45 protein-coding genes, 1 pseudogene and 1 riboswitch are annotated in these 49,848 nt (G+C 72.0%); of the genes and pseudogenes, 27 read left to right on the forward strand and 19 right to left on the reverse strand.

Features of this window, described 5'->3' with window-relative positions; all coding sequences use genetic code 11:
* Positions 1-255 precede the first annotated feature (255 nt).
* Positions 256-1,401: an ROK family transcriptional regulator gene (locus ACWC1K_RS37335; protein WP_450837339.1), complete on the reverse strand. Its 1,146-nt coding sequence runs from the start codon at positions 1,399-1,401 to the stop codon at positions 256-258.
* A gap of 218 nt (positions 1,402-1,619) precedes the next feature.
* On the opposite strand from ACWC1K_RS37335, the gene ACWC1K_RS37340 reads away from it, so the two are divergent.
* The 7 genes from ACWC1K_RS37340 (at position 1,620) to ACWC1K_RS37370 (ending at position 11,547) form a co-directional block, all read left to right on the forward strand.
* Complete coding sequence (locus ACWC1K_RS37340; RefSeq protein ID WP_450837340.1) at positions 1,620-2,519, forward strand: N-acetylglucosamine kinase; 900 nt, start codon at positions 1,620-1,622, stop codon at positions 2,517-2,519.
* Positions 2,520-2,848: 329 nt separating this feature from the next.
* Entirely contained in the window at positions 2,849-4,777 is a 1,929-nt protein-coding gene (locus ACWC1K_RS37345; protein ID WP_450837341.1) for a phosphatase PAP2 family protein, read from the forward strand.
* A 42-nt stretch (positions 4,778-4,819) separates the two neighbouring features.
* On the forward strand, positions 4,820-6,565 hold the full coding sequence (locus ACWC1K_RS37350) for an ArnT family glycosyltransferase (RefSeq protein ID WP_450837342.1): 1,746 nt from the start codon (positions 4,820-4,822) through the stop codon (positions 6,563-6,565).
* 130 nt (positions 6,566-6,695) lie between these two features.
* On the forward strand, positions 6,696-7,619 hold the full coding sequence (locus ACWC1K_RS37355) for a MurR/RpiR family transcriptional regulator (RefSeq protein WP_351482608.1): 924 nt from the start codon (positions 6,696-6,698) through the stop codon (positions 7,617-7,619).
* A gap of 427 nt (positions 7,620-8,046) precedes the next feature.
* Complete coding sequence (locus ACWC1K_RS37360) at positions 8,047-8,421, forward strand: hypothetical protein (protein ID WP_450837343.1); 375 nt, start codon at positions 8,047-8,049, stop codon at positions 8,419-8,421.
* A gap of 58 nt (positions 8,422-8,479) precedes the next feature.
* The gene (locus ACWC1K_RS37365) at positions 8,480-9,046 is read left to right on the forward strand and encodes an antibiotic biosynthesis monooxygenase (protein ID WP_450837344.1); all 567 of its coding nucleotides are present in this window, start codon (positions 8,480-8,482) and stop codon (positions 9,044-9,046) included.
* A 179-nt stretch (positions 9,047-9,225) separates the two neighbouring features.
* Positions 9,226-11,547: a SpoIIE family protein phosphatase gene (locus tag ACWC1K_RS37370; protein ID WP_450837382.1), complete on the forward strand. Its 2,322-nt coding sequence runs from the start codon at positions 9,226-9,228 to the stop codon at positions 11,545-11,547.
* 20 nt (positions 11,548-11,567) lie between these two features.
* Here the strand turns inward: ACWC1K_RS37370 and ACWC1K_RS37375 are convergent, their stop codons facing one another.
* Positions 11,568-12,251, reverse strand: coding sequence for a peptidoglycan-binding protein (locus tag ACWC1K_RS37375; protein ID WP_450837345.1), 684 nt, complete (start codon positions 12,249-12,251; stop codon positions 11,568-11,570).
* Between the two features lie 194 nt (positions 12,252-12,445).
* On the opposite strand from ACWC1K_RS37375, the gene ACWC1K_RS37380 reads away from it, so the two are divergent.
* Together ACWC1K_RS37380 and ACWC1K_RS37385 are read left to right on the forward strand one after the other, a co-directional pair.
* Positions 12,446-13,111, forward strand: a complete 666-nt coding sequence (locus ACWC1K_RS37380; RefSeq protein ID WP_450837383.1) for a TetR family transcriptional regulator — start codon at positions 12,446-12,448, stop codon at positions 13,109-13,111.
* Positions 13,112-13,266: 155 nt separating this feature from the next.
* A complete protein-coding gene (locus ACWC1K_RS37385) occupies positions 13,267-13,680 on the forward strand; it encodes a Zn-ribbon domain-containing OB-fold protein (RefSeq protein ID WP_450837346.1) in 414 nt (137 codons plus the stop codon).
* A 7-nt stretch (positions 13,681-13,687) separates the two neighbouring features.
* On the opposite strand, the gene ACWC1K_RS37390 is transcribed toward ACWC1K_RS37385, so the two are convergent.
* Positions 13,688-15,031: a Gfo/Idh/MocA family oxidoreductase gene (locus ACWC1K_RS37390; protein WP_450837347.1), complete on the reverse strand. Its 1,344-nt coding sequence runs from the start codon at positions 15,029-15,031 to the stop codon at positions 13,688-13,690.
* Between the two features lie 186 nt (positions 15,032-15,217).
* Here ACWC1K_RS37390 and ACWC1K_RS37395 point away from each other — a divergent pair, with 186 nt between their 5' ends.
* A complete protein-coding gene (locus ACWC1K_RS37395) occupies positions 15,218-17,995 on the forward strand; it encodes a hypothetical protein (RefSeq protein ID WP_450837348.1) in 2,778 nt (925 codons plus the stop codon).
* A gap of 64 nt (positions 17,996-18,059) precedes the next feature.
* On the opposite strand, the gene ACWC1K_RS37400 is transcribed toward ACWC1K_RS37395, so the two are convergent.
* Genes ACWC1K_RS37400 through ACWC1K_RS37410 form a run of 3 tightly spaced genes read right to left on the reverse strand, consistent with a single transcriptional unit; the run spans position 18,060 to position 20,470 of the window.
* Positions 18,060-18,446: a PPOX class F420-dependent oxidoreductase gene (locus ACWC1K_RS37400; protein WP_450837349.1), complete on the reverse strand. Its 387-nt coding sequence runs from the start codon at positions 18,444-18,446 to the stop codon at positions 18,060-18,062.
* A gap of 46 nt (positions 18,447-18,492) precedes the next feature.
* Positions 18,493-19,236 (reverse strand): type 1 glutamine amidotransferase domain-containing protein, encoded by a 744-nt coding sequence (locus tag ACWC1K_RS37405; protein WP_450837350.1) that lies wholly within the window; start codon positions 19,234-19,236, stop codon positions 18,493-18,495.
* Positions 19,237-19,291: 55 nt separating this feature from the next.
* Positions 19,292-20,470 (reverse strand): MalY/PatB family protein, encoded by a 1,179-nt coding sequence (locus ACWC1K_RS37410; protein WP_450837351.1) that lies wholly within the window; start codon positions 20,468-20,470, stop codon positions 19,292-19,294.
* 159 nt (positions 20,471-20,629) lie between these two features.
* Here ACWC1K_RS37410 and ACWC1K_RS37415 point away from each other — a divergent pair, with 159 nt between their 5' ends.
* Complete coding sequence (locus tag ACWC1K_RS37415; protein WP_450837352.1) at positions 20,630-21,460, forward strand: SAM-dependent methyltransferase; 831 nt, start codon at positions 20,630-20,632, stop codon at positions 21,458-21,460.
* Between the two features lie 115 nt (positions 21,461-21,575).
* On the forward strand, positions 21,576-22,958 hold the full coding sequence (locus tag ACWC1K_RS37420) for a S1 family peptidase (protein ID WP_450837353.1): 1,383 nt from the start codon (positions 21,576-21,578) through the stop codon (positions 22,956-22,958).
* Between the two features lie 4 nt (positions 22,959-22,962).
* On the opposite strand, the gene ACWC1K_RS37425 is transcribed toward ACWC1K_RS37420, so the two are convergent.
* The 3 genes from ACWC1K_RS37425 to ACWC1K_RS37435 all read right to left on the reverse strand — a co-directional run bounded on the left by ACWC1K_RS37425 (position 22,963) and on the right by ACWC1K_RS37435 (position 25,015).
* Positions 22,963-23,247: a hypothetical protein gene (locus tag ACWC1K_RS37425; protein ID WP_450837354.1), complete on the reverse strand. Its 285-nt coding sequence runs from the start codon at positions 23,245-23,247 to the stop codon at positions 22,963-22,965.
* A gap of 322 nt (positions 23,248-23,569) precedes the next feature.
* The gene (locus tag ACWC1K_RS37430; protein WP_030937893.1) at positions 23,570-23,755 is read right to left on the reverse strand and encodes a hypothetical protein; all 186 of its coding nucleotides are present in this window, start codon (positions 23,753-23,755) and stop codon (positions 23,570-23,572) included.
* 99 nt (positions 23,756-23,854) lie between these two features.
* On the reverse strand, positions 23,855-25,015 hold the full coding sequence (locus tag ACWC1K_RS37435) for an ROK family protein (protein WP_450837355.1): 1,161 nt from the start codon (positions 25,013-25,015) through the stop codon (positions 23,855-23,857).
* Positions 25,016-25,304: 289 nt separating this feature from the next.
* Here ACWC1K_RS37435 and ACWC1K_RS37440 point away from each other — a divergent pair, with 289 nt between their 5' ends.
* Positions 25,305-26,504, forward strand: coding sequence for a Gfo/Idh/MocA family protein (locus ACWC1K_RS37440; RefSeq protein WP_450837356.1), 1,200 nt, complete (start codon positions 25,305-25,307; stop codon positions 26,502-26,504).
* Positions 26,505-26,529: 25 nt separating this feature from the next.
* Here the strand turns inward: ACWC1K_RS37440 and ACWC1K_RS37445 are convergent, their stop codons facing one another.
* Complete coding sequence (locus ACWC1K_RS37445; protein WP_450837357.1) at positions 26,530-27,228, reverse strand: L,D-transpeptidase family protein; 699 nt, start codon at positions 27,226-27,228, stop codon at positions 26,530-26,532.
* Between the two features lie 200 nt (positions 27,229-27,428).
* Positions 27,429-28,226 (reverse strand): SDR family NAD(P)-dependent oxidoreductase, encoded by a 798-nt coding sequence (locus tag ACWC1K_RS37450; RefSeq protein ID WP_450837358.1) that lies wholly within the window; start codon positions 28,224-28,226, stop codon positions 27,429-27,431.
* A 49-nt stretch (positions 28,227-28,275) separates the two neighbouring features.
* On the opposite strand from ACWC1K_RS37450, the gene ACWC1K_RS37455 reads away from it, so the two are divergent.
* Positions 28,276-28,824, forward strand: a complete 549-nt coding sequence (locus ACWC1K_RS37455) for a hypothetical protein (RefSeq protein WP_450837359.1) — start codon at positions 28,276-28,278, stop codon at positions 28,822-28,824.
* On the opposite strand, the gene ACWC1K_RS37460 is transcribed toward ACWC1K_RS37455, so the two are convergent.
* The 4 genes from ACWC1K_RS37460 to ACWC1K_RS37475 all read right to left on the reverse strand — a co-directional run bounded on the left by ACWC1K_RS37460 (position 28,815) and on the right by ACWC1K_RS37475 (position 31,914).
* A complete protein-coding gene (locus ACWC1K_RS37460) occupies positions 28,815-29,729 on the reverse strand; it encodes an SDR family oxidoreductase (RefSeq protein WP_450837360.1) in 915 nt (304 codons plus the stop codon). The two genes, ACWC1K_RS37455 and ACWC1K_RS37460, sit on opposite strands and share 10 nt — an antisense overlap.
* A gap of 75 nt (positions 29,730-29,804) precedes the next feature.
* A complete protein-coding gene (locus tag ACWC1K_RS37465; RefSeq protein WP_450837361.1) occupies positions 29,805-30,179 on the reverse strand; it encodes a DUF4180 domain-containing protein in 375 nt (124 codons plus the stop codon).
* Between the two features lie 20 nt (positions 30,180-30,199).
* Entirely contained in the window at positions 30,200-30,829 is a 630-nt protein-coding gene (locus ACWC1K_RS37470; protein ID WP_450837362.1) for an MBL fold metallo-hydrolase, read from the reverse strand.
* A complete protein-coding gene (locus ACWC1K_RS37475) occupies positions 30,829-31,914 on the reverse strand; it encodes an S-(hydroxymethyl)mycothiol dehydrogenase (protein ID WP_450837363.1) in 1,086 nt (361 codons plus the stop codon). The genes ACWC1K_RS37470 and ACWC1K_RS37475 overlap by 1 nt, the downstream gene beginning before the upstream one ends.
* A gap of 141 nt (positions 31,915-32,055) precedes the next feature.
* Between ACWC1K_RS37475 and ACWC1K_RS37480 the strand changes: the two genes are divergently transcribed.
* The gene (locus ACWC1K_RS37480) at positions 32,056-33,810 is read left to right on the forward strand and encodes an ABC transporter ATP-binding protein (protein WP_450837364.1); all 1,755 of its coding nucleotides are present in this window, start codon (positions 32,056-32,058) and stop codon (positions 33,808-33,810) included.
* Here the strand turns inward: ACWC1K_RS37480 and ACWC1K_RS37485 are convergent.
* Positions 33,782-34,744 carry a (2Fe-2S)-binding protein gene (locus ACWC1K_RS37485; RefSeq protein ID WP_450837365.1) on the reverse strand — a complete coding sequence of 321 codons (963 nt, stop codon included), beginning with the start codon at positions 34,742-34,744 and terminating at the stop codon, positions 33,782-33,784. The genes ACWC1K_RS37480 and ACWC1K_RS37485 overlap by 29 nt on opposite strands.
* A 173-nt stretch (positions 34,745-34,917) precedes the next feature.
* Here ACWC1K_RS37485 and ACWC1K_RS37490 point away from each other — a divergent pair, with 173 nt between their 5' ends.
* The 9 genes from ACWC1K_RS37490 to ACWC1K_RS37530 all read left to right on the forward strand — a co-directional run bounded on the left by ACWC1K_RS37490 (position 34,918) and on the right by ACWC1K_RS37530 (position 45,944).
* Positions 34,918-35,910: a FecCD family ABC transporter permease gene (locus tag ACWC1K_RS37490; RefSeq protein ID WP_450837384.1), complete on the forward strand. Its 993-nt coding sequence runs from the start codon at positions 34,918-34,920 to the stop codon at positions 35,908-35,910.
* The gene (locus ACWC1K_RS37495; RefSeq protein ID WP_450837366.1) at positions 35,907-36,956 is read left to right on the forward strand and encodes a FecCD family ABC transporter permease; all 1,050 of its coding nucleotides are present in this window, start codon (positions 35,907-35,909) and stop codon (positions 36,954-36,956) included. Before ACWC1K_RS37490 ends, ACWC1K_RS37495 begins: the two co-directional genes overlap by 4 nt.
* Positions 36,953-37,762: an ABC transporter ATP-binding protein gene (locus tag ACWC1K_RS37500; RefSeq protein ID WP_450837367.1), complete on the forward strand. Its 810-nt coding sequence runs from the start codon at positions 36,953-36,955 to the stop codon at positions 37,760-37,762. Before ACWC1K_RS37495 ends, ACWC1K_RS37500 begins: the two co-directional genes overlap by 4 nt.
* A gap of 33 nt (positions 37,763-37,795) precedes the next feature.
* Positions 37,796-38,815: an ABC transporter substrate-binding protein gene (locus ACWC1K_RS37505; RefSeq protein WP_450837368.1), complete on the forward strand. Its 1,020-nt coding sequence runs from the start codon at positions 37,796-37,798 to the stop codon at positions 38,813-38,815.
* Positions 38,816-38,898: 83 nt separating this feature from the next.
* Positions 38,899-40,074: an ATP-grasp domain-containing protein gene (locus ACWC1K_RS37510; protein WP_450837369.1), complete on the forward strand. Its 1,176-nt coding sequence runs from the start codon at positions 38,899-38,901 to the stop codon at positions 40,072-40,074.
* Entirely contained in the window at positions 40,071-41,774 is a 1,704-nt protein-coding gene (locus ACWC1K_RS37515; RefSeq protein WP_450837370.1) for an IucA/IucC family protein, read from the forward strand. The genes ACWC1K_RS37510 and ACWC1K_RS37515 overlap by 4 nt, the downstream gene beginning before the upstream one ends.
* Complete coding sequence (locus tag ACWC1K_RS37520; protein WP_450837371.1) at positions 41,771-42,973, forward strand: MFS transporter; 1,203 nt, start codon at positions 41,771-41,773, stop codon at positions 42,971-42,973. The genes ACWC1K_RS37515 and ACWC1K_RS37520 overlap by 4 nt, the downstream gene beginning before the upstream one ends.
* A complete protein-coding gene (locus ACWC1K_RS37525; protein WP_450837372.1) occupies positions 42,973-44,739 on the forward strand; it encodes an IucA/IucC family protein in 1,767 nt (588 codons plus the stop codon). Before ACWC1K_RS37520 ends, ACWC1K_RS37525 begins: the two co-directional genes overlap by 1 nt.
* A complete protein-coding gene (locus ACWC1K_RS37530; protein WP_450837373.1) occupies positions 44,736-45,944 on the forward strand; it encodes a type III PLP-dependent enzyme in 1,209 nt (402 codons plus the stop codon). The genes ACWC1K_RS37525 and ACWC1K_RS37530 overlap by 4 nt, the downstream gene beginning before the upstream one ends.
* A gap of 84 nt (positions 45,945-46,028) precedes the next feature.
* Here the strand turns inward: ACWC1K_RS37530 and ACWC1K_RS37535 are convergent, their stop codons facing one another.
* A complete protein-coding gene (locus ACWC1K_RS37535) occupies positions 46,029-46,322 on the reverse strand; it encodes a hypothetical protein (protein ID WP_450837374.1) in 294 nt (97 codons plus the stop codon).
* 172 nt (positions 46,323-46,494) lie between these two features.
* On the opposite strand from ACWC1K_RS37535, the gene ACWC1K_RS37540 reads away from it, so the two are divergent.
* Both ACWC1K_RS37540 and ACWC1K_RS37545 read left to right on the forward strand, forming a co-directional pair.
* Positions 46,495-46,860, forward strand: a complete 366-nt coding sequence (locus tag ACWC1K_RS37540; RefSeq protein WP_450837375.1) for a nuclear transport factor 2 family protein — start codon at positions 46,495-46,497, stop codon at positions 46,858-46,860.
* 244 nt (positions 46,861-47,104) lie between these two features.
* A riboswitch (ZMP/ZTP riboswitch) is annotated at positions 47,105-47,188 on the forward strand.
* A gap of 23 nt (positions 47,189-47,211) precedes the next feature.
* Complete coding sequence (locus tag ACWC1K_RS37545) at positions 47,212-48,060, forward strand: bifunctional 5,10-methylenetetrahydrofolate dehydrogenase/5,10-methenyltetrahydrofolate cyclohydrolase (RefSeq protein ID WP_450837376.1); 849 nt, start codon at positions 47,212-47,214, stop codon at positions 48,058-48,060.
* On the opposite strand, the gene ACWC1K_RS37550 is transcribed toward ACWC1K_RS37545, so the two are convergent.
* On the reverse strand, positions 48,061-49,035 hold the full coding sequence (locus ACWC1K_RS37550) for a CU044_5270 family protein (RefSeq protein WP_450837377.1): 975 nt from the start codon (positions 49,033-49,035) through the stop codon (positions 48,061-48,063).
* A complete protein-coding gene (locus ACWC1K_RS37555; RefSeq protein WP_450837378.1) occupies positions 49,028-49,588 on the reverse strand; it encodes an RNA polymerase sigma factor in 561 nt (186 codons plus the stop codon). The genes ACWC1K_RS37550 and ACWC1K_RS37555 overlap by 8 nt, the downstream gene beginning before the upstream one ends.
* Before the next feature lie 45 nt (positions 49,589-49,633).
* Between ACWC1K_RS37555 and ACWC1K_RS37560 the strand changes: the two are divergent.
* A pseudogene (locus tag ACWC1K_RS37560) lies at positions 49,634-49,848 on the forward strand (cytochrome ubiquinol oxidase subunit I); the annotation flags it as partial.

A 49,848-nucleotide genomic window follows, 5' to 3' on the forward strand; every position in this document is an offset into this window, starting at 1 on the left:
ACTGGACGGAGCACGGCGCCAGCCGAGGCGGCACGGGTGCATTTTGCAGGAAATTTCGCTTTCCGGGGGCACGGCCTCGCCCGGCCGCGTCGCCTGGAGCGGGTGGCGTCCCCGGCCATGAGGGCCGTCGTCGCACAAGCACGCCCTCGTGCGACTGCCGTACTTCGCGTACGGGCGGGAGGCTCACCCGGAGTCGGCATCCCGGCCGACTTAGAAAGCGCTTGTCCGGACATTGGCACGTCGAGTCGGAGGCCGTCAATCCTTAGTCCCCGCGGCCTCGGTCACGGTTTGGACTCCTCGCGAAACCGCGAGCCGGGCGGCGCCCACGACCGTGCCGAGATCGCCGACCGTGCTGCTGACGACTTCGGTGGGCCAGCTCAGCCGGGCGAGTTCCGCCCGCACACCGGGCAGTACCTGCGGGTCCGCGCCGGTGCTGCCACCCAGGACGATCAGTCCCGGGTCCAGTACGGCGGTCACAGCGGCGGCGAGACGGCCGACGTCGGTGGCATGCCGGGCGACCACGGCGCGGGCCGCCGTCCCGCCCTGACCGGCCAGGGCGAAGAGCTGCTCGGCGGTGTGCGGGCAGGGCCCGTCCTCCTCCTGCCAGGCCTTTGCCGCCCGCCGCAGCAGCGAGCGGGCGCCGATGTACTCCTCCAGGGCCTCGTGCCGCGGCTCGCGGCCGTCGTCCCAGGGGTAGGGCAGCCGGGCCAGCTCACCCGCGGCGCCGTTGGCACCGCGCAGCACCTGACCGCCGACCACGATGCCGAGACCGATACCGACGCCGATGCGCAGATAGCCGAAGGTGTGCCGGCCGCGCGCGGCGCCCTCGTGCAGTTCGGCGAGCGCGGCGCAGTTGACGTTGTTCTCGAGGTGGACGGGAACGCCCGGCGGCAGGGCGACGGCCATGGCGTCGAAGACCGGGCCGGCCTTGGCCGTGGCGGGGCGCATGCGGGCGCCCTCCTTCTCCCGTGCCGTGACATCGCCGACGGCGACGACGACGGTGCGCAGCGGGGCGCCGGCCGGCAACGCGACGAGTGCCTCGCGGACCACGTCGGCGGCCTCTTCCCGGGTGCCAGTGGCCTGGGCGAGCAGGGTGCCGTCCAGGGCGCAGCCGCGCACCCGGGTCAGGGCGGGGCCGAGGTCGACGGCGAGCACGGCACCGGCGGCCGGACCGAGACCGTAGACGGCGGCGGAACGGCCCGTGCCGCCGGAGGCGGTGCCGGAGTGGGCCGCCAGCCGTGCGCTCTCCAGCTCCGCGACGGCAGAGGACACCGTGGGTTTGGACAGGCCCGCCAGGCTTGCGAGCTGCGGCCGGGTCGCGCTGCCCGCCTCGGCGAGCACGGCGAATACCGCGCTTGCGCTCTCGGTCAGACGGGGGGCTTCCGCCGCGTCGTGTATCACAGTTCTCCCACGGGTCACGGGCCGCTCAGTGGTCGGGTGCGCGATGCCTCTTGACGCACTGTACTTCGTTAGTTAACTTCCTAACGAACTTCACGGTACTCGCCTGCCGTGTCCGCCAGAAGCCCGTCCCGGGGCTTCCCTAGTTCACCAACTCCCGTAATTGCAGGCACGGTTCGCCCGACCGTCGCGCCCAGTGCAACGACGAAAAAAGAGGTTCCGTGCAGGACTTCACGCCCCTCGTGGTCGGCATCGACGTGGGTGGCACCAAGACACATCTGCGTGCCTACGCCGATACGGAGCTTGTCGCCGATCATGTCCGGACGAGCAGCGGCTGGCGGCCGCACGAGCCCGTGGCCGCCGCCGGCTGGCTGGCCGCGGTGGTCGCCGACGCGCTGCCCACGGGCGCACGCCCGGCGGCCGTCGCCGTGGGCGGCCACGCCTGTGAGACCCCGCGCCAGTGCGCCCGGATACGTACCGCCCTGCAACAGCACTTCGACGCGCCCGCGCTGGTCGTGGGCGACGCCGAGCTGCTCGTGCCGGCCGCGGGACTGGACAAGGGGGTCGGCCTGGTCGCCGGCACCGGTTCCGTCGCGGTCGGCCGGTTCTCCGACGGGACCTGCGTCCAGGTCGGCGGCTGGGGTGCGGTCCTCGGCGACGAGGGCGGCGCGGCCGGTCTCGTCCGCGAGGCCGCACGGGCCGCATGGGCGGCGCACGACCGCGGGGAGGAGCCCGACGAACTCGGCCGGGGCCTGCTCGCATCCTTCGGCGTCTCCGAAGTACCCGCGCTCGGCGCCGCGTTGGAGGGGGCCACGGACGTCTCCGCCGAGTGGGGCCGGCACGCGCCGGTCGTGTTCGCGGCCGCCGAGGCGGGCTCGCCGCTCGCCCGAGCGGTGATCACCGAGGCCGGCCGTTCGCTGGCCGCGCTCGTGGAGCGGCTCGCCGCGCGCGGGGTCGTGGTGGACGACGTGGTGATCGCGGGCAGCACCGTCCTCTCCCAGGCCTCCCTGTACGGCGCGTTCGCCACAGCGCTCGCGCGGTCCGTGCCGGGAGCACGTCCGCAGCCGCTGCGGGAGCCACCCGTGGAAGGTGCCGTGACCCTGGCGCGTTCGCTCTTGTGAGCAGGACGCCGCCAGGCGCCGCGCCGGAGTGCTACGACCGGCCTTCGCATCGGCTGCGGCGCCGTCGTGGCCGATCGCGCCCGGCGGCGGAGCCGCTGATGTCACAGCCCCGCGCCCCTTGAAGGGCCCTGCCGGCCCGCTGAGTTCACCTGCACGACACGTCACGGCCGCCGGGCGACCGCCGACGGGACAGGACCCGGCCGTAGATCTTCGCTCAAAGCTCCACGGGACGCACCGGATTCGCACATCTCATGCGTCCCGCGGGACATCTCGGATCGCACGATCTCCTCCCCGGCCGCAGGGCCGCAGAACTGAAGAGAGGCACACGCATGCCGTCACCTGCCGGGCACCGCTCCTCCTCGAAGGCCGGTCGGCTCACCGTCAACAGGCGGGGGTTCCTCAAGACCTCGCTGGGCGCCTCGGCCGGTGTGCTGGCCGCGCCCACCTTCGTGACGTGGCTGGGCGCCGCCGACGCCAAGGCCGCCACGGCTCCCGCGGCCTTCGTCGACGATTACAGGACCAACCTCCCGACGAACCTCACGCCCGAGACCAACGCGGTCGTCCGCGTGCTCGGCGGCTTCGCGCAGATATGGAAGACCGGCGGCGCCTGGAACACCGGCACGCCCCTGCGGCCCGAGATACTGCGCGCCAACATGAGCTACTGCGCCCGCATCACCGGCGCGCGCACGGACGCGCAGGCGAAGGAGGCGTTCCTCTACGACCGCCAGCACCAGAGCTACGCGCTGATCGCGGGCCTCGGTCCGCTGGCCGACCTGTACAAGGCGGGCGCCAAGGCCGTCACATCGATCACCAGCGCCCCCGACGGCACACCGCCCACCAAGATCGACGACGCCGTGCCCGCGGACGCCCCGGCCGGCTCCGCGCTCGGCGCCGGTTCGCACGACTCGGCGCTGGGCAAGGTCGCCGAGCTGGTGGACACGCTGCGCGGCAACTGGGCCTCGGGCAACCCGTCCAAGTACGCCTACCAGTACCCGCGTCCCTGGCGCATGAACGAGGACAGCGAGGTCGTCGACACCGGGGCGAAGGACGCGCTCGGCTACCCCGTGTACGACTCGAAGGTGGTCGTCGCGCCCCAGCTGCTGCGTCAGCGCAACATGTCCCCGACCGACGACGGCGGCTTCCCCAGCGGCCACACCAACGCCTTCCACCTGGCGGGCCTGGCCTACGCGTACGCCGTGCCGGAGCGTTTCCAGGAGCTGGTGACGCGGGCCTTCGAGCTCGCCCACACCCGGATCATGTCGGGCATGCACTCCCCCGTCGACGTCATGGGCGGCCGCATCATGGCCACCGCCCTGGCCGCCGCCACCCTGGCCGACCCGGCGAACGCCGCCCTCAAGGCCGCGGCCCGCGCCCAGGCCCTCGCCTACTTCGAGGCGCAGACCGGCACCACGGCCGACACCCTGTACGCCTACGCGCACTCGGACGCCACCGACCCGTACGCGGACCGGGACGCCAACGCCCGTGCGGTCGGGCCCCGGCTGACGTACGTGCTGACCCGCCACGGCCGCAACGAACCGCTGACCGTCCCGAAGGGCGCGGAGGTGCTGCTGGAGACGCGGCTGCCCTACCTGGACGCGGACCAGCGGCGCGAGGTGCTGCGCACGACCGCGCTGCCCTCCGGGTATGTCCTGCTGGACGGCTTCGAGCAGTGGGGGCGGCTGAACCTGTTCGCCGCGGCCGACGGTTACGGCGCCTTCGACTGCGACGTGACCGTCACACTCGACGCGGCGGCGAGCGGCTTCGGCGCGGCCGACAGCTGGCGCAACGACATCTGCGGCGACGGCGGCCTGACCAAGCGGGGCAGCGGCACGCTCACCCTGACCGGCCACAACAAGTACACCGGCGGCACCGTCGTGAAGGACGGCGTGCTGGTCGCCGCCTCGTCCCACGCGCTGGGCCACGGCGAGGTCCGGGTGTCGGGCGGCGCGCTGCGGCTGCAGCGGTCCGTGCAGGTGCACGGGATGTACGCGCAGGAGTCGGGCGCGCTGGAGGTCACGCTCCGCTCGGGTCACGAGCCCGCCCTGAAGGTCACGCGCCGGGCGGTGCTGGGCACGGGAAGCGTGCTGACGCTGCACCTCGACGCCGACCGGCCGCCGGCCGCGGGCAGCACCGTGCGCGTCCTGTCCGCCGCGGGGCTGCGCGGCCAGTTCGACCGCGTCGAGCTGAACTCCGACCGGCTGCGGGCCGTACCCGTCTACACGACGGAAGGTCTGTCGGTACGACTCCTGAAGCGGTAACGCCCGGGAGGCGGGAGCTGATGCGACAGTAGGGCCCATGGGATGGGTCCGGATCGCTCCCGCCCCCTCGCGGTCCGTGTCACCGCGGGGCGGATGATGGCGCACGAACAGCACTCGGTCCTCGAGCCGGGCACACACGACGACGAGGAACACCCGCCGCCGCGGGCCACGGCCCCCGAGCGGTCGCCCCGGCCGCGCCGGCGATGGCTGCTGCCGCTCCTCGTCGTCGTGCTGCTGGCCCAGATGGCCGCGGCGATGGTCACCACCGCCGTACAGCAGACCCCGACGATCGACGAACCCATCTACGTCGCCACGGCCGCGGACTATCTGCACGAGCACCGGGTGCGTCTCAACCCCGAGCATCCGCCGCTCGGCAAGCTGGTCATCGCCGCCGGGGTGGCGATCGCCGCTCCGCACGTCGACACCGCGTACCAAGGCGATCAGGGGCAGTTCGGACGGCATCTGCTGTACGAGTCCGGCAATGATCCATGGCGGCTGATGTTCTGGGCCCGCCTCCCGATGATCGTGCTGACGCTGCTCTTCGGGCTCGTCGTGTTCGCCTTCGCCCGTGAACTCGCGGGCGCTGCCGCCGGGTTGGCGGCGCTCGCCCTGTACGCCTTCTCCCCCGACCTCGTCGCCCACGGTTCGCTGGCCACGCTCGACGTGCCCGCGGCCGGGTTCGTGCTGACCTCGGCCTGGCTGCTGTGGCGGGCCCGCCGGCGGCCCCGGCTGTATGTGCCGCTTGCCGGAGTGGCGCTCGGCGCCGGACTGGCGACCAAGATGAGCGTGCTCCCGGCGGTTCCGGTGCTGCTGGCGCTGGCCGCCTGGTCGCTGTGGCAGGCGCAGTCCCGGGACCGGCGCACGGCAGCGGGGCGAGCGGCCCTCGGCGCCGGCGTGGTGGCGGTCGCCGCCGTCGCCGTCGTATGGGTGTCGTATCTGGTGGTCGATCCGCGGCTGCGGTGGACACCGGAGCAGCCCGTGCCCGCGGTGCACGGGCTGAAGGGGCTGCTCGTGCGGCTGCTGCCGTTGCCGGCGTCCTACCGGGACGGGATGCGCATCCAGTTCGGCCTGGAGGACTACCCGTGGCAGGGCTTCCTGTTCGGGCATCTGTACACCGGGTCCCGCTGGTACTACCTGCCGGCCGCGCTGCTGGTGAAGACACCGCTCGGCATGCTCGCCCTGTGGGCCGCCGGTGCCGTGGTGCTGGTGGCGGTGCGGCGGCTGCGGCCTGCGGCGCCGTACGTGCTGGTGCCCGCCGGGGTGCTGCTGGCCGCGGCCATGACCGGGTCGCGGGACTTCGGGACCCGGTACGCGATCTTCGTGCCGATGTTCCTGGCGGTGGCCGCGGGCTGTGTGCTCGCGGTGCGGTGGCGCTGGGCGCCGCTCGTGACGGGAGCGCTGGTGCTGTTCGTCGCGGTCAGTTCGCTGCGGACGTATCCGTACTACCTGCCGTACTCCAACGAGGCCTTCGGCGGCCCGGCCAAGACCCATCTGCGGCTGCACGACTCCAATGTGGACTGGGGCCAGGACCTGGGCAGGCTCGCCGACCGGCTGCACGAGCGGTACCGGGGCGAGCGGGTCTGGCTGGTGTACAAGGGCAGCGGGGTGCCCTCGTACTACGGCATCGACGCGTCCGATCCGCGCACGGTGCCCGCGCGTCAGGTGCGCGGGCTGCTGGTCGTGTCGGACTCGGCGGCGGCCAAGGCGCGGGGCCGGCTGGCCGCGTTGATCCGCAGCGGTCGTCCGGTCGACGACGTCGGGCATTCGATCACGATCTACCGCAGGTGACGGGGTGCCAGAAGTTCTCGGCGGGCAGTCCGAGGATCTGTCCGGCAGCGTCGGACGCCCTTGACAAGCCCTGGTCACGACGGTGTGTGGGCTATGTTGAAGCACTGTGGGAGACAAAGGAGGCACACCCGTGTCATCGCCGCAGCAGGCACGTGCACAGGCATCCGCGATCACCTCGGGCAAGACGGCTCCGGAAGCCGAGGCCGCCCCTGCCTCCCAGCTCAGGACACTCTTCGACCGGCCCCGGCTCTCCCCCGGCCAGCGGCGCATCGCCCAGTACCTCATCGAGCACATCACCGAAGCGGCCTTCCTGTCGATCACCGACCTCGCCGAACGCGCCGGCGTGAGCCAGCCCTCGGTGACGCGGTTCGCCGCGGCGGTCGGCTTCAGCGGCTACCCCGCGCTGCGCGAGAAGCTCCAGTCGATCGCCCTCGGCACCCTGGCCGGGGGGCCGGCCGCGACCGAGGAGAACGGCAGCAACGAGCTGCAGGCGGCGGTCGACGCCGAGATCGAGAACCTGGAGAACCTGCGGCGCGACTTCGCCGACCCCGACCAGCTCATCGAGCTCGGCCGCAAGCTGTCGGCATCAACGCCCTTGACCGTGCTCGGCCTGCGCATCTCGGTCTCGCTCGCCGAGTACTTCGCCTACGCCGCGCGCCGTATCCACCCGGACGTACGGCTGGTGACGCGGGGCGGCAGCGTCGCCTACGACGCGCTGTTGCAGTCGCGTGAGGCCGGCGGCACCTGGGTGCTGGCCTTCTCCATGCCCCGGCACGCCCAGGAGACCCTCACCGCCGTACGGGTCGCGCGCAGCGCCGGGCTGAAGGTCGCCCTGGTCACCGACCTGGCGCTGGGGCTCGTGGCCGACGAGGCGGACGTCGTCTTCGCCACCGGCACCGGCTCCCGGCTGGTCTTCGACTCCTACGCGGCGCCCGGCGTGATCGCCGCCGCGCTGCTGCAGGCCATGACCGACGCCGACCCCGAGCGCACCCAGGCGCGGCTCGAGGAGTACGAGCAGATCTCCGACCAACACCAGTTCTTCCTGCGCGACTGATCCGCGTTCGCGGCCCGTCCGGCCCCCCGACCGCGTTACAGCGGAATTACAAAGGGACCTTTCGCAACATACTGCGCATGAATGTTTTCATGCTTCTTGCAAACCGGACGGCATATATAAATACTTCTCACGGATCGCGCACCGGCCCACTCCGGGACACGTTCCGCACCCCCGTCCCCACCCGCAACGCCCGGAGAAAGCCGACGGTCCGCCCATGCGCCTGCAGCATCCGCCGCGCCGGCACCGTCTGCTCTCCCGGGCTCCTGCACGGACACCCGAAGCCGCCGTCTCCTACCCGCGTCGGCGCCCAGGGTGTTCGGTCGGGCCTCGCCTCTGCGAGCGCCCTTGGCGGCCCCGGTCATCCCCTAGACCGGGGCCGCCCGCCCACGTCGGACCACCCCCACACGACGCCGCACACCCGGAAGCGATGATCATGCAACTGACGACCACGCGCATCAGCCCGGACTGGCCGTGCCAGGTCAAGACGCCCGGCTCCTACGACTGGGAGCGCTCGGCGGCCAAATGGCTGCGCGAACTGGTGCCGGCCCGCTACGGCAGCTACCCGGCCCTGATCCGCCACCCCGTGCTGCTGGCCCGCCATGCGCAGATCCAGGTGCAGCACGAGATCCGGGTCGCGCGCACCGCGCTGCAGACCGCCCGCGCCGATCTGCCCGCGCTCGGCCTGCCCGAGTCGGTCATCGAGCACACGATCAAGCTGTACGCGGCGGAGGTCATGCAGCTCCAGCACATCGCGCGCAGCGTCCGGGCGGTCTCCCGGGCCCTGGTCGACTCGGGGCGCTGACGGCGGCGGCCGGGCCAGCACGGCATGATTCGCGCCACGCGTGGCACACGTGGTGAACATGAGCACCACCCAGTTGCGCAGGCGCGATCCGGTCACCACGGTGCTGACCTGGCAGGTGCGTCCCGGCCGGGAAGCGGAGTTCGAGGAGTGGACGCGCGGGATCACCCGCTGCGCCAGTCGGTTCCCCGGGAACGAGGGTGTCTCCTGGCTGCGTCCCGAGGACGGCCCCCGGTACCACGCGGTGCTGCGCTGGTCCGATCCGCAGCGTCTGGCGCAGTGGCTGGAGTCCACTGAACGGGCCGAGTGGCATACGCGGATCGAGGGGATCGCCACGGAGGTGGGCGACGAACGGCAGTCGACCTCCGGGATGGAGACCTGGTTCTCTCTGCCGGGCACCACATCGCAGTCCCCGCCCCGCTGGAAGATGGTGCTGACCACGTTCCTCGGCGCCTATCCGTTCACCCTGCTCATCCAGTGGCTGGTGACGCCCCGCACGACGTCCTGGCCCCTGCCGCTCAGGGCGGCGGTGTTCCCCGTCGTGCTGCTGCCGGTGCTGACCTATCTCGTCATGCCGCTGCTCAGCCGGTTGTTCCGGCTGTGGCTGTACCCCCCGCCGGACGACTGACGGGCGCGGCGGGCCCGCGCGTCCACCCCGACACACCGGATCTTCTCCTTTCGAGTGAAGCCGCATCGGACTGGACCACGAGCGAACCCGCCCTGTTGTGCGATGCTCGACCCGTGACGAGTAAGCACGCCACACCGGCGGAGTCCCGCACCGCTGCCGACACCGTGGCGCTGGCCCAGATGGTCGCCCGACAGCGCGCCGAGATGGACCGGCTGCGCCATCTGGCGGCCATGTCGGCCGTCCTGGAGCAGGCCAAGGGTGTGGTCATGGCACTCACCGGCTGCTCCCCCGGCGCCGCGGAGGAAGAGCTGCAGCAACGGGCGAGGACCGGCGGCCGCACCGTGCTGGAGGAGTGCTGGATCACCCTCGGAAGCCTGCCGTCACCCGGGGGCGCCGACCCCGCCCCGGAGCCCGCCGCCCCGGCCGAGTCCGCCGTGCCGTCCTCGCGGGGGGCGGCCGCCGATCGGGGTTCCGCGGCGCTCGCCGCCCTCGGCAGGGAGCTCGTCGAGGTCGCCACCCCGCAGGAACTCGCCTGCTGCCTGCTGGAGCAGCTCGCGCCCGAGGTGGGCACCGACGCGGTCATGATCTATGCGCAACGGCCCGCCGGAGGGCTCGAACTGGTCGGCCACGCCGGCATCGACGCCACCCTCGCCACCCAGTGGCAGCAGATCCCGCCGCTGAAGGGGGTCCCCGCCCTCGAGGCCCTGCGGGCGGGCGAGCCGCGCTGGCTGGAGGACGTCGCCGCGGACCGCAGACGCTACGTGCTGATCGGGAACCCGTCCGACCACTGGGCGTCCCGCGCCTGGCTGCCCGTGCCGACCGGCGCCTCCCCGAACGTCTGCATCGGGATCCTGCGCACCCGCAGCGGCCCGTTCAGCGCGAGCGATCGGGCTCATCTGCAGGCCGCCGCCCGGCTGTGCGCCGGGCGCCTGCGGGACTTCCCCACCGGTCCGCGGGCCGCCCCCGACGCCGCCGCGGCCGTGCAGGCCATGCAGACCGTCTTCGGAGCGCTGCCCGGCGCGGCCATGCTGCTCACTCCGTTGCCCGGCGCCTCGGGGGTGATCGACGACTACCGCATCGACGCCGCCACCGCGCAGACCGCCGACATGGTCGGCGGCACCGGGCCCGAGCTGGTCGGCCGGCGCTTCCAGGAGGCCTGCCCGGCCCTGGCGGGCGAGCCGCTGTGGCAGGGCCTGCGCAGCGCCCTGACCACCGGAGAGCCGTACGAGAGCGCGCCGTTCGCGCACCAGGAGGTCGTGGACGGTGTCGTGGAGCTGTCCACCTACACGGTGCGGGCGGCCCGGCTGGGCGACGGGCTGTTCGTGACATGGGTGCGGCACGGCTCCTCGGACCGGCAGGAGCAGCGCCTCGCGGACGTGCAGCGGCTGGGCAGCCTCGGCTGGGCGAGCTGGAACCTGGTCACGCACGAGGCCACCTGGTCCTCTCACGTCTTCGAGCTCCTCGGCCGCGACCCCGGCGAAGGCCCGGTCGGCCTCACCGACCTGCCCGGTCTCGCCCTGCCCGAGGACGCGCCCGCGCTGGCCCGCGCGATCGGCGAACTGTTGGGCGCCGGCCGCCCGTTCGACGTACCGTTCCGCATCAGGACGGCGGACGGGCTGCGGCATCTGCGGGCCGTCGCCGAGGTCGTGCCGGACGCCGCCGGTACGCCCGTCGAGGTGCACGGCGTCGTGCAGGACCTCACCGCGCAGCGCAGCGCGGAGCTCGCCCTCGTCGAGAGCGAGCGGGCCGTCCTCAGCCAGCACGACGTGCTGCGCGCCGAGCGGACGCTGGCCGGCCGGCTGCAGCACGCCCTGCTCCCCCTGCCGACCCGGCCCGTGCGCCTGGCGGGGCTGCGCGTCGAAGTCGCCTATCTGCCCGCCCAGTCGGGCACCCACGTCGGCGGTGACTGGTTCAGCGCCATCGAACTGCCCGACGGGGACGCCCTCTTCGTGGTCGGCGACGTGGCCGGCCACGGCATCGACGCCGTCGCCACGATGGCCCAGCTCCGCTTCACCGCCAAGGGCATGGTCATCACCGGGTCCTCGCTGACGGGAGCGCTCGCCCGGCTCAACACGCTGCTGCTGCACTCCCGCGGACCCCACGGCACCGCGACGATGGTCCTCGCCCGCTACGCCCCCGCCGAGCGCCGGCTGATCTGGGCGCAGGCCGGCCACCCGCCGCCCCTGCTGCTGCGCGACGGCCAGGCGCACTATCTCGACCGCCCCGGCGGCATCCTGCTCGGCGCGAGCACGACACCGGACTTCGCGGAGGCGGAGTTGGCCCTCGCACCCGGCGACCGCGTCCTCCTGTACACGGACGGACTGGTCGAGCGGCCCGCGGAGGACCTCGACCGGGGTCTGAAACGGCTGGCCGAGGCCGTCCTCGGCCACCACACCGACGAGCCCGGCTCCCTGGCGCCGGTGCTGGCCGCGATGCTGGAGGGTGAGCGGCGGGACGATGTCTGTGTGCTCGACATCCGGGTGCCGGCGGATCCGCAGTAGGGGGCGGTCCCTCCGCGGTGTCAGCCGGTGCCGGAGGCCGTCCGGGACTCCAGTGCGGCCCGGGTGTCGTTGCCGTAGACACCGGTCTCGTCGCCCCGGATGCCGTACCAGAGCTGGAAGCGGGCCACCGCGGCCTTGAGGGTGGCGTCGTAGGTTCCGCCGGTGGAGCCGCCCGTGTAGACGTCCGGGACGCGCAGCAGGCGTTCCTGGAGATCGGTCACGGCGGGGCCGCTGTCGCCCTCGCGGAGGGTGCCCGCGCCGTCCGGGTCCGAGGCGGCGGAGGCGGTCGCGGTCGGCTCGGCGGACGCGGTCGCCGTCGGTTCGGCGGACGTGGTGGGGCGAGGCTCCTGCGCGGCGGCGGCATCGTTCCGCTCGTGCAGCAGGAGGGCGCCGCCGAAGCCGATGAGGGCGGCCGCGGCGACGGCGATCGTGACGGCCGCGCGGCGCAGTCCCGGCCCGAACCCGAAACGGCCGTCCTCGCGCGGTGGGCTGCCGTGGCCGGTGCGCACGGGCGGGAGTTCCTGGGTCTCGCCCTCGTCCCAGGACCGCGGGTCCGGCACGGCGACGGGCTGGAGGCCGCCGGTGCCCTGCTCCATCTCCCTGAACAGCTCCGCCAGGGCGTCGGTGCTGCGCGGGCGCAGGACCCGGATGGGCTCCAGCGGTAAACGGTCCTGCGGTGACCCGGATGCGGGCGGTATGGGCACAGTGCTCTCCTTCCGTCCCCGTTGCGGGGCCTCCGCCGTTCCCCGGGGAGTGATACGCGTCCTGCGCCGCGACAGTTCAGCAACCCCACAGGAGGACACTCAGTTCCCTTCGGCAGCGCACTGAGTGCCATCCATGCCGTCCGGATGCTACTTTCCCGTTCATGAAGACGGAGCCGACTCCCACGCGGCCACCCATGCGGGACGCCCTGGTCGCGGCGGCCTTCCACCTGTTCCTGGAGCGGGGCTACGAGCAGACCACGGTGGACGACATCGTGGCGCTCGCCGGCGTCGGGCGGCGGTCGTTCTTCCGCTACTTCCCCTCCAAGGAGGACGTGGTCTTCCCCGATCACGAGCGGTGCCTGGCCGAGATGACGGCGTTCCTCGCCGACAGCGGCGAGGAGGACGAACCGGTGCAGAGGGTCTGTGACGCGGTCCGGATCGTGCTCCGCATGTACACCGAGAACCCGACCTTCTCCGTGCAGCGTTACCGCCTGACCAAGAAGGTGCCCGGACTTCGGGCGTACGAACTCTCGGTGGTGTGGCGCTACGAGCGCGCCTTCGCCGACCATCTGCGCGGCCGCCTCGCGGGCCGTCCGGACGGGACGCTGCAGGCCGATGTGATCGCGGCGGCGGTGGCGGCCGCGCACAACAACGCACTGCGTTCCTGGCTGCGCTCGGACGGGCAGGGGGACGCGAGTGCGGCTCTCGACCATGCCCTGGGATACGTACAGCAGGCCTTCACCACACCCCCGGTGCACGAAGAGGAGGAACCCGAGGACGTGGTGGTGGTCGTCTCCCGGCGTCGCGCACCGCTGTGGCGGGTGGTCCAGGAGATCGAGAACGCTCTCGACCACGACTGACCGGACCCGCATATTGAGGGTACGCAGTGTCTTTACGTATGACACTCAGTGCCATACATTGATGCCGTGCACGGTGGCACGGTGAACCGCGCACGTGCGTGCACGGTTGACCCGCGCACGCGGGATTCCAGGCCGAGCGCAGGGAGTTGACCAGCGTGTACCACCACTCAGGAAACGTTGCTCGTCAGACAGCCGGCTCCGCGGCAGGCGTGCTCGATCCCCAGGCGCCCGATGCGGACACCATCGTCTTCCAGCGCTGCACCTGGTGCGGCACCGCGATGTACCACCGGCTGCTGTGTCCGGTCTGCCAGGGCGGTGACCTGAGGACGGAGCGCAGCGAGGGCGTGGGCACGGTCCGCCATGCGACGGTCGTGCACCGCAACACCCCCGCCGCGCGCAATGTGTCGCTCGTGGAGATGGCCGAGGGATTCGTCGTGCGCGGCAGGGTCATGGGCCCGCTGATCGGCATCCACAGCGGTGACCGGGTCCGGCTGTCCACGGCCAAGGACCCCGTCCGCGGCGAGCCGGTCTTCCAGCTGGTCGACGAGCCCTACCGCGCCTGGTCCTGACGCCCCCTCAGCTCTCCCACACCCCGGGGACCAGAGCCCGCACCGCCACCGGCCGTCCCGTCTCGAAGCACCGGTTGCCGGCGAGCCCCACGGCCAGGGCGAGGGCGCCGTCGCGCTGCGTGGCCGTGGGGTGCGCGGCCGCGCCCTGATCCGGCGCACCGGGGCCCACGGGCCCGAACAGCGCGTCGAGCATCCGGGGATCTCCCCCGCCGTGAGCCTCGTGGGCAGCGTCCAGCGGCACCTCGACCGGCGGCCGCCACAGCGGTCGCCAGGTGAGCCGTGCACCGCCCGCGTGCCGGGCGGCCGTGTCTCCGTGCAGCGCGCCGCTGTCCGAGGCGACCGGCGTCCGCGGCTGCGCCCAGCGGCTCTCCTCCACCTCCAGTTCGAGACGGCCTGCGCTGCCGTTGAACATGACGCGGTAGCCCTCCCACGGGGAGTAGGCGGTGAGGTGGTAGGTCATCGTCGCCCCGCGCGCGTAGCGGACGAGGACCGCCATGTCGTCCTCGATGGTGACCGGCCCGCCGAAGACATTGCGGTCGCGGAGGTAACCGTCGTCCCCCTCGGCATCCAGATACAGCGCGCACAGGGTGTCATTGCCTGCCAGGTCCAGCGCGAAGGGGTCGTCGGCGGCCGGTGCGGCCCCGTGGGCGCGGTCGTAGTCCCGGCGCAGTCCGTGGCGTTCGCCCGCCTCGGGGCCGTAGAAAGCGAGCCGGCCGTAGCCGAAGACCTCGTGCGGTTCGTCGGCAAGCCACCAGTTGACCAGGTCGAAGTGGTGGCTCGCCTTGTGCACCAGCAGGCCGCCGCTGCTGTGTTTCTCGCGGTGCCAGCGACGGAAGTAGTCGGCGCCGTGCCGTACGTCGAGGACCCACTCGAAGTGCACGGAGAGGATCTCGCCGATCGCACCGTCGGCGAGCATGGCCCGTACCTTCTCGTGCACCGGGTTGAAGCGGTAGTTGAAGGCGACGGTCAGCGGGTTGCCGGTCGCCCGCACCGCGTCGAGGATGCGCGCGCAGCGGTCGGCGTCGACGGTCATCGGTTTCTCGGTGACGACGCGGCAGCCCGCACGCAGCGCCGGGACGATGTAGCGGTCGTGTGCGGCGTCGACGGTGGTGACGACGACCTGGTCGATGGCCTCCTTGGTGAGCATGTCGGTGAAGCGGTCCGGTTCCCACTCGGTGGCCGCGGGTTCCCCGGCGGCGGTCAGCGCCCGGTTGTGGAAGGCCATCCGGGTCGGGCTCGGGTCGCACAGGGCTGCCACACGGTGGCCGGGGCGGGCGGCGAGTCCCCGGACGAAGGTCTGGGCGCGGTGGCCGGTGCCGACGACGGCGGCGCGCAACGGTGTTCGGCTCATTCGGGGGTCCTGTCCCGCAGGCCCGGCGCCCATGCTTCGTCGCCGCGTCCGGTAGGACCGCATCGACGGACTCGACGGAGTCAGCAGTCACAGGCAACCCACAGCTCCCTCCTGCCGTCCTCCGAAACGTGTGAGGCCCCCGGCTGACCAACGGGGCGCTTTTGCTTGGTATTTAAGGAGGGGACCTTGTTCCGTGCCCGGCGAATATGGGTGGCCGCTGCGGCGGTGCTCGCGGTGGCGGGGGGATCGCCCGGTTTGGCCCAGGCTGCACCACCGTCGGACGCCAGAGCGTCAAGCACGGTTGCCGACCGGGGCGACGGCCTGCCACCCGGCTGGCGGATCGCCGGCAAGGGGGACGCCCGGCAGCTCGTCTGGCACTCGACAGCCCCCGTGCCGATGGGAGACGCCCGCGTCGAGTTCTACTCCGGGGACCGGATGCTGGGCGTCCCGCAGCAGGACCGGGACGGCCGCACGTTCCGTCTCGGTCTCGGGCGCGACGCGGAGGCAACCGGGCTGGCGCACCTGCGAGTACGGGCCGCAGGGCGCGAGTTGGACTCCGCAGGCCGTGCCGAGACCCCGGGCGGACGGCGCTTTGCGGCGGCTGCGCCGCCCGCCCGGCTTCCGGCGAACTCCGTGGACCCCGGGAAACCGGGCCGGTACGCCACGACCACCGGCGAGTACGACCTCGACCCCGTGAAGCTGCCCGGCTTCCCCCAGCCGGTCGAGATGCGTGCCGTGGTGGTCGCCCCGAAGGGCGCCACCGGGCACCGGCCGTTCGCCCTGTTCCTGCACGGCCGCCACTCCACCTGCTACACCCGCAGGGACGTGACCGGCGACTGGCCCTGCCCGCAGGGCACGAAACCGATCCCTAGCTACCGTGGCTATCTGCGCGACCAGCGGCTGCTGGCTTCGCAGGGCTATGTGACGGTGTCGATCTCGGCCAACGGCATCAACGGCCAGGACGACGCGGCCGAGGACGGCGGCGCGCAGGCCCGCTCCTCACTGGTCCGCCAACACCTGGCGCGCTGGGCCGACTGGGCCGCCGACCCGGGCTCGGCCCCCGCGGCCGTCCGCAACACACCGCCGGCCGACCTCTCGCACGTACTGCTCGTGGGCCACTCGCGCGGCGGCGAGGGCGTCAACCGTGCGGCGATGGACAGCCTCGATCCGCCGCCCGCCGCGCAGGACGGCTACCACGGCCCGGTGCGCTGGCACATCCGCGGCACCGTCCTCATCGGACCGACGGTCTTCGGCCAGAATCCGGTCGCGGACGTGCCGTCGGCGACGATCCTGCCGGGCTGCGACGGCGACGTCTCCGACCTGCAGGGCGAGATCTACGTCGACGGAACGCGCGCCGTCAGCCGGGGCGCCGCGCTGCACAGCGCGGTGTACGTGGTGGGCGCCGACCACAACTTCTTCAACACCGAGTGGACGCCGGGACAGGCCCAGGCGCCCGCCGAGGACGACTTCTACAACGACCCGGACCACCGCGACCCGGTGTGCTCGCCGGGCACCGCGACCCGGCTCACCGCGAACCAGCAGCACAAGGCGGGCAGCACCTACATCGCGGCGGCGGCCCGGCTGTTCGTCGCCGGGGACGACCGGGTACGGCCGCTGCTCGACGGCTCGGGCAGGCGGGCCCCCTCGGCCGATCCCGCGCGGGTGCTCACGCACGCGGTCGGGGCGCACCGCGAGGGCGGGTTCCTGCCGGACGGCAAGGTCACGGTGACCGGCGGGCGGCTGTGCTCGGCCGTCGATCCGGACGACCACGTGGCCTGTCTGGGATCCCGCACGAAGGGTGCCTCACCGCACTTCGCACGGTGGGACACGGACCGTGAGGTCGGCCGGCGCGCGGTCGCTCTGCACTGGTCGGCGGCCGGGTCGGCGGTCCTGGTGCGCCCCGATGCGCCGGTGTCGCTGGGCGGCGCGAAGGACCTCGCGCTGCGTGTGATCGTGCCGCCCAACTCGACCGGCACCAAGCTGGACGTCTCGCTCACCGACACCCACGGCAGGAAGGCCACCCTGGGCCGCACCGTCGTCGAGGGCCTGCCGGGCACCGAACGGACCGCTTCCTACTGGGCGCGCGAGGTGCGCGTCCCCCTGTCGGCGGCGTCCCGGGCCGGTCTCGACCTCCAGCACATCAAGTCCCTTGAGCTGACCCCGCGTTCGCGCTCCGGAAAGGCCTGGCTGATGGACGCCTGGGGCTGGCGGCCGGGCACCCCTGCGGTCCATGAGGCTCCACTGGCACGCGTCGACATGGGCCGCACGACCGTCAAGGAGGGCGACTCGGGCGTCCGTACCTACCAGGTGCCGGTGCAGGTGACCGGGCAGGGCAGCGGACAGGTGCGGGTGTACGTCGTCGACCCGCTCACCGGCAGGGCCAAGACACGCCTGGTCACGGTGCATCCCGGCGGCCACGACATCGACGTACCGGTGGAGGTGAAGGGCAACACGCGCTACGCCTACGACGTGTACCACACGGTGATCGTGAAGGCGGTGCGCGGCGCTGTCATCGGCTCGTACAGCGGTGGCGTCACGGTGCAGAACGACGACCCGATGCCCGCGATCACCGTGACGCCGGTGGCGGACCGGGTGACCGAGGGGAAGCCGCTGAAGTGGAAGGTGTCCCTGTCCGAGACCGCGGACGTGGACCTGAGCCCCATGTTCGTCGTCGTTCCGGTCACCGGCGGTCCTGAGCTGTCCACCAAGGACGTCGACCCGGCGTGGCTGGCGGGCGCCTCGGGCGAGTCGCCGGATCCGGAGCGTCCCCTGTCGCAGATCAAGTACCTGTACGTGGGCGCGGACGTGCCCAAGGGGAAGCTGAGTGCGGCGGTGTCCCTGCCGACCGTCAAGGACCGGGTGACAGAACCGGCCGAGTCGGTGCGCTTCCAGCTGATGAACGACAACGGTGATCCGCAGCCCGGCGGGCCGGCGCTGACCGGAACGGTGCTGGACGGCTCGTAGACCGACGTTCGCCGTCGTGACGGCCGCGTGGTCCTCCCGGGAGGACTGCGCGGCCGTACGCGTCTCAGGGCTTCAGGGTCACGCGGATGCCGACGGTGCCCTTCAGGCCTCGGCGCAGCCTGCTGCCGAGCAGGGTGAGGCGGCCCACGAGGCCGTACTTGCGGGCGATGAGCTCGCGGTAGCGGGCGGCGGTCGCCTCGTCGCCGATCTCCGCGGTGGCGGGCAGCTGCGCGCCGGTGGGGTTGCCGCGCAGGTCGCAGGGGCCGACGAGGATGTCGCCGCGAGCGCGGATCCGCTTCACCTTCCAGGAGTCGGCCGCCGTCCACACCCCGAGCGTGTCACCGTCCCGCACCACCCACACCGGGGTGGCAACCGGCGTGCCGTTCTTGCGGTAGCTGGTGATCAGCACGTACTTCCCCGCCCCGAGCCGCTCCAGCAACGTGTCGTCCATACCTGAAATTCTAGGCAGGCGGCGTCCCGACGGACCCGGACACTGCTCACACGAGGAGCTGGAGAAACCGGCGGGCGAAAAGATACGCGTCCCCCGGCCACCGCGCCGACAGATAATTGCCGTCCTGTACGACAAAGGCGTACGTGTCGTCGTCCGCCGTACCGCGCTGGGTCAGAACCCGGGGGCCCCGCACGAACTGTTCCGCCGGCTCGGCCAGAGCAGACCGCACCTCGTCCTCCACATACGCCGGGTAGGTGCGGTAGTACCGCCCGAGCCGCCACGCAGTGGTCAGGTAGGCGGTGCGCTCCATGTACTTGGGCAGGCAGGTCGTGCGGCGGTCGGCGAGGACACTGCGTCCCGTGCCGGGATCCCGGGTGCGGGCCGGCACGAGCACCCCGTGGCAGATCGCACCGACCGGCCGCCCCAGCGCCCAGAACCGGGCGACCTGCTGTCGCAGCTCCGTCGAGCCGAGGTACTGCCGCATGCCGGGCGCGTGTCCGCCGGGCAGCAGCAGCCCGTCGTACTCGGTCACGTCCACGTCGGCCCAGGCGGCCGTAGCGGTGAACTCGGGTGCCTCGGTGAGCTGTTCGTAGAACCGCTTGGGTTCCTCCTCCGCGCCCAGCTGCCCGAAGAGCACACCGGTCAGCAGCCGTGGATCGGCCGCGGGCCGGGTTCCGGCGCGCTCGGTGGCGAAGACGACCTCGTGCCCGGCGTCGGTGAGCAGCCGCCAGGGCACGGCGACCTCGGTGACGTCGAAGTCGTGGTCGGGGAGGGCTATCAGCACGCGCATGGGGCCATCATGCAGGGGTGTCACGTGTCCATGACACCCCCACACCGGTGCCGGCTCAGACGAGTGCCGCCGCCATCCGCCGGACGCCTTCCGCGATCAGTTCGGGCGAGGTCGCCAGGTTCAGGCGTGCGTGCCCTCTCCCGCCGGTGCCGAAGGGGATCCCCGAGTTCAGGGCCACCCTGCCCCGCTCCAGGAACACCTGCGCCGGATCCTCGCCGAGGCCGAGTGCGCGGCAGTCCAGCCACGCCAGGTAGGTGGATTCGCCCGGGCGGTGGGCGATGGCGGGGAGGTGCTCGGCGAGCAGGTCGGTGAGCAGCCGCCGGTTGTCGTCCAGGCCGGTGAGCAGCGCGTCCAGCCAGGCGGTGCCTTCGGTCAGGGCGGCCGTGTGAGCGATGACACCGACGTGGCTGGGGCCGTGGCCGACCTCCTCGGGCAGGCGGGCGAGGTCGGCGGCGGCCGCGGGTCCGGCGATCGCGAGCGCGGCCTTGAGGCCCGCCAGGTTCCACGCCTTCGACGCGGACATGAGGGACAGACCGCTCTCCCCGCCGGGAACGCTCAGGTACGGCACGAAGTCGGCGCCCGGCAAGGTCAGCGGGGCATGGATCTCGTCGGCGACCACGCGGACGCCGTACCGGTCGGCGAGGGCGGCCACGGCGGCCAGTTCCTGGGCGGTGTGCACGGTGCCGGTCGGGTTGTGCGGGCTGCACAGCAGGTAGGCGGCCCGGCGACCGCCGGCGACCGCTTGCCGGAAGGCCTCTTCCAGGGCGTCGAAGTCGATGCGCAGATCCGCCCCGAGCGGAGCCTCCCGCACCTGCCGGTCCATGTGCTCGATGAACTGGTAGAAGGGCGGATACACGGGCGAGTTGACGACCACCGGGTCCCCGTGCCCGGTGACCAGCCTGAGCATCTCGACGACGCCGAGCATGACGTCGGGCACGATCGCGGTGCGTTCCACGGCGAGCCCGTCCCATCCCCAGCGCTTCTCGGCGAACCCGGCGAGCGCCTCGGCGTAGGCGGTGCCCGCCGGGTAGCCGGTGTCCCCGAGCGCGAGTGCCTCGGTGACGGCGCGGACCACGGGTTCGGCGAGGGGCACGTCCATCTCGGCCACCCACAGCGGCAGCACGTCGGCGGGGTAGGTGCGCCATTTCATGCTCGTACGACGTCGCAGGCTCTCGAGGGAGAGTGCGCGCAGGGGGTTCGGTTCGCCGGACGTGTCGCGCGGGGTGCTGGTCATGGGGCACAAGATAGGGGCTGTGGTGTGACCTGGCACGACCGGAAAGCGCCTGGCGGCAAAAGATCCGCACCGTACTCTCGGCAGACGTCAACGCTGCCGTCTAGATTGCCGGTTGACGTCGTACACCGCGCACCATCAGGCACTCCAGGAGCAGAGCCCGTGACGGAGAACCCGGCAGCCACCGAAGATCCCGCCGCGGTGCTGCGCAGCCGCATCGACACACTGCGCCCGCACACGGCCAGGATCTGGAACTACTGGCTGGGCGGCGGTGACTACTACGAGGTCGACCGCGTCGCCGGCGACCGGATCCGTGAGCTGCATCCGGCCATCGGCGAGTACGCCCGCGCGGATCGTCTCTTCCTGGGCCGTGCCGTGCGTCATCTGGTGGCGGAGGCGGGGATCCGGCAGTTCCTCGACATAGGCACCGGCCTGCCCACCGCCGACAACACGCACGAGGTCGCCCAGCGTCTCGCACCGGACGCGCGGATCGTCTACGTCGACAACGACCCGCTCGTCCTCGCGCACGCCCGCGCCCTGCTCACCAGCTCACCCGAGGGCCGCACGGACCATGTGGACGAGGACCTGCGCAACGTCGACTCGATCCTGGAGCGCGCCGCCGAGACCCTGGACCTCACGCAGCCGGTGGCGCTGATGCTGCTCGGGGTGGTCATCTTCATCGGCGACGAGGAGGACCCGTACGGAATGGTGCGCCGGCTCATGGACGCGCTGCCCTCCGGCAGTCACCTCGTCCTGTCCCACACCATCACGAGCCCCGAGCTGTCGGAGGTGGACGAGGCGGTGCGGTTCTGGAACGAGCACGGCATCCCGGCGCTGACCCAGCGCACCCCCGAGGCCGTGGCCCGCTTCTTCGACGGTCTGGAGCTTCTGGAGCCGGGCGTGGTCTCGTGCTCGCGCTGGCGGCCCGAGCCGGCGGAGGCGGGTGAACCGCGGGAAGTGGCCCTCTACGGCGGGGTGGGCCGCAAGCGCTGAGAAGATCGCCCGCACGCTGAACGCGACCGTCCACGGCCACGTATGGAGAGAGGGCGCTCAACGACCGGAGGGCCTCGCGGTGTTCGCGCCGCGCGTTCGGGTTCGGGAGCCATGCATGAGGCACGCACGACGACGGATCGTCCGGCGAGTGACGCGGCTGGCGGCCGTCGGCGGACTCCTCCTGGGAGGAGCGATGGTGACGCAGGCCGCCATGGCGAGCGAGACTCCCGCCACCTCCGCCCTCCCGCTCAAGGCCTCGGGAACCTCGGACAACCCCGGGGTCGCGCTCGTGGCCAAGCTGGGCACCTCTCGTACGGCGGGCACCTGGATCGGCGCGGACAGCCGTCCGGTCGTCGCGGTGACCGACGACGAGGCGGCCGCCGAGGTCAAGCGTGCGGGCGCCGAGGCCAAGATGGTGTCGCACAGCATGAACGAGCTCAAGGCGGCGGCGTCGACACTGCGTGCCGCGCCCCGGGTCGCGGGCACGGCATGGGTCATGGACTACCGGACGAACCAGGTGGTGGTGCAGGCCGACAGCACCGTCTCCTCGACGGACTGGTCGAAGATGACCAAGGTCGCGGGCGGCATCGGCAGTTACGTCCGCATGGAGCGCACCCAGGGCACCTTCACCACCCGTCTCAACGGGGCGTCGCCGATCCTGTCCACGGGCGGGCGCTGCTCGGCGGGGTTCAACGTGACCAACGGGCAGAGCGACTTCATTCTCACCGCCGGGCACTGCGGGCCGACCGGGTCCGTCTGGTTCGCGGACAACCAGGGCAACCAGCAGCTGGGCAAGACCGTGCAGCAGAACTTCCCCGGCAGTGACTTCTCGCTGGTCCAGTACGCGAACGGCGCGGCGGGAGCCGGGGCCGACATCGTGGCCATCGGCAACGGCAACGGGGTGCGCATCACCGGAGTCGGCGATCCGGCCGTCGGGGAACGGGTCTTCCGCAGCGGCAGCACCAGCGGTCTGCACGACGGCGAGGTCAAGGGGCTCGACGCCACGGTCAACTACCCGGAGGGCACCGTCACCGGCCTCATCGAGACGAACGTGTGCGCCGAACCGGGGGACAGCGGCGGCCCGTTGTTCTCCGAGGGCATCGCGCTGGGCGTGACCTCGGGCGGCAGCGGCGACTGCGCCTCGGGCGGGACGACGTTCTTCCAGCCGGTGACGAAGGCGATGCAGGCGCTCGGCGTCCAGTTGATCGTGTCGAAGCAGGCCGCCGCCGGGCAGGGCGCCGCGCCCTCCTCCGCGCCGTCACCCTCGGCCACGCACAGCGCGATCGCCCCCAGCGCGGCCTCACCCGGCTCCTCGACTCCCGTGACGGGCATCGCGGACGGTTCGACGCTGCTGACCCGGCTCACGAACCCCCAGAACGTCGGTCCCGGGATGCTGGTGATCGGAGGCAGTCTGCTCGCCCTGGTGGCCACCCGCTGGATCCGCGCCGAACAGGACCGCAAGGCGTACCGGCGCTACTACTCGGCCACGTGGGGGTGACGGTTCAGCCGAGCGTCGGCAGGACCGTGGTGGCCGCGGCGCCCAGCAGGCCGGCTGTCTGCCGTGGGGTGACGCGTTCGTGCAGCAGGGCCAGGCCGAGGACGACGAGAGGCGCCGGGGAGAGGGAGGCGAGGACCACGGCGACGGCGAGCAGCTGCCGCTGGGGGCGAGCAGAGAGAGGATCACGGCGGCGACGCGGCCCGCGGCCGCAGTCCGGCTGAGGGTCCCGCCAGTCCGAGCGCGAGGCACTCCACGGCGACCCCGGGCCGGTCACCGCGCTGATGGGCACGACGACGCTCTCCCCCAGCTCTCGGCTTCACTCGAGCCGGGCGGTGCCGCTTCCGACGCCGGAGAGGGTTCCCCGGAGCAGGTCGGCGGGGCGGACGGCGTCGGCGGGCACGAAGAGGGCGGCCGTGCTCGCAAGGAGCGGGCCGCCCAGTTGACCGAGGAAGGTGATCGAGGTGAAGGGGGCGCGGCGGGACGCGGCCCGCCGGTGAAGTCGACGAGGCCGTAGAAGACGGCCGAGGGCAGTGCGAGGAGAGGGCCCATCCGGTGTGGGGCGCCCCGGTCGGGGGCTCCGATGCGCGGCGGCGGGCCTCAGCGGGTGGTGCTCAGGCCGCCCGCGCCGGCTGCGGGGCCGCGGCGGCCCACTCCAGGACGAGGCGCTGGTACTCCTCGCGCTGCTCGCCGCTCAGTGTCCCGCCCGACCGGCGCCACAGGGCCCGGATCTCCTCGTTGACCTCGGCTGCCGAGCGCTCGGAGACGGGTTCAACAGTGGTGGACATGGTGTGAAGCATACGGCTCCGGAGGTGAAGGCGCTGTGAGTAAGGCGACATCAAGCGGGCATATCGGACGTGTTGCTGATCACGTCCATCTGGCAGCGCGGGTCGCCGAGTTCAGGCTTCCGCCGCCCCCAGCACCAGCACCTGGATCGCGAGGACGGCCGCACCGCGGGCCCAGTCGTGGAAGTCGGACACCTTGGTCTCCAACGGGACCGGGCGGGCCATCGGATGCCGCTGGGCGGCGATCGTCCGCCGGACCGCGTCTCCGGCCACATCCATCAGGCCGACCCCCTCGCCGGCGAGAAGGATCTTCTGCGGCATGACGAAGTTGGCGATCTGGGCGACCAGGGTGCCGAGGGCGCGCGCCGCCTCGTCGATGACGCGGGCGGGCATGGGCTCGCCGGCGGCGGCGCGGGTGAGGATCTCCTCGTAGGTCCGGTCGCGGCCGGTGGCGGCCCGGACCTGATAGCGGATGCTGGAGATGGTCAGCAGTGAGACGGCGCTGCCACGTTCGCCGTCGGGGGTGAGCGGCCCGTTGGGGTTGATGATCCAGTGACGGCCGAAGCCGCGGTCCTCCTCCGCGCAGGAGACCCGTTTGCCGCCCAGCACCAGTCCGTAGCCGATACCGGCGCCGATGGTGAGGACGACGAAGCGCTCCAGGCCCCGCCCGGCTCCGAACCAGGTCTCGGCCTCGACGAGGGCGGCGACGTCGTTCTCGACGACGACGGGCAGCCCGGTGCGCTCCTCCACCAGCCGGGCCAGCGGGACGTCCCGCCACCGCAGGAACGGCGACTCCCCCACCACGGCCCGGTCCTCGACCAGCCCGCCCACGCCGATTCCGATACCGGCCAGTCGCGGATGGATACGGGCGAACTCGGCCGTCATCCCGGCCAGCACGTCGGCGACCTCGGCCGGCTCGTGGGTGGCGAGCGGACGGTCGCAGCGGGCGACGATGTCGCTGCGGAGGGTGGTCACGACGCCGTAGACCATGTCCTCGGTGATCTTGAAGCCGATGAAGGAGCGGGAGTCGGCGACGACGGCCAGCGGCTGCGAGGGGCGTCCCTGCCGCACCTCCGCCGGGGCTCCGGCCTCGGCGACCTCGATCAGCAGTCCCGATTCGATCAGCGGTTTGGTCAGCCGGGTGAGGCTGCCCGCGGAGAGGTCGAGGCGCCGGGCGAGTTCGGTACGCGACAGCGGGCCGTTGACGAGTACCTCGATCGCCACCGAGCGCTCACCGGGACTCAGCGGAACCCAGCTGTCGGCAACTGTGGTCATGAAGGTCGGACTCCCGCATGATTTTTTTCGTCATGAAAGCAACCAGGCCAAGCTAGCGTGCCCGACCCCGCCCCAAAAGGATACGCGCAGACCTCTTGACGCACTGATTCTTCCAAATCAAAAGTAAGTGGCCCGAGGGCGAGCGCCGCAGACGAGGGAGTCTCCCGATGACCATCGCCTCCAGCAGCCCTCCGATGCACGGCCTCGGCGGGGACGCATCCGTCACCGGCCTCGATCAGACCAACGACCAGATCAATCTCATTCACTCCCAGTGAAGGACACCCCTTTCATGACGTTCTCGCTCGGCATCGTCGGTGCCGGCCAGTTCTCCGGCCAGTTCGCCACCCTCTTCCAAGCCCACCCCGGCGTCCGCGAGGTCTACGTCACCGACCTCCTGCCCGAACGGGCCGAACAGCTCGCCGCCGCACAGCAGTTGGCGGGCACCTTCCCCTCGTACGAGGCCATGCTGGAGTCCCCGGCCGTCGACGCGGTCGCCATCTTCACCCAGCGCTGGACCCACGGACCGCTGGTCCTGCGGGGCCTGGGCGCCGGCAAGCACGTGTACTCGGCGGTCCCCATGGCGATAGCCACCGAGGAGATCGCCGCCATCATCGACGCGGTCAAGGCGACCGGACTGACGTACATGATGGGCGAGACCAGCCAGTACAACCCGGCGACCGTGCACGCCCGCAACCAGATCGCCGAGGGCGCCTTCGGGCGGATCTTCTACGCCGAGGGCGACTACGTCCACGACATGGATCTGGGGTTCTACGAGGCCTACCGGTACAGCGGCGGCGAGAACTGGAAGCAGACCGCCAGCTATCCCCCGCTGCTCTACCCGACCCACTCGGTGGGCGGGGTGCTCGGTGCCTGGCAGACGCACGCGGTGAGCGTGTCGGCGATCGGAGTGGTCGACGAGCGCGGCGACGGCGTCTTCGACAGGGACGTCAGCCAGTTCGGCAACGACTTCTCCAACGCGACCGCGCTGTTCGAGGTGGCCGGCGGCGGGTCGTTCCGTACGAACGAGTTCCGGCGGGTGGGCTACCCCTCGCACATCCGGGAGTCGCGTTTCCGGTTCTTCGGGACCGAGGCGAGCATGGAGCAGCTCGCGACGGTGGCGCTGTGGCAGGACAAGAAGGGCGTGAAGGACATCAGCGAGCTGCTGGAGCCCAAGCCCACCCTGTCCCCTGACGACCCGTCACTCCAGCACATCGCGCCGGATCTGCGGGCCGCCTTCACCTCGGGCTCGGCGCCGGTGCACGACCGGGCGCGGCTGCCGCGGGAGTTCGACAACCTGCACAACGGGCACGAGGGCAGCCACCACTTCCTCGTCGACGACTTCGTGACCGCCGTGAACACGCGGTCGCTGCCGTCGGTGAACGCGTGGGTGGCCGCCCGCTACACCCTGCCGGGCATCGTCGCGCACGAGTCGGCGCGGCAGGGTGGAGTACGGCTGGAGATCCCGGACTTCGGGGACGCGCCGCAGTAGGCGCGAGCCGGGGCCGGGTACCTGCTCAGGTGCCCGGCTTGCGGCCGTAGACGAAGACGTCGTCGCCGGTCTTCAGCAGCGACCAGTACTTCTTGGCCGCGGCCGGCGTCATGTTCGTGCAGCCGTGCGAGCCCGGCGGGTTCCACATGCTGAGGTTCACGGAGTGGAAGGCCTGGCCGCCGTCGAAGAACTGGCTGTACGGCATGGGCACGTTGTAGATGTTCGAGACGTGGTTCTTGTCCCGCCAGTAGATCTTCTTCAGGCCGGTGCGGGTCTCGTAGCCGTCGCGGCCGGTGCGGACCGGGACCGGGCCGTAGACGAGCCTGCTGCCGTCCTGGATCCAGCTGAGCTGGAGGGTCAGGTTCACGCAGGCTATGCGGCCCTTGTTGGTCGGGCAGGCGCCGTCCCGGTTGGGGTCGCTGCCGACGGCCTTCTGCTTGTTCATGAGGTCCATCACGCCCCAGGTGACGGAACCCGCGTACCCGATGTTCGGGGTGATGCCGTGCTTGGTCTGGAAGGCCTTGATGGCCTTGCAGTCGGTGGCGGACTGCTTGCCGTCGACGGTCAGACCGAGGAACTTCTCCACCTGCTTCTGGTACGGCCCGGTCTGTGTGGTGCAGCCCGTGGCCGCCTGCGCGGGCGCCGTCCCCAGCGCGAGTGCGAGCGGTGCCACCAGTCCGGTGATCCCGAGTGCGACGGCACCCCGTCTGCGTATGTCCCCCATGGCCTGCCTTGCCTTTCATGCGGCTGAGTCGGTCAGATCTGCGATTCCTGCCAGCTAGACCGGCGTCCGGCGCGATCGGTTGCAAGGCCTCCTCACGATGCGACGAAACGGTGACATTCGCAGTGCCGCAGGTCACAGCGTGATGCACGCCCCACGGAAGGACCGCCTGTATCCCTGGCGTCTCACCTGCCCCGCAAGGCTCAGATGTCCCGGCTCTGCCGCGTCGTCCTGAGGAATCCCGTGTTCACCGCGGTGACACCGCCGTCGACCGTGAGCGAGGTGCCGGTGATCCAGGACGCCTCGCGGGAGGCGAGGAAGGCGACCGCGGCGGCGATGTCGGCCGGCTCCCCGACCCTGCCGAGGGGGTACAGCGCACGCAAGGCCTCGAGCTCGTCCTCGCGGCCCTCCCACGCCGAGGTGCGTACCGTTCCGGGCATCACGAGGTTGACGCGGACGCCCCGTGCGGCGACGTGCGCGGCCGTCGTGCGGGTGAGGGAGAGCAGAGCGGCCTTGGCCGCGCTGTAGGCGTGGTTGCCGAAGTCCTGGAGGGCGTTGACGGAACCGATGTTGACGACGGCGCCGCGTCCGGAGGCGGCCAGGTGCGGGAGGGCCGCACGGCAGCAGCGGTAGGTCCCACTCAGGGTGATGTCGAGGTCGCGGTCCCACGCCTCGTCCGGGCCGTCCTCGAAGAGCGTGGTGTCGGGGGTGCAGCTCGCCGCGCTGTTGACCAGGACGTCCAGCGAGCCGAAGGCGTCCACGGCGTGCGCGACGGCCGCCTCGACGGAGGCCCGGTCGGCCACGTCGCACCCCAACGCCTCGCCGGCCAGGCCCTGTTCCCGCAGCACGGCCGCGGTGGCGGCCGCCTCGGCTGCGTCCACGTCGGTCAGCAGCACCCGCGCCCCTTCCCCGGCGAGCCGCCGGGCGACGGCGGCTCCGATGCCGCGGGCGGCGCCGGTGACGAGAACTCCGTACCCCTCGAAGCGCTTCGTGTCAGCCATGGCCCGAACCTACTCCCGGGGCGATCAAGAAGGCGGATAACGTGCCGCCATGTCCGCGTTCATACAGCAACTTCCCGCGCTCATCGGTGTGGTGATCGGCGCATTCGGTTCCTATCTGGCGGTGGTGCGGGGCGACCAGGTGAGGTTCCGGCGCGAACAGGCGGCACGTTGGGAGGAGAGACGGCTGGCGGTGTACTCCGACTACGCGCGGTCGGTGAAGCAGACGGTCACGGTGACGTACCGGGTCGCTTCCGAACTCGGCAACGGGACGCACCCGGATCCCCTCACCCCCGAAGAGGCCAAGCCGCTGCTGGCCGCGGCGAACGCCGGACGAGATCCTGCGAGTGAGGCGCTGATCATGCTGGGCAGCCCCGAGGTGGTGGCGACGTCACGGGCCTGGGTCGTGACGGTGATGGAGATGGAACGGTTCGTGCGTGAGGGCACCAGGGATCCGGAGGCCTGGCAGGCACTGCTGGATCAGCAGCGCGCCGGACGTACGGCCTACTACGCGGCGGTGCGGGAGGACCTCGGCCTTCCGCCGGGCCATTCGGCGCGCCGGCCCGTCCGCTCCGGGGACCCCGTGTCTCCTCAGCGGTAGCCGGTCGGGTCGGCCGGCTTCCCCGCGTCCTGGACCTCGACGAGGTACCGCCAGGCGTCCGGGCGGCTGCCGTCGAGGTCCGTGAAGCCGTACTCCCGGGCGAGTGAGCCACTGGAGAGGGACGCGCCGTTCCATCGGGCCACGTCGGGGTCGGCGGCGAGGGCGGCGACGGCGCGGCCCACGTAGTGCGGGGTCTCGGAGATGGCGAAGTGGGGGACGCGTTCCAGGGCGTCGCGCCAGTTGTCCTCGCGGACGCCGAAGTGGTCGAGCATGATCTCCGAGCGCAGCCAGCCGGGCGTCAGCGCGACGGCGCTCGCCCCGCGCGGCCCGAGTTCATGGCTCAGGGCGAAGGCCATGCGCAGCACGGACGTCTTGGCGAGGTCGTAGAAGAAGGACACGCGGTAGGTGTCGCGGTTGTACTCGGCGGTTCCGTCGGTGACCTCGACGACCAGGCCGCCGGGGTGGCGCAGGAGGAGGGGCAGGGCGTGGTGGCTGGTGATCGCGTGGGTCTCGACGGCGAGCCGGAGCAGCCGCAGCCCCTTGTCGAGGTCGTGCTCCCAGACCGGCCTGTCCCAGGCGAAGAGGTTCTCACCACCCCAGATGTCGTTGACGAGGACGTCGAGGCGGCCCTGTTCGTCCGCGATGCGGTCCACGAGGGTGCGGACCTGTGCGGGGTCGAGGTGGTCGGTGGGTACGGCGATGCCCTGGCCGCCCGCCTCGGTGACGAGGTCGGCGGTGTCCTCGATGGTCTCGGGGCGGTCGTACTCCGAGCGCTGCGCGCGGGTGGTGCGTCCGGTGACGTAGACCGTGGCACCGGCCGCACCGAGTTCCACGGCGATCCCGCGGCCCGCGCCCCGCGTCGCCCCGGCGACCAGCGCCACCTTCCCCTTCAGCGGTGCGGACATGTCCGGCCTCCCTTTCACCTACGGCTGCTGTCTCCGTCGAGGGTGCCGGGAAAGCCGGACATCTTCTGTCACCTTTTACGGTTGCAGTCTCGCGGCGAGGGCGTCCTCGTCCGCCAGGAACCAGATGTGGCCGCCCTGGTTGGTCTCATGGACGAAGTCGCGCAGTGCCGAGCTCTCGGCAAGGTGCCGGGAGAGATCGCCGACGACGGCGAGCCGCACCCGGTAGTTCACGAATTTCTGCAGGACCGCGCCCGCGACCCCCGACCCCAGCCGGAAGAACTCGTCTGCCACCCGCTCCACGGGCAGCGCGACCAGCTCCGCCTCGTACCCCATCGCATCGCCGATCAGATCGAGCGCGGCCTGTTCACCGTCGAGCAGCGGGCCGTCGGGCGTACAGCGCAGGACGCGTACGCCGTGGAGGTCTTCGAGCGTTCCGGGGATCGTGGTCATGGGACGTGATCCTAGGAGTTTCAGTGGCCGCGAGTGATCCATTCCTCCAGGTGGGGTGCTTCGGCACCGATGGTGGTCGGATCGCCGTGGCCGGTGAGGACCCTGGTCTCCGGGGGAAGGGTGAGCAGGCGGTCGCGGATCGAGTCGATGATCGTCGGGAAGTGGGAGTAGGAGCGGCCGGTCGCGCCGGGGCCGCCCCGGAAGAGGGTGTCGCCGGTGAAGACCGCGGCCAGGGCGGGGTCGTACAGGCAGACGGCGCCCGGTGCATGGCCCGGGGTGTGGAGGACCGTCAGGTCGACCCCCGCCGCCTCGATGACCTGGCCGTCGGCCAGGTGGGCGTCGGGGTCGCGGTCGGGGTGGGTGAGCTTCCACAGCGGCAGGTCGTCGGGGTGCAGCCAGATGGTCGCGCCGGTGCGGTCGGCGAGCGCGGGCGCGGCGTCGATGTGGTCGTTGTGGGCGTGGGTGCACACGATGGCCGCGAGGCGGCGGTCCCCGACGGCCTCGGCGATGGCGTCGGCGTCGTGAGCGGCGTCGATGACGATGACCTCGTGGTCGTCGCCGACGATCCACACGTTGTTGTCCACCTCCCAGGTGCCGCCGTCCAGACTGAAGGTGCCGGAGGTGACGAGGCGTTCGATGCGGGCGGCCATCACAGCACCACCACCGAGCGCAGCACGTCGCCGTGGTGCATCCGCTCGAACGCCTTCTCCACGTCGGTGAGTCGGATGGTCTCGGTGACGAACTTGTCCAGCGGCAGCCGGCCCTGGAGGTGCAGGTCGACGAGCATCGGGAAGTCGCGGGAGGGCAGGCAGTCGCCGTACCAGGACGACTTCAGTGATCCGCCGCGCCCGAACACGTCCAGGAGGGGCAGTTCGAGCTTCATTTCGGGAGTGGGCACACCGACGAGCACGACCGTCCCGGCGAGATCGCGGGCGTAGAAGGCCTGCTGGTACGTCTCCGGACGGCCGACCGCCTCGATGACGACGTCGGCGCCGAAGCCGCCGGTCAGCTCGCGGATGGCTTCCACCGGGTCGCTCTCCTTGGAGTTGACGGTGTGCGTGGCGCCCATCTCGCGTGCCTTGGCCAGCTTCCGGTCGTCGATGTCCACCGCGATGATCTTCGCGGCGCCCGCGAGGTTCGCTCCCGCGATCGCCGCGTCGCCCACACCGCCGCAGCCGATGACGGCGACGGTGTCGCCACGGCCGACGTTGCCGGTGTTGATCGCCGCGCCGATGCCGGCCATCACCCCGCAGCCCAGCAGCCCGGCCACCTGCGGCGCGACGCTCGCGTCCACCTTCGTGCACTGCCCGGCCGCCACCAGGGTCTTCTCCGCGAAGGCGCCGATGCCCAGCGCCGGGGAGAGTTCGGTGCCGTCGGTGAGGGTCATCTTCTGCTCGGCGTTGTGGGTGTTGAAGCAGTACCAGGGCCGTCCCCGCAGACAAGCCCGGCAATTCCCGCACACGGCACGCCAGTTGAGGATCACGAAGTCACCGGGTGCGACGTCCGTGACACCCGCGCCGACCGACTCCACCACACCGGCCGCCTCATGGCCGAGCAGGAAGGGGAAGTCGTCGCTGATTCCGCCCTGCTTGTAGTGCAGATCGGTATGACACACCCCGCACGCCTGGATCCGTACGACCGCCTCCCCTGGGCCGGGGTCCGGCACGACGATCGTCTCCACCCGCACCGGCTCGCCCTTGCCCGGTGCGATCACGCCGCGTACTTCCTGCGCCATGGCGTCGAAACCTTTCGTCTGCGGATGTCCGTACGTCCGACCCTACGGGTGACTGATCAGTAACGGCGCCGGAGCAGGCTGCCTCGGGGCGGCTGCCGACCGACGTAGCCTGAATGCTCCGCACGACTCCCGAGGAGCGCCGTGAGCACCCCAGAGACCGAGCCCCGGCCGCCCGCCTGGCGGCTGCTCCTCGCCTATGTACGGCCGCACCGGTGGACCCTGCTGACGGGCGCACTGCTGTCGCTGGTCACCGGGGCCACCGGGCTGCTGCTGCCGCTGGTGGCCAAGGGGCTGATCGACGACCTGTCGCACGACCGGGCCATCACCGGCGCGCTGCTCGCCATGTCGGGGCTGGTGGTCACCAACGCCGCCGTGGGCGCGCTCGGTTCGTATGTGCTGCGGCGGACCGCGGAGTCGGTGGTGCTGGGCGCGCGGCGCGCCCTGTCCTCGTATCTGCTGCGGCTGCGGGTCCCCGCGGTGGACCGCAGCGAGCCGGGCGACCTGATGGCCCGCATCACCTCCGACACCACGCTGCTGCGCGAGGTCACCACCGATTCGCTGGTCGGCCTGGGCACGGGCGGGCTCACCCTCGTCGCGACGGTGGTGATGATGGGGCTGGTGGATCCGGTGCTGCTCGGCGTCACCCTGTGCGTGATCCTCGGGGCGGGCACGGTGCTCGGTGTGATCGCGCCGCGCATCAACCGGGCCAGCCGGCAGGCGCAGGACGCGGTCGGTGTCATGGGGGCCTCGTTGGAGCGCATACTCGGCGCGCTGCGCACGGTGAAGGCCTCGGGTGCCGAGGACCGGGAGGAGCGGACGCTGCACGGGGCCGCCGAGGAGTCGTGGCGGCAGAGCGTGCGCGCCGCCAAGTGGTCGGCCGCGGCGGGCAACACGGCCGGTCTCGCGATGCAGATCGCCTTCATCACGGTGCTCGCGGTGGGCGGTGCGCGGGTGGCGACCGGGGCCGTCCGGATCGGCACGCTGGTCGCGTTCCTGCTGTACGTCTTCTATCTGATGTCGCCGATCCAGCAGGTGGTCGGCGCGATCACGCAGTACCAGACGGGCGCCGCCGCCCTCGCCCGCATCCAGGAGGCGCTGAGCCTGCCCTCCGAACCGGCGGCCCGGCCCGCCCCGTTGCCCACGCCGGGCGCGGAACCGGCCGCCGTCGCCTTCGACGAGGTCCGCTTCCGGTACGCCGACGATCTGCCGTACGTCCATCACGGGGTGACGTTCGCCGTGCCGGCCCGTGGCATGACGGCGTTCGTCGGCCCGTCCGGTGCGGGCAAGACCACGGTGTTCTCCCTCATCGAGCGGTTCTACGATCCCGAGTCCGGCACCATCACGCTGGACGGAATCGGCCTGCAGGACTGGGAGTTGCCGAGGCTCCGGTCGGCGATCGGCTATGTGGAGCAGGACGCTCCCGTCCTGTCGGGTTCGCTGCGGGACAATCTGCTGCTGGGCAACCCGGACGCGGACGACGACGCGGTGACGCGCGTGCTGAAGACGACCCGGCTGGACGGCCTGGTCGCCCGGCTGCCCGGCGGTCTCGACACGCTGGTGGGGCACCGCGGCACCAGGCTGTCGGGCGGCGAGCGGCAGCGGGTCGCCATCGCCCGTGCGCTGCTGCGCAGGCCACGGCTGCTGTTGCTCGACGAGGCCACCTCGCAGTTGGATGCGGTCAATGAGGCGGCGCTGCGGGACACGGTCGGCGATGTCGCCCGGACCACTACCGTTCTTGTTGTTGCGCACCGGCTGTCCACCGTGACGATGGCTGATCGGATTGTGGTGATGGATGCGGGGCGGGTGCGGGCGGTGGGAACCCACCGGGAACTGGTTGCGGCGGATCCGCTGTACGCGGAGTTGGCGGCTACACAGTTTCTTGCCACCGCCGACTGACGGCAAGGGGTTCTTGTTCGACTACAGCACCATCGTGGCTGGTCGCGCAGTTCCCCGCGCCCCTTTGGGGCGCTCCCCCGGCCGTCTCCTTTTCAGCTGCCAACCTGCGCAGGCGATCCGTGTCAGTGGTGCGGGGGCACGTCACGCAGGCCTCAGCGGGCTTGATCGCATAGAACATGCAGCAGCCGGTGCGCGTGCGGGTCGGGTGTCGTCGGCCGTCGTCGCCCGTCAGGTGGCGGAAGCCGGCGCCGCCCGGGTACGGGGGCACGGCGATCGGGAGGACTTCGGTGGCGGCTCGTACGGCGGCGGTCTCCTGGCCGAGCATGCGGCCGAGGTGCCAGATGCCGGAGACGAGGTCGTCGGCGACCAGGCCCCAGAGGGAACGCGCGCCGCGTCGTGCGACCGGGCCGACCGCGGCCAGCAGCGGGCGCATGTGGTCGGCCGTCGACATGCGCAACGCGGCCCGCAGGGACTCTTCCTGAGGGGTCGTCAGTGTGCCGGGAAGTGAGGCGAGGGGGTCGCCGGGCAGACAGGCGAGCTCGGTGCCGGGGGTGATCTCGTACGTACCCGTGGTGAGATCGAGGCGCAGGTCCTCGGGGCGGATGCGGGGTACGCGCCGTTCGAGGTACCAGGTCCCGCCCAGCAGGACGCCGAGGGCCCAGGCGTAGCCGTGCAGGGCGCGTGAGGCGGCGACGTCGCGGCGCGCGGTGACGCCGTATCGGGCGTGGATGCGGGCCGCCTCGGCGTCGACGAAGGCGTCGAGCACGTCGCGGTCCGACGCCAAGTCGGCTGCGGTGACCGCGGCCTGTGCCTCGTGGCCCGGCGCGACGACCCGTACGTCCAGCGTTTCGCAGATGTCGGCGAGTCTGCGGTAGGTGGCGCCCAGGGCATGCGTAACGGCACCGGCGGGCGGGGTCCTCAGAGCCAAAGGCATGGGCGCTCCAGCACAGAAAGTTGAGAGAAGATTGCCAAGGCCAGCCTTACCTTACTTCATGCGGATCATGGAACCCCCACGTCAGGGTCACCTCATGGCCAATTGAAAAGTAAAGCAAGGCTAGCCTAAGCTCACGGCTTGTGACTGCGACCCAACGGGGCGCACCGGTCGGTGTGCCCTCCCCTGCCCTCAGACACCTCCCCGTGTTCCTCGCCGGACTGGGCGCCCTGGTGCTCTGCACCGCGCTGAGTCTCGCGCTCGGTGCCCGGTCGGTGCCCCTGTCCACGGTGGCCGACGCACTGTTCGGCCATGCCCAGGGCCGGGATGCGCTCGTGGTCACCGGGCTGCGGCTGCCGCGTACCGTCATCGGTCTCGCGGTGGGGGCCGCGCTCGGGGTCGCCGGGGCCGTCGCCCAGGGCATCACCCGCAATCCGCTCGCATCGCCGACCACCCTCGGCATCAACGCGGGCGCCGGTTTCGCGGTCGTCGTCGCGATCTTCGCGCTGAAGCTCAACGACCCTGCGCAGTACGTGTGGTTCGCGTTCGCCGGGGCCGCGGGTGCCGCCCTGTTCGCCCAGGCGCTGGCCCGCCGCGCCGGGGACATCGATCCCGTACGGCTCGCCCTCGGCGGCACCGTGCTCCAACTGGTGCTGCTGTCCTGGACGTCGGCGGTGATGCTGCTGAACCAGCGCACCCTCGACGAGGCCCGCTTCTGGCTGGCCGGATCCCTGTCCGGCAGGCCTCTCGACGTGCTGTGGCCGGTGCTGCCGACCCTGCTGCTCGGCCTGGCGGTCGCCCTCGCCGTGTCACCCGCCCTCAACGCCCTTGCCCTGGGCGACGATTCGGCTCAGGCGCTCGGGGTGCCGGTGGCCCGGATCCGGCTGGCCGGCGGTGTCGCCGTGGTCCTGCTCGCGGGTTCGGCGGTCGCCGTGGCCGGGCCGGTCGCCTTCATCGGCCTCGCCGCTCCTCATCTCGTACGGCCCCTGCTGGGCGCCGACCACCGGCTGCTGGTGCCCGGTTGCCTGATCGCCGGACCGCTGCTGCTGCTCGCGGCCGATGTTCTCGGCCGGATGGTGATCCGCCCCTCGGAGCTGGAGGCCGGGATCGTGACGGCGTTCCTGGGTGCACCCCTGCTGGCGCTGCTGGCGCGGAAGGTGGCCCGATGACTGCCCTCGTCGCCTCCGCCCCTGCCAAGTCCGCGTCCCGCGTCCGGGTACGCCGCCGTGTCCTGGTGTTCGCCGCCAGTGGTCTCGTCGCGCTCTTCGTGCTGCTCACCGTGTCCCTGACGACGGGTGAGATGCCCATGCCGGCAGGCACGGCGCTGCGGGCGCTGGTCGGGCTCGGGGATTTTGGGGACGTGCTGGTGGTGCAGCAGTTCCGGGCGCCCAGGGCGGTGGCGGCGATCGTCGCCGGTGCCGGTCTGGGAGCGGCGGGCTGCGTGCTGCAGCGGCTGTTCCGCAATCCCCTGGCGTCTCCTGATGTCATGGGCGTGACAGGCGGGGCCTCGCTGGGCGCGGTCGCGCTGATCGCCGCCGGGGCCTCGCAGGCACTGATCCCGGTCGGGGCTGTCGGCGGTGGCCTGCTCGCGGCGCTGCTGCTCGGCGTGTTCGCCTGGCGGTCCGGGCTCGCCGTCACCCGGCTGGTACTCACCGGGCTAGCGGTGCAGGCGGGCTTGGCCGCCGCCGTGAACCTGATGATCGTGCGCTTCCCGGCCGAGCTCGCCGGGTCGGCGCTGCAGTGGACCACCGGCTCGGTGTACGGGCGGACGTGGACGGAGGTGTGGGGAGCGGCCGGCGCCATGGTGCTCGCGTTCGCCGCCACCCTCGTACTGCACCGGCGGCTGGCCGTGCTCGACCTCGGGGACGAATCGGCGGGTGCGCTGGGCCTGCGGACTTCCGCCGCCCGCCTCCAGCTTCTGTTCGTCGCCGTGGCGTTGGCATCGCTTGCGGCCGCGCTCGCCGGCCCGGTGACCTTCGTCGCCCTCGCCGTGCCGCACCTCGTGCGCCTGGTCACCGGTCCGCCGACGGCCGCGTCCCTGGGGCTGGCCGGTCTCACCGGAGCGGTGCTGCTGCTCGCCTCCGACCTGGTGGTGCAGCACCTCCTGCCGATCGAGGGGCTGCCGGTCGGGGCGGTCACCGCCACGCTGGGCGCGCCCTGGCTGCTGGTGCTGATGTTCCGGCAGAGCTCACCCGTCCAGAGGAGCCACGCATGACCAACCAGATTCAGACCCAGGGCCTCGATCTGCGCTACGGCGACCGGCTCGTCGTCGGCGGGCTCGATCTGACGCTGCCGGGCGGCGCCGTCACCGCGATCGTGGGACCCAACGCCTGCGGGAAGTCGACCCTGCTGCGGGGCCTGAGCCGGCTGCTCGCCCCGTCCGCGGGGACCGTCACGCTGGACGGTGCGGACATCCACCGTATGGCGGCGCGGACGCTCGCCCGCCGGATGGGACTGCTGCCCCAGCAGCCGGTCACCCCCGAGGCGATCACCGTCGAGTCGCTCGTACGCCTGGGCCGGTATCCGCACCAGCGGCTGCTGAGCCCCTGGTCGGCCGCGGACCAGCGGGCGGTGGAGGAGGCGCTGGAGCGCACCGGCACCGCGTCCCTGCGCGACCAGCCCGTCGACCGGCTCTCCGGTGGTCAGCGCCAACGCGCCTGGATCGCCCTGGCGTTGGCGCAGGACACCGAGCTCCTCCTGCTCGACGAACCCACCACCTTCCTGGACCTGCGGCACCAGCTCGACGTCCTCGACCTGGTCGCCGCCCTGCACGCCGAGGCCGGCCGCACCGTGGTGATGGTGCTGCACGACCTCGGACAGGCCGCCCGCTACGCGGACCACATGGTGGTCCTCAAGGAGGGCCGCCTCGCCGCCGCCGGCACCCCGGCCGACGTCCTCGACGCGGACCTGGTCAGGTCCGTGTTCGACGTGGACTGCCGGGTGATCCCCGACCCGGAGACCGGCACACCGCTGGTCGTCCCGAAGAGCAGCGCGGTCCGGCAACCGGCCGCATCCGCCTGACTCACCCCTCCCCTACCAGAAAGACCACCCCCCATGTTCAAGCGCTCTCCCCTGCGCGGAATCGGCCGGCTGATCGCCGTGCTGCTCTCCGTCGTCCTCGGTACGGCCGTACTGGCCGCCTGCGGCAGCGAGAAGACCGACGCGGTCGACACGGCGAAGGCCTCCGGCGCGGGATCCGCCGGCTTCCCGCGCACCCTCAAGACGGTGATGGGCGACGTCAAGATCCCCTCGCAGCCGAAGCGGGTCGTGGTGCTCGACACCGGTGAGCTGGACGACGTCACCCTGCTCGGCATCGACCCGGTCGGCGCGGTCGCCCCGCACTTCAAGACGGAGGGCGGCTTCCCGACGTATCTGAAGGGCGAGCTGAACGGCACCGCCGACGTCGGCCCGCTCCTCGAACCCAACCTGGAGAAGATCGCGTCCCTGAAGCCCGATCTGATCCTGTCGTCGAAGGTCCGGCACGAGAAGGTCTACGACAAGCTCTCCGCCATCGCCCCGACCGTCTTCACGGAGACCACCGGCGGTGTCTGGAAGCAGAACCTCAAGGTGCACGCCGAGGCGCTCGGCCTGGAGAAGCAGGCCGCCGCGAAGCTCAAGGAGTACGAGACGCAGGCCAAGGCGCTGGGTGAGGCCATCAGGAAGAAGGACGGCGGCACCATGCCCACGGCGTCCGTGGTCCGCTTCATCGCCGGTCCGACCCGCCTCTACCAGACCAACTCCTACAGCGGTGTCGTGCTGAACGACATCGGCTTCAAGCGGCCCAAGTCCCAGGTGTCCGACGACCCCGCCGTCACCATGAAGGACGTCAGCCCGGAGGAGATCGACCAGGCCGACGCCGACCTGATCTTCGTGACCACCGCGGACACCCCGGACAAGACCCAGCAGAAGCAGGTCACCTCCAACCCGGTCTGGAAGTCCCTCCCGGCCGTCAAGGACGGCAAGGTCTTCACCGTCCCGGACGAGACGTGGATGTCCGGCATCGGCGTCCAGGCCGCGGAGCAGATGCTGAAGGACGTGGCGAAGGCCACCGGCGTGGAGCTCCCGAAGAAGTAACTCCCGCTCTTTCGGGGCGGGCCGCCGCACCGCCGCGGCCCGCCCCCGACCCCCCACCCGCCAGCGGAAGTTGTTCATCAGCCATGCGTCTGTATCTGCTTGCCCTCAACCCGACCGACTCCGTCTCCGAGGGCTTCCTGCCCGCCGCCGCCCGGCTGGGCCTGGACGTCACCGTCCTCACCGACCAGCCCGAGGCCCACCGCCGCGCCCACCCGGACACCGAGGTCCTGGAGTGCGACGTCCGCGACCACCGGGCCGTCATCACCCGCATCTCGACGCACCACCGCCCCGACGCCGTCTTCACCAACAGCGACCACCTCCAGACCCAGGCCGCCCTCGCCGCCGCCTACTTCGGCCTGCCCGCCAAGGACTGGCGGGCCGCGCTCGCCACCAAGGACAAGGCGGAGATGCGGCGCCGGCTCGCCGCCGCCGGCCTGGACACGGTCTGGTCGGCCGAGCTCACCGAGCCGGTCGCGCCGGACGACGCGCCGTACCCCTGCGTCCTCAAGCCCCGCGAGGGCGTGGCCAGCGAGGACGTCGTCCTGGTCGACGACGCCGAGCAACTGACCACACACGCCAAGGACATCCTTCAGCGCCGCCCCGGAGCCGTCCTGCTCGTCGAGGAGTACCTCCCCGGCGAGCTGTACACCCTGGAGACGCTCGGCGACGGTCACGTCCGCCATGTGCTGGGCGGCTTCCACACCGAGCTGTCGCCCCCGCCGTACTTCATCGAGGAGCGCCTCACCTTCGTCCCCGCCCACCCGGAGGCGGTCGTCGCGCAGGTTCTCGCCCAACTGGACGCGCTGGGCGTCGGTTTCGGAGCCTGCCACACGGAGTTCGTGGTGCACGCGGGCCGGGCCAGGATCATCGAGGTCAACTACCGTGCCATCGGCGACCAGTGCGATCTGCTGCTGGCCCGGCTGCTGGAGATACCGCTCTTCGAGCTGATCCTCCGCGCCCATCTGGGCGAGCGTCTCCCCGCCGACCTCGGAACCCGCCGCGACGGCGCCGCGCGCCTGGACTACCCGTGCGCCGACCGCGCCGGAACCCTGACCGAAGCCCCCGCACGCCAGGAACTGACCGTCGACGGCGTGCATCTGACGTACCGTCCGCTGCGACCGGTGGGCGAGCGGCACGAGCTGTACCGCACCAACCGCGACTACCTCGGTGTCCTGCGGACCGTCGGCACCGACCAGGCGACGGTGGACCGCGTGTCGGCCGACTTCCTGGCCGCGCAGCGCTGGGAGATCCGGCCGTGACCGCGCCGACCGTGACGGACACCTGCGAGGCGGAGCTGCTCACCCGCGTGCTCAGCGCCCTGCTGCGGGAGGACGTGGTCGGGCTGCGCAGCCGCAGCACACTCGTGCACCGACCCGACGGCGCCTGGCTGCGGTTGCCCACCAGCGAGGACGCCCTGCTGCTGCCCGTCACCGAGGACGGCTACCAGTGCGAGCACCGCGCCCGGCTGCCCCTGCTCGCGTACGAGTCGGACGGCTCCGAGCTGACCTCGTACGAAGGGGTGCTCGGCGCGCTGCGTGAGCTCGCCAAGCCCGTGGACCGCGACGGCTTCGACGCGTTCGCCGAGGAGTGCCGTCAGACGCTGGACACGATGCGGCTGCACACGCGGACCCGGGACGAGACCGACCGGCGGCTCACCGACCGGTACGGGGACGATCCGGCCCGGTGGACGGGTCCGGCCTACGACACGCTGGCGGCCCGCCTCGACCATCCCGTCTACCCGACCGCGCGCGGCCGCGCAGGCCTGACCGAGGAGCAACTGCGGGCATACGCACCGGAGTTCCATCCCCGTTTCGCCCTGCGCTGGCTCGCCGTGCCGCGTGAGACGGTGACCCTGACCGGCCCCCTTCCCGAACTGTGGCCCTCGCCTGCGCGGCTCGGTCTGCCCGAGGTGGAACAGACCCATGTGGCGCTGCCCGTCCACCCGTTGACCGTGGGCGCGCCGCTCGACGAGGCGCTGCGGACCACCGGCCTCGCCGGCCGTGCGCTGCTCGCCGAGCAGGCCCACCTCGAAGTCGTGCCGACACTCTCGATGCGCACGGTCGCGGTAGCCGCGGATCCCTCCCTGCACCTCAAACTACCCCTGGTCACGGCCACCTTGGGTCTGCGCAACAAGCGCTCCATCAAGCCCGGCACGCTCGTCGACGGCGCGGCGGGGCAGCGCCTGGTGGAGGCGGTGGCCGCGCGCGAACCCCGTTTCCGGGACACGATCCTGCACGCCGACGAGACCACGTACGCGCATGCGGGCCACGAACTCCTCGCGGTTCTGTGCCGCCGCCTGCCAGCCACCCCCGAGGACTCCGTCGTGGTTCCGCTGGCCGCGCTGCTCGCCGAGGCGCCCGGCGGGCGACTGGTCCTCGACCACCTGGCCGACCGCTTCTACGGCGGCGATCCACTGGCCCTGTTCGACGCCTGTCTGTCGCTGCTGTTCGACTGGCAGACCACCCTGTTCGGCTACGGCATCGCGCTGGAGTCGCACCAGCAGAACGTCTCGCTGGTGCTGGCGCCGGGCGGTCCGCGGTTGCTGTTCAAGGACAACGACGGGCCCCGCGTCAACACCTCGCGACTTGCGGCCGTGCTGCCCGGGCCGTGGGGTTTCGACGACCCGCGGACCTTCACCGCCGGGGACGGGCCGGTCGCCGACGTGTTCGCCACCATCACCGTTCATCTGTGCGCGGGGGCCTACGCGTTCGGGCTCGCCGGACAGCGGGACGCACTGCTGAGGATTGTCCGCGCACGGCTCGCGGAGGCCGTCGACCGGCTCGGCGGTGAGGCGGGCGCGGTCCTGCGGGCGCACGTCCTCGAGGCGCCGCGGTTGCCGGTCAAGGCCATGGTCACGGCCGGCACGCTGCTCAGCAAGGAGCGCTCGGGCGCCGCGGACGTCAACAAGCACTACACGAGCGGCCCCAACTACCTGCTGCCCGACGGTGGTTGCGCATGAGCGCCGACACGCTGCGGATGCCGGGTACGGCGTTCACCCGCGGGCATGTGCACGCGGTCGCGGGCTGCTACTTCGTGGCGTCCTTCGCGGCGCTCGGGCTGCCGCCGTATCTCACTGAGATCCTCCCGGAGCTGGGTGACCGCCATGCCCGCTGGGCGGGGGTGCTGTACGTCGTGCCGACCGTGTTCGGTGCGCTGGGCGCCCCGCTGTGGGGGCGGCTCGCCGACCGCTACGGCCGGAAACGACTGCTGCTGCGCGCCCAGTTGGGGCTGGCCGTGGCCTTCCTGCTCGCGGGCTGGGCCGACTCCCTGGCCACGTTCACCGTGGCGCTGGTGCTCCAGGGCATCCTGGGCGGCACGTTCGCCGCCTCCAACGGCTACCTGGGGGCCGCCCTGGAGGGGCCGGCCCTGTCCAAGGCGCTCACCTTGATGCAGGGCAGCGCGCGGGCCGCCCTGGTCGTGGCCCCGATCGTGGTCGGCTCGCTGTCGGGCCGGCTGTCACCGCACCGCCAGTACGCCCTGCTCGCCGTACTGCCCCTGGCGGCGGCGCTGTTGCTGGCGGCACTGCCCGAACCGGAGCCTGCCGCGCAGGAGTCGGAGAACGACCCTCGGACGCCTGCCGTGCACGAGCCGCCGGTGATCTCACTCAAGGCCCTGTACGCCTTGGAGTTCGCCTTCGTCTTCTCCACCGTCATCTCCTTCCCCTATCTGATCGCCCTCGTCGACGACCGCCTCCCGGGCACCTCGCCGACCTTGTCCGGCGTGCTGTTCGCCCTCCCCCACCTGTGCTATCTGGTCTCGGCGCTGGCCGTGCACTCCGCCTTCCACACCCGCCCCCGCACCGGGATCGCGCTCGGCTTCGCCTGCATCGCGCTCGGGCTCGCCGGACACGGGATCGCAGGCTCCCTGCCCACGCTGATCGCCGTACGGCTGCTGCTGGGCGCGGGTCTCACGCTCGGCCTGGTGTGCCTGTCGGTGCTGGCCGCCGACTGCGCCAAGGGCAGGGCGCCGGGCGGGATGTTCGGCTCGCTGGAGTTCTTCTCCAAGGCCGGGGCGGTCGCCGCCGGAGTGGCCGCGGCGGCGGGCAGCGCCCGCTTCGGCCCGGCCGCACCCGTGCTCATCGGCAGCGCGGCCGCCGCCGTCACCGTACTGGCCACGGCCCTCCCCCCGCTCACCCCCCGCACCCGCAGGAGCCGCTGATGCCCTCGCTGACCCGTCCCCAGACCCCGTCCGGGGGGCCCGCGACCTCGCTCTCCGGGAGTACCGCCGCGCCCGCCGGGCTCCCCTCCGCCGACGACGTCGTGGCCCACACCCTCCTCAACTGCCTGTTGCGCGAGGTATCGGGCCCCGAGCACCAGTCGGTCGTCGCCGACGGCCGGCTGCTGCTGCGGCTGCCCCGCCGTGGAGTGCTGCTGCGGGTCGCGCTGCGCCGCACCTCGCTGCTGGGCTCGCACCGCTTCACCGGCCCCGTGAGCGAACAGGGCGGCGACGGCTGGTCGGAGGTGGACTGGCGGCGCCTGGCCGAGTACACGCACGACGAGCTGTCGCTGCGCACCGGTGTGCGCAACGAGGAGTTCCTGGAGCAGATCGCCTCCAGCCACGACGCCATCACCACCGCGCTCGCCGCGAAGCGACCCGCATGCCTCCCGGACGACCGGCTCTCCGCCTATCTGGCCTCCGAGCAGTCCCTGCTGTTCGGGCACCGCTTCCACCCCACGCCCAAGGCCCGCACCGGCGACCCGCACGCCTGGTCCGCCTACGCCCCCGAGGCCGGCGCCTCCTTCCCGCTGCGGCACCTCGCCGTCCGTGCCCACCTGATCGCCGAGGAGTGCGCGGACCCGTCGGCGACCGCCCCGCTGGACGGGCTGCGCACGGACCTCCCCGAGGGGTACCGGCTGCTGCCCGCGCACCCCTGGCAGTACGAGACGCTCCGGACCCACCCGGCCCTGCGCGCCGCCCTCGACCGCGGCGACGTCCTCGACCTGGGCCCGGGCGGGCAGCCCTTCGCGGCCACCGCCTCGGTGCGCACCCTGTACGACGGGGAGACCTTCCTCAAGTTCAGCCTGAACGTCCGGATCACCAACTGCCTGCGCAAGAACAGCAGTTACGAGCTGTCCGGCGCCGTCGCCCTGACCCGTGTGCTGGCCCCGGCACTCGCCGACCTGGCCGAGCGCTTCCCCGGCAGCGCCGTGCTGCGCGAGCCGGCCTACCGCACGCTGGCCCTCCCCGGCCCGGACGGCACCCCCGACCGCGAGCTGTTCGAGGGCTTCGGCGTCATCGTCCGCGAGGGCCTGCCGCGCCGCCTCGCCCCGGGCACGGTTCCCCTGCTCGCGGCGGCCGTCGCCGACGAGTATCCGACCGGCGCCGCCCACGTCTCCCGCCTCCTCGACGGAGCGGACGTACGCACGACCCTCGCCTGGTGGTCGACGTATCTCGATCTGCTCGTCCCGCCCGTCCTGGCCGCGTACTTCGACCACGGCCTGGTCCTGGAACCGCACCTGCAGAACGTCCTGCTGTGCGTCGGTGCCGACGGGATGCCCGCCCAGGTCCTCTTCCGCGACCTGGAGGGCACCAAGCTGGTGCCCGAACACCATGCCGAGACGCTGGCCGCGCTGCCGTCCGACGTCGCGGGCCCGATGACCTACGACGCGCAGCGCGGCTGGGACCGGGTCGTGTACTGCCTGCTCGTCAACCACATCGCCGAGCTGCTCGCCGCCCTCGCCGACCTGCACCCGCAGGCCGAGGCGGCCCTGTGGGCCCGGGTCCGCGGCACGCTCCAGGCGTACGCCGACCGTCACGGCTGCCCGCCGAGGCTCGCCGCCCTGCTCGCCGGGGTGCCGCTGCCCGCCAAGGCCAACCTGCTGACCCGCTGGGAGCGCAAGGCGGACCGGGAGGCCGGCTACGTCCGGCTGCCGTCCCCGCTCGCCGAGGACATCCTGCGCGACACGACCGGGAGCACCCGATGACGGACCCGACACCCGCGGTCCACGACCGCGTCCTGTCCCTGCCCTCCGCCGAACTGCCCGCGTACATCTACGACTTGGCGGCGCTGCGTGCCCATGCCGCGGCCGTCCGGGCCGCACTGCCCGCGCGGGTCGAGATGTACTACGCCGCCAAGGCGAACCCGGAGCCGGAGATCCTCGGCGCGCTCGGCCCGTACGTCGACGGCTACGAGGTCTCCTCGGGCGGTGAACTCACCCATGTCGCGGGGGCGGTGCCGGAGCTCCCGCTCGCCTTCGGCGGTCCCGGCAAGACGCCGGACGAGGTGCGGGCCGCGCTGGAGCTCGGCGTCGGGCGTTTCCATGTGGAGAGCGAGTACGAGCTGCGCATGCTGGCCGAGCTGGCGCGGACGTGTGCGCCGGGGCGACGGGTGGCGGTGCTGGTCCGCGTCAATCTTCCGGTCGCGGACGGGGCGCTGGCGGGCAGCTCACTGGCGATGGGGGGCCGTCCTACGCCGTTCGGACTGGATCCGGCGCAGGCCGTCGCCGTCGTCCGGGCGCTCGCCGACGGGACGTATCCGCACCTCGACCTACGGGGCGTTCACGCACACCTGGCCAGTGGACTGGAGGCGGCGGAGCAGCTGGCGGTGGCCGAGTCCGTGGTGACCTGGGCGAGGGGCCTCGGTGTTCCGCTCGCCGAGGTCAACATCGGCGGCGGCATGACCGTCGACTACGACGATCCGGAGCGCCGCTTCGACTGGTCCGCGTACGGCAGCGGGCTCGCCCGTCTGACCGAGGCGCACCCCGGGCTGACCCTGCGCATCGAGCCGGGGCGGGCGCTGACGGCGTACTGCGGCTGGTACGCCACCGAGGTGCTGGATGTGAAGCGCAGCCACGGCGAGGAGTTCGCGGTGGTCCGCGGCGGCACCCACCATCTGCGGACTCCGGCGACGAAGGGGCACGACCAGCCCTGCTCCGTGCTGAAGGTGGACGCCTGGCCGCACCCGTGGCCGCGGTCGGCCGCCGGAGGCGACCGCGTCACGCTGGCCGGGCAGCTGTGTACGCCGAAGGACGTCCTGGCCCGGCGGGTACCCGCGCCGGGGCTCAGGGCCGGCGACCGGGTGGTGTTCTCGCTGGCGGGGGCTTACGCGTGGAACATCTCGCACCACGACTTCCTGATGCACCCCCGGCCCGGTTTCCACTTCCTTCACCCTTCAACAGCAGGGTCGTGACCAGGTCACCGGCACAGCGAAAGGGCCGCCCGTCTCCGGGCGGCCCTTTCGCTGTGGGGGGACGTTCGATGCGGCGTCGGCGGGTTACAGGGCCCCCGGGAACCCGCTGGCGGCTCCCATGCGGGCGACCCGGTCCAGCTGCTCGAGGTTGTTGAGGCGGTTGAGGTGCCGCAGTTGCTCGGAGGGGCGCGGCACCTCGGCCCGGCGCTCCGCCGGGATACCGCTCTGGGCGAGCGAGTCGAGCGTGGAGATCGGGTTGAGCTCGCCGGCGTCCTTGTTCTGGATGGTCGCGTCGGACGCACAGGCAAGAGGTGCGGCAAGGGCGGTGATTCCTGCGGCGAGACCAACGGCGGCGACGATACGTCGTGTTGAGATCATGCTTCCCACAACGCCACCGGACCCGCGGCGGTCACGGCCACGCCCCGCCGCTCACCCATCAGGGGCAGTGCTCCGGCTGCGCTTGCCGAGGCTGCCGCGGCGGAGGAGCCTCAGAGGAGAGGTCCTTCGCGGCCCGCAGCTCCTCGGGTCGCAGCCCTCGAAGGAGGTCATCATGGGCACCACGGCAACTCCCGGCTTCAGCGCGGACACCCTGCGCAAGGGGGTCGAAGGACACACGGCGGCGGATCTTCTGTCGCTCTACACGGACGACGCGCAGATACGCATCGTCGACCGCAACACCCAGCCCAGCCAGCCCAAGGTCCTGCGCGGTCGCCAGGAGATCGGCGCGATGTTCGAGGACATCTACAGCCGCGACATGACGCACCACATGGACCAGTGCATCGTTCAGGGCGACCACGCCGCCTACAGCCAGTCCTGCCAGTACGCGGACGGAACGCGTGTCCTGGCCGAGTCGATGATCACGCTGCGCGACGGCAAGATCGCCGAAGAGGTCCTGATCCAGGCATGGGACGAGTAGGAGGCGGAACCGCGAGGGTCCAGGTCACCTCCCGATTGACCTGGACCCTCTCGGCCCGTGCGACGCTGGGACGAGTGCGCCCGGCCCGGCCTCGGACGGGCACGGCACAACGGCTGGCGTCGGTGGCCGTGCTGCGGTCGATACTGAGAGCGAGGCGGTCCCGCCCGCTTCCCGCTGCGCGCAGACGGCGCGTCCTGCACCGGTGAAAGCGGCTTCAGACCGCCGTGGCGGCTCGGCCAGTCTGGGGGCGGGCCGTGACTGGCGCTGAGGTGGAGCACCACCGGGGAGCGGCCACGCGGAGTCGATGCCGTGCGCCTGGGCGATACGGTCACACCAGCCCAGGAGTGGATCATGTCCCAGGCCCGGCTCATCGACGGCACCTCCCTTGCCCGGCGCATCGTCGAGGACACGGCCAAGCGGGCGGCCGACCTCACCGAACGGACCGGAACGGCGCCCTGTCTGGCGACGGTGCTGGTCGGCGAGGACCCCGCCTCGGTCACCTACGTCCGGATGAAGCGCCACCGCTGCCGCAAGGCCGGCATCGACTCCCGCCACGTGGAGCTTCCCGCCGCCACGACCACCGCCGAACTCGTCGGCGCCCTGCGTTCCCTGTCGAGCGACCCTGCTGTGCACGGCATTCTGCTGCAGCACCCGATGGGTGAGCACATCGACGAGCGGGCCGCGTTCGAGGCGATCGCGCCCGAGAAGGACGTCGACGGCGTCACCTTCGCCTCGTTCGCGACGATGAGCTTCGGCCTGCCGGGCTTCGTGTCGTGCACCCCGGGCGGCATCATGCGGCTGCTCGACGAGTACGGCGTCGACCCGTCGGGGAAGCGGGCCGTGGTCGTGGGCCGCAGCGCCATCCTCGGCAGGCCGGCCGGCATGCTGCTGCTCGCCCGTGACGCGACGGTGACGTACTGCCACTCCCGCACCCGGGACCTGTCCTCGGTCGTGCGGGAGGCGGACATCGTGCTCGCCGCCGCGGGCCGGCCGCGGCTGATCCGGGGCGAGGACATCAAGCCCGGCGCGGTCGTGATCGACGCCTGCTACAACCCGGGCAACATCGGCGAGGTCGACTTCGACTCGGCCGTGGAGCGGGCCGGGCTGATCACTCCGGTGCCGGGCGGTGTCGGTCCGATGACGGTCGCCACGCTGCTGGAGCAGACCGTGGATGCCGCCGCCCGGCAGCTCGGGGTGTGATCAGCGCATCCAGGCGCTGTAGTCCATGACGTCGCCGGCCTTGACGCCGTACTGCGGCTCCGCCCTGGTGAAGACGGTCTCCAGGCCGAGGACCGCGCCGGTGGACGGCTGCATGATCAGCATCCGGCGGTATCCGGCGCCCTCGTACTCGTACGCCTGGCCGCGCCGCCCGAGCCGGTCGGTGACCTGGCCGGCCGGCCGCAGCCCCTCGGTGCCCGCGAGGAGCCGGGCCAGCGTCGCGGACTCCCGGGCGCCGAGGGTCCAGTGGTCGAGCAACACCGCTACTGCGTCGAGGAGTTCGGGAGTCGTCAGCCTGGTGTGGGAGTACGTGGCTTCCTGGAGATAGGCCCGCAGCCGCGCCGTGTCGTTCGGCGGCGGCGACTCGGGCGGCGCGTCGCTCCAGCTCGGCGGGTAGCTCTGCTTGCTGATGACATGGCCGTCCTCAACCAGGTGCGGATCACCGCCGTCGTCGCGGACCACCGGCCGGCCGGGGTGGCGCGGGTCGGTCGCCACCACGAGCTCCGTGTGGCTGCTGTCGGCCTTCCAGCGCACGACCCGCTCCTCCGGGAGCGTCACCGGAGGCTTGTCGTCGCTCATGCCCAGGCTCCAGGACTGCACATGCGTGCCTTTGCGCAGCTTCGGCGCATCCTCGGCCGTGGTCTGCCGCTGCGCACGGTCGGCAAGTTCGTCCAGGGGTACGGGGGTGGAGTCGGCCTGGACGACCAGCGGGCGGGGTGCGGCGACGGCAGGCGCGGTGCCGGGGCCGCCGAGCAGCAGCGTCAGCGCGGTCGCGGCGACGACGGCGGTGGCGGCCAGGCCCCAGACGAGCCGGGTGCGGCGGCGGCCCTTGGGGCGCTCGTGCAGCAGCCGGTTGAGCCGGCGTTCGGCGTGGTGGTCGAGGGGGCCGTCGCCGTAGTGGGGACCGTCGACCGGTACCGGGTTGGCGCGGCGCAGGAGTTCGAGTTCGTCAGCCATGGCCGTGTCCCTTCGAGGGGGTCGCGTCGGCGGAGGGCGCGGTGGGGCGCAGAGGACCCATGCGGTCTATCTCGGCTCTCAGCCGGCGCCGGGCGCGGTGCAGCCGCATCGCTGCGGCCCTTGTGCCGCAGCCGAGGGCGACGGCCACCTCGTCGACGCCCAGTTCCTCCCATGCCGTCAGGCGCAGCACCTCCTGATCGGCCTCGGACAGCCGGGCCAGCGCCTCGTGCACCCAGGCGCCCGGTGTCTCCGCGTCGGGGCTCGCCACGATCTGCCGGCCGTGTGCGGTCTCGTCGTTGCCCAGCCGGTCGACCAGCCGGCGCCGCCGCCCGTAGCCGCGTACCGCGTTCGCCAGGCAGTTGCGGGCCACGCCGTACAGCCAGGGCAGCGGGGATCCCGGCAGGTCGGCCCGGCGTCGCCAGGCAACCGTGAACACCTCCGCCACCACTTCCTCCACCTCGCTGGTCCGCCCGTCCAGTCGCCGCGCGACATAGCGGCTGACCGCCCAGTAGTGCTCGCGATAGGCAGCGGCGAAGATCTCGTCGTTGCTCATGTCCCGTTCGTGTCCGGCACCATCCGGATCGTCACACCCGTTTCCGTGATTCTCGTCGCGTCATCCGAGTGTGACCGGCGTGCCCGGACCGGACACAGGCGGGGCATGAGGCACCTCAAGTGGCTGACGACCACTGATCACAAGACGATCGGAACGCTGTATCTGGTCACGTCGTTCGCGTTCTTCCTGATCGGCGGCGTGATGGCGCTGCTGATGCGCGCCGAGCTGGCTCGACCTGGTCTGCAGATCATGTCGAACGA

Source organism: Streptomyces sp. NPDC001492, assembly GCF_053597275.1.

What these genes read in the sequence shown, in the direction of transcription:
- ACWC1K_RS37345 (WP_450837341.1), top strand. Translation starts at nt 2,849, where the DNA reads ATGCCGTCACCTGCCGGGCACCGCTCCTCCTCGAAGGCCGGTCGGCTC.
- ACWC1K_RS37350 (WP_450837342.1), top strand. Translation starts at nt 4,820, where the DNA reads ATGGGTCCGGATCGCTCCCGCCCCCTCGCGGTCCGTGTCACCGCGGGG.
- ACWC1K_RS37360 (WP_450837343.1), top strand. Translation starts at nt 8,047, where the DNA reads ATGATCATGCAACTGACGACCACGCGCATCAGCCCGGACTGGCCGTGC.
- ACWC1K_RS37365 (WP_450837344.1), top strand. Translation starts at nt 8,480, where the DNA reads ATGAGCACCACCCAGTTGCGCAGGCGCGATCCGGTCACCACGGTGCTG.
- ACWC1K_RS37370 (WP_450837382.1), top strand. Translation starts at nt 9,226, where the DNA reads ATGGTCGCCCGACAGCGCGCCGAGATGGACCGGCTGCGCCATCTGGCG.
- ACWC1K_RS37380 (WP_450837383.1), top strand. Translation starts at nt 12,446, where the DNA reads ATGCGGGACGCCCTGGTCGCGGCGGCCTTCCACCTGTTCCTGGAGCGG.
- ACWC1K_RS37390 (WP_450837347.1), bottom strand. Translation starts at nt 15,031, where the DNA reads ATGAGCCGAACACCGTTGCGCGCCGCCGTCGTCGGCACCGGCCACCGC.
- ACWC1K_RS37400 (WP_450837349.1), bottom strand. Translation starts at nt 18,446, where the DNA reads ATGGACGACACGTTGCTGGAGCGGCTCGGGGCGGGGAAGTACGTGCTG.
- ACWC1K_RS37405 (WP_450837350.1), bottom strand. Translation starts at nt 19,236, where the DNA reads ATGCGCGTGCTGATAGCCCTCCCCGACCACGACTTCGACGTCACCGAG.
- ACWC1K_RS37410 (WP_450837351.1), bottom strand. Translation starts at nt 20,470, where the DNA reads ATGACCAGCACCCCGCGCGACACGTCCGGCGAACCGAACCCCCTGCGC.
- ACWC1K_RS37420 (WP_450837353.1), top strand. Translation starts at nt 21,576, where the DNA reads ATGAGGCACGCACGACGACGGATCGTCCGGCGAGTGACGCGGCTGGCG.
- ACWC1K_RS37430 (WP_030937893.1), bottom strand. Translation starts at nt 23,755, where the DNA reads ATGCTTCACACCATGTCCACCACTGTTGAACCCGTCTCCGAGCGCTCG.
- ACWC1K_RS37435 (WP_450837355.1), bottom strand. Translation starts at nt 25,015, where the DNA reads ATGACCACAGTTGCCGACAGCTGGGTTCCGCTGAGTCCCGGTGAGCGC.
- ACWC1K_RS37440 (WP_450837356.1), top strand. Translation starts at nt 25,305, where the DNA reads ATGACGTTCTCGCTCGGCATCGTCGGTGCCGGCCAGTTCTCCGGCCAG.
- ACWC1K_RS37445 (WP_450837357.1), bottom strand. Translation starts at nt 27,228, where the DNA reads ATGGGGGACATACGCAGACGGGGTGCCGTCGCACTCGGGATCACCGGA.
- ACWC1K_RS37450 (WP_450837358.1), bottom strand. Translation starts at nt 28,226, where the DNA reads ATGGCTGACACGAAGCGCTTCGAGGGGTACGGAGTTCTCGTCACCGGC.
- ACWC1K_RS37455 (WP_450837359.1), top strand. Translation starts at nt 28,276, where the DNA reads ATGTCCGCGTTCATACAGCAACTTCCCGCGCTCATCGGTGTGGTGATC.
- ACWC1K_RS37460 (WP_450837360.1), bottom strand. Translation starts at nt 29,729, where the DNA reads ATGTCCGCACCGCTGAAGGGGAAGGTGGCGCTGGTCGCCGGGGCGACG.
- ACWC1K_RS37465 (WP_450837361.1), bottom strand. Translation starts at nt 30,179, where the DNA reads ATGACCACGATCCCCGGAACGCTCGAAGACCTCCACGGCGTACGCGTC.
- ACWC1K_RS37470 (WP_450837362.1), bottom strand. Translation starts at nt 30,829, where the DNA reads ATGGCCGCCCGCATCGAACGCCTCGTCACCTCCGGCACCTTCAGTCTG.
- ACWC1K_RS37475 (WP_450837363.1), bottom strand. Translation starts at nt 31,914, where the DNA reads ATGGCGCAGGAAGTACGCGGCGTGATCGCACCGGGCAAGGGCGAGCCG.
- ACWC1K_RS37485 (WP_450837365.1), bottom strand. Translation starts at nt 34,744, where the DNA reads ATGCCTTTGGCTCTGAGGACCCCGCCCGCCGGTGCCGTTACGCATGCC.
- ACWC1K_RS37495 (WP_450837366.1), top strand. Translation starts at nt 35,907, where the DNA reads ATGACTGCCCTCGTCGCCTCCGCCCCTGCCAAGTCCGCGTCCCGCGTC.
- ACWC1K_RS37500 (WP_450837367.1), top strand. Translation starts at nt 36,953, where the DNA reads ATGACCAACCAGATTCAGACCCAGGGCCTCGATCTGCGCTACGGCGAC.
- ACWC1K_RS37505 (WP_450837368.1), top strand. Translation starts at nt 37,796, where the DNA reads ATGTTCAAGCGCTCTCCCCTGCGCGGAATCGGCCGGCTGATCGCCGTG.
- ACWC1K_RS37510 (WP_450837369.1), top strand. Translation starts at nt 38,899, where the DNA reads ATGCGTCTGTATCTGCTTGCCCTCAACCCGACCGACTCCGTCTCCGAG.
- ACWC1K_RS37520 (WP_450837371.1), top strand. Translation starts at nt 41,771, where the DNA reads ATGAGCGCCGACACGCTGCGGATGCCGGGTACGGCGTTCACCCGCGGG.
- ACWC1K_RS37525 (WP_450837372.1), top strand. Translation starts at nt 42,973, where the DNA reads ATGCCCTCGCTGACCCGTCCCCAGACCCCGTCCGGGGGGCCCGCGACC.
- ACWC1K_RS37530 (WP_450837373.1), top strand. Translation starts at nt 44,736, where the DNA reads ATGACGGACCCGACACCCGCGGTCCACGACCGCGTCCTGTCCCTGCCC.
- ACWC1K_RS37535 (WP_450837374.1), bottom strand. Translation starts at nt 46,322, where the DNA reads ATGATCTCAACACGACGTATCGTCGCCGCCGTTGGTCTCGCCGCAGGA.
- ACWC1K_RS37540 (WP_450837375.1), top strand. Translation starts at nt 46,495, where the DNA reads ATGGGCACCACGGCAACTCCCGGCTTCAGCGCGGACACCCTGCGCAAG.
- ACWC1K_RS37545 (WP_450837376.1), top strand. Translation starts at nt 47,212, where the DNA reads ATGTCCCAGGCCCGGCTCATCGACGGCACCTCCCTTGCCCGGCGCATC.
- ACWC1K_RS37550 (WP_450837377.1), bottom strand. Translation starts at nt 49,035, where the DNA reads ATGGCTGACGAACTCGAACTCCTGCGCCGCGCCAACCCGGTACCGGTC.
- ACWC1K_RS37555 (WP_450837378.1), bottom strand. Translation starts at nt 49,588, where the DNA reads ATGAGCAACGACGAGATCTTCGCCGCTGCCTATCGCGAGCACTACTGG.